Genomic DNA, 57,671 nt, shown 5'->3' with positions numbered 1-57,671 from the left:
CTCTACTCTTTGCTTGAGAACTTCTAGTTGCACTAGCTCTAAATCTATCTATATACCTCTTCTGTAACTCAATTTCTTTTTGTTGTAATTGATATGCCTTATTTTGTGATTCTTCATTTAAAGATTTCTGTTCGACAAAAAAAGAATAGTTCCCATTATATGTTTCAGATGTTCCTCTATCTACAAAAATTATTTTTTTACATAATTTATCTAAGAAATATCTATCATGGCTGATTATTATAACTGCAATTTTAAGCGATGATAGATATTCTTCCAACCAAAAAATAGTTTCTAAATCTAAATGATTGGTTGGTTCATCCAGTAAAAGTAAATCAGGTTTTTGTAAGATTATTTTTCCAAGTGCAACTTTCATCTGCCAACCACCTGAAAAATTGCCAACTAATTTATCAGCATCTTCTATAGAAAAGCCTAATTTTGGTAATATTTTTTCTACATCAGATTGCATTTTATAACCACCTAAAGCTTCAAATTTTGCTTGATATTTTGCGAGTTGATTTACAAATATTTCAAGTTCATCGGAATTTTTTTTTATATCCAACGATTTCATTTTATTCTCAATTTCTAAAAGTTTAATGGCAACAATTTGTATATCTTTAAAAGAACTTTCTAATTCCTGTCTCACTGAAAAATTCAAATTACAATCAAACTCTTGCTTTAAATGGGCAATTTTAGGATTTCCCTCTTTGATGATCGTTCCACTTGTTTGCTCTTCCTCTCCAATTAAAATCTTAAATTGGGTTGATTTACCTGCACCATTAGAACCAACTAAGCCAACTTTTTCTCCTTTCTTAATCTCCCAACTAATATTTTTTAAAACAACATCTGTAGAATAAATTTTGCTTACACCTTCAAATCTAATCACTGTTTTAAAAATAGAATTTACAAAATCTGTGGCTTATTTACTAAAAAATATTTTGTGGAATAAAATTAAATCATGAAAAGAATAGAACAAATTGTAGTGATTTTCATAGCTGCAGCTCTTGCAATTCCAAGTTATTGGTTTTTTTGGACTTTGGCTGGTGGAGGTGGCTACAACAAAAGAATAAAACCTATTCCTAATCCAAATAATAATTATTCGAAACCTTTTCCTAAAGACCTCCTCGAGCCTTGATTAACCACATTTTAGTTGCCTCATCATCAATAGTACTCAAATATTCAATAACCTCTTCTTTAGTCACAGAAATATTTAACTCGTTGCCAATATCGCATATTTTATCTAAGGCTTTTTTGGGATTAGTTAAGGCTGTCATAAACAGACTTTGTTTCTTTTTGGAATCGTTGGCTATTAACTTATAGAGCTTTTCAGCATTACTGGACATGTTTTTAAAATCTATTTATTAATAGATTATTACTTCAAGCTACATTTTGTTCATTATATTTATTATTAGATAAATCATTATCCACATCTTTTATCTCTTTTGCAGAGGCATCTGCCATACTTCTTGCGTCTAAACATAAAACTTTTCTTAGTTTCGCAAAGTTAGCTGCGTGAGATTTTCTACCATCTTTTTGAGCATAATACTCAGACTGCTGAAGAATATGGTGAAGATGAGTTAACAAATATGGACTAATTACAGCTGATACCAAAACATCACTATTTTCATTATCGTGAGAATCAGAATTGACTAATCTTTTTTTCGGTTTATCAATTATCGACCTTTTAGGAGAATCAATTTTTCTTGAATTTTTCATGGGACAATAAAACAATTAATTGATACGGACATAAATTTCCTTACTAATAATATACACAAAGATAGTATCCTTGACTAACTGTGTATACTAATAAGTAACAGTTATCAACTTTGACTCATGGCTACCCGCCAAAACTCAACTAATGGGAAGCCTAAATCCCCCAGAATTCAAGTAGTTCTTCCAGAATTAATATGTGAGCAATTAACTATTTTGGCCGATAATGAATCTAGGACAGTAAGTAATATGGCAAAAGTGTTAATACAAGAGGGTATAAAAAAATATTTCGAAAAAGAAAGTAAATCACCTGTTTCAGAAAATAATTTAAATACTGATAAATTTAGAGATGAACTTGAAAAACAAAGCGTCAGAAGATTAAAAAGAGCTCCTCAAAGGATTAGATACTATAAAAAATCTGATTAAAAATAATTAATTTTGAGGCAATTTCTGTAAATCTACAGTTTTACCCATGACTACCAAAATATTTCCTCTTTCCAAAATATATTTTGCTGGAGGATTAACTGTTAACTCTTCAGCAGGTCCTGCAGCAAGAACATTTACTAAATAATTTTTCCTCAAATTTAAATCTCTTAAAGATCTTCCAATAAATTCCTCTGGAACAGTTATTTCATCTATACCAGTTTGATTATCTAGTTCCAATCTTTCGATTAGGTTTGGTCTTACTAGTTCTAAACCTAATCTTTCTCCTTGCATCCTAGATGGGAAAACAACTTTATCTGCACCTACTCTTTTTAACATTTTTTCGTGCAAGTCACTGGTAGCTCTCGCTATTACTCTTTTCACTTTGCTACCTTCACTATCCTTAGCAATAAGAGTTGTAGTTATACTTGCTTCAATAGGTTCACTAATACCCACTACAACAGTATTCATTTCAAGAATTCCCGATTCCTTCATAGACTCTTCATCAGTACAATCTACAACTCTCGCTTCTATCGAAGGTTCTAATTGCCTTAAATCATCAATAGCTTTTTCCGAATAATCTGCAGCCAAAACATCAGCACCATTACTAATAAGTTCTCTGCAAACTGCGGTTCCAAATCTTCCAACGCCGACAACTGCAAAAGTGAGTGCTTCATTTTCTCTCTTTTGAGACCACTGCCACCAATCAGCCATAATAAAACTCAGTCAATCCTAAACATAAAGATCAGCCCTAGGATAGCCAATTCTCTTTTGTCTATCTATTCTACTCTTATAAAGAGCCTGCCAAAGTGCACTTAAAAGCAAAAGGATCCCAAGTCTGCCCACAAACATACCCACAATAAGAATAAATTGACCAAAATGATTTAATTTTGCAGTTAAACCAATATCAAAACCAACTGTTGCAAATGCAGATATGCAAGTGAACAGAATTTCTAGGAATGTGAATGATTCTTTTTTAACAAAAGTATTAGTTGTACTAAGCAACATTGCCATTAAAAGAACAAAAAGCAAAGATCCAACTGTGATTCCAACTGCCTTTAGAATAACTTTATCTGAAATTAATCTATTGCTAATAATTACATCTTTCTGACCTCTTAAAGTTGATCTAGTTGCAGCCATTAAAGCAATAAATGTAGTTGTTTTTATGCCTCCACCAGTACCTCCTGTACTTGCTCCAATAAACATAAGCGTCATTAATAATAAGAGGCCCGTATCTGAGATAGAGTTCAAAGAAATCGGAAAATTTGTAAAGCCTGCAGTTCTTGCACTAACTGTTTCGAAGATAGATGACATTAACCGTTCAAACAAATTTAAATCATTAAAAAATTGACTATTTAGCAATGATTCAGTGATAAAGAATCCTAATGATCCGAACAATATTAGAGACAAACTTGTCCTAATAACTAGTCTGGAATGAAGGCTTAATTTCTTATAAGAAAGATTTTTTTTATGACTCCAAATATCATCAATAACCCGCCAGCCCAATCCACCCATAACAATGAGAAAAACAAAAACACTATTCACCAAATAATTTGTTCTATAGTCTTGAAGACTATTTGACATTAACGAAAATCCTGCATTGTTATATGCAGAAATGCTGTGAAAAATCGAGGACCATAGTCTTTCCCAATTATTTTGAATGTCTACAAATCCAAAAGAATATAAGACAATTGCGCCCAAGGATATGATACTAATCGCAGTAATAGCAATGCTTTGAAAAGTTCGACCAATTCCTCCAACTCCAAATTCATCTAAAGTCTTTCCTTTATCTAATCTAGTTCTTAGCTTTGTCCCCTTTACAACAAACCCTTGTAAAAATGTTGTAATAGCCATTAATCCTAGACCACCTGATAAAAGCATAAAAGCCAAGAAAACTTGGCCAAAGAAATTTAAATCAACACCAATATCTATTATGGTTAAGCCAGTAACGGTTATAGCAGAAGTAGATGTAAAAAATGCTTCCCACAAACCAACCTTTGAAGATGAACATAATGGAGAACTCAAAATTAAAGTTCCAAGGCAAATAATAAACAAGCCTGTAACAATAGTAAATTGAGGTACAGATAGCTTTTTGTAAGCATCTTTTAACTTATAAACCTTACTTGTGAATTTCACGATATTACCCGTAATTTAAAATTATCAATGCTGGCACTGTAAATGACATTATAAGTGTTAATCCAGCTCCGTATTTTGCGATATCAAAAAATCTATATCTTCCAGGACCATAAACCATTAAATTTGTTTGATAACCCATTGGAGTCAAGAAAGATTGACTTGCACCGAATAAAACAAGCATTATTAAAGCGCTTGGTGAAATTTCTAAAACATTTGAGAATTCAATAGCAACAGGCAAAATCAAAGCAACCGAAGCAGCATTACTTATAAATTGTGTAAGAATAACTGTCGATACAAAAATTACGACTAGTGCAAAATACAGAGGCATTCCATTAAGGGCAAAGTTTAGATTGACTGCAATTAAATCTGCTAATCCTGTTACTTGCATAGCTACACTAAAGCATGATAAAGATCCCAACAATAAAATGACGTCTAACCTAATTGATTTTTGTATCTCTGCAGGTCTTAAACATCCACAAGCAACCATTGCAATCACTGCCAAAAGAACTGAACCTACTAATGGAATATTAGAAACCGAAGGCAAAACCACCATTCCTATTGCAATTGCAATCGATATAGGTTTTTTTATCAAAAAAGGTAAGTCATCTTCGAATTGATCTAAAATAAGCAAATCATTACTAGCTTGCAAACCTCTTATTGAATCTAACGGTGCTTGCAATAATAAAACATCTCCAGCCCTTAAAACAGCTTGGCCTAATCTCTCCTGAACAGTTTGTTGACCTCTTCTTAGTGCCAAAACTGTTGCATTATGACGCTGCCTAAATCTTAATTCTCTCAAACTTGCACCAGCAAGTGTTGAGCCAGCTGGTAAAAGGGCTTCAAAGGTCTTAGTACCTTCATCATCTGAGAAAACATTAGCTCCATCGAAAGATGTTTTGTTTTCTCCTAACAGAATGGTATGTTCCTGCTGCAGCCTAAATAAGTCTGCCCTTGTAACGCGGATTATTAATCTATCATCCGGTTCAATCTTTCTATCAGCCAAAGGAGGAAGAATAACTTTTCCATTTCGTTGCAATTCCAGAACATCAACGTCAAATCGTCTTTGCAATCTACTATTTCTGACAGATTGTCCAACTAATTCTGAAGTAGAGGGAATAGTAACTTCGGTAAAATATATATTCATATCACCATTTTTAATAAACTCCTTATCTCTCCCTCTATCTGGCAAAAGCATGTCAGAAACTAGAATCATATAGGTTGTACCTATAAGCCACACAGGAATTCCTATTGAAGTCAAACTAAATAATTCCAAAGCTCCATAACCTAATTGTTGACTAATATCACTTACAAGAAGATTTACTGAGCTACCTAATAATGTCAGAGTTCCACCGAGTAAAGTAGCAAAAGAAAGAGGTAATAAAACTTTTGATGGTGATATATTTCTTCGCTCGCACCAACTTTCAATTAAAGGTAACAAAGATGCTACTACTGGAGTATTAGGTACAATTCCAGATATTGGAGCAATCAAAAAAGCTATTAAAGAAATTAATTTCCTTGGAGTTCTAATACTTTCAGAAGAAATCAATTCTCTTACTCTGTCTAAAGCACCACTTTTAAATAATGCAGAAGAAACTGCAAATAAACCCATAAGGGTAATTAAGGATGGGCTACCAAATCCAGCTAAAGCTTTTTCAGGAGAAAGAACCCCTGTAGCTATAAATATTCCAACACATAACAAACCAGTCAATTCTGGCGCAATAGTATTTTTAATAAACAAAATTATTGACATTATTAAAACAACTACCGTTATAAACGCATCAAAATTATTACTAACTACTGCAATTAAATTCATACGAAACTTATTTAACTCAATATACCCAAAAACAATATTTCAAAAAAGTTTAATTGGAATTATCTTTTTTAAGAAACTTTTTAAAAATAGATTTTTTTTGGAATATCCATGAAGATGCAGATTTTAAGCTTTCAGTAATATCAGGCAACTTGGAAGCATATATAAGTCTTCTTGCCTCAAAAGCCAATTTCCCAGATAAAGTAACCCCAAGCCCAGAAATTGAAGCTTCGCCTATTCCTAAGCTAATCATTTCACCATTGTCTTTAAATTCAAAGGGTAAAGGATCCTTTCCTTGAATTAAAAGTTCTAAATTATTAGCCAGATGATTTCCTTCCTGCATAGCGACCTGAGCAGTTATGGGTAAATCCTCCATTCCTTCAATAACTGAAATATCGCCAATAGCAAAACAGTTTTTATGGTTTTCTATTTGCAAATTATTATTAACTAAAATTCGTCCAAATTTTTTTGTTATTTGATCAGTTTCTAAGTAAGACAAATTAGGTTTAACACCTGCAGTCCAAATAACAATATCTTTATCCAAAGAAGTTATTCCAACCTCACTAGAAATACTAATTTTAGTTTCTGAGACTTCTTTAACTGTGGAATTCAAAAGAACGTTGATTTTTCTTTTTTCTAATGCCTTCTCTGCTTGTTCTCTATTAAAAATTTTGTTTTTATTGAGGATTTCGTTTGATTTTTCTATTACATTAATTTCAAATTGGTCTGTAAATATATCTTTAATTTTGCATGCCAACTCGATGCCAGAGGGACCACCTCCAACTATGAATAACTTTTTATGCAACGCAGTATCTTGTGATTTTTTTAAAAAAGAATTTAATTTATTTAGATCGTGAACATCATTAAAAAAATAACAATTTTCATCTACACCTTTTATTAAAAAACTATTTGGAATAGATCCTGTACAGATAACAAGATACTGATAACTTAATTTTAAATCGTCACTAAATTCAAGAATATTTTCTTTGAAGGAAATCTTGGTTAAACAATTTCTTAAAAAAGTTATACCCGCATCAGAAAAAATATTTGCAAATTTTGGGGTGGCTTCCCAACTTCTTATTTCTTTACTTAAAACTTCGTACATTAAAGGTTTAAATATAAAGTTAGTTTCAGAATCAACCACAAGAATCGGTAAAGAAGGATTAAGATTCTTTAAATTCAAAGCAAATGTCATACCTGCAAAACCTGCTCCAACTATTACTATTGGTTTTTGTATTGATTTCATTAGAGAAATATTGTTATGCGTAAATGTATTATTAAACTATACGAATAATTTTTAAATTGAGCGAAATAAAATTAAACTCATAATCAAACTGAAGAATGATTGAAAAAATCCACAAAGATATTCAAACTAACTTGAGGAAATATAATCAAGAGCTAGTAGATATGAAGCCTCAAGGAATGCTTACATGGGGTTATGAAAAGTTTGATAATCAATTTGCTATTACAACAAGTTTTGGTATACAGTCATCAGTCCTTTTAGATATGGTCAGTAAATTATGTCTACAAAAAAAAATCAAAATATTTTGGATAGATACAGGTTACCTTCCTCCAGAAACATACCATTACGCTGAAAAGCTTATTGATAATTTATCCTTAGAAGTTGAAGTTCTGCAAAGTGAATTATCTCCAGCAAGAATGGAGGCCAAATACGGAAAACTTTGGGAAACAAAAAAAGAGAGTGATTTAGATAAGTATCATGAATTGAGAAAGATAAAACCTTTAGAAAATGGTCTAAAAAAATATGATATTTTCTGCTGGGCAAGCGGTGTTAGATCAAGTCAAACAGAAAATAGAAACAAAATGAAATTCATAGACGTAATTCGTCAAAGACTCTCTTTAAGACCTTTATTAAATTGGACAAATAAAGATATTTTTTATTATATGGAAGAGAATAATTTACCTGCCCATCCACTTTTTATCAAAGGTTATTCTTCTGTAGGAGATTGGCATTCAAGCAGTCCCGATGGTATTGAAACAAAGGGCAGAGATACAAGATTTGGGGGGATTAAACAAGAATGTGGAATACACACTAATAATTAAATTGATCATAGAACAATGGTCTCAGATATAAATTTTTTATTAGTAGGCAATAGTAGGCTTCATTGGGCAAAATATTCTAAAAATCAATCTAAATTCTTCCATACCAAAAAAGAGCAAAAAGTTCCCGAAAATATAGATCTTGATCAATTAATTTGGGCTTCTGTAGGAAAACTACCAAATTTTTTGCTGAAAAAAGAAAATGAAATAAAAACTAAAGATATCCAATTATCAAATCTTCCTGATTATTTTGGAGTTGATAGAGCTCTTGCCTGTATTGCCGCTTTAAAAATTATTGAAAACCCTTTCAAAAAAGATTTGCTAATTGCAGATTTTGGAACAATATTATCAATAACAAAATTGAATTCAAATGGATCTATTATTGGAGGTCAACTTCTTCCAGGTTTTCTAACACAATTAAAATCAATGGAACAAAATACAAAAAATCTTAAAGTTCCCAAAAAATATGATATTCCGATCAAAGATTTTTTAATTAATACAGAAGAAGCAATCTTAAAAGGAGTAATCAACTCTCTTACTGGCGTGATTAATAGTTTATTTAATCCCGAAAAGGATATTTTAATAATCTGTGGAGGAGACTCTCAATTACTCACAAAATCTCTAAAGACTCAAAAAGAAAATATTATCAATGCTCCTAATTTAGTTATGGAGGGGATGATTATTCACCACCTGTCCATAAAAAATTAGCTTAACCCAAGGTCTGCAATTATATGATCAGCCATTATTGCTGCTTTTACCTTTAAGTAAATTTTTTCGATGTTACCTTCAGTATCAATTAAAAAAGTATTTCTCATCATTCCCATATATTCTTTTCCCATGAATTTTTTCAGTCCATAGCTATCGTAATCAGAAGAAACTTTGAAAGGTTCAGGATCAGTTAAAAGAATAAAAGGTAAATTAAATTTTTCTATAAACTTCTGATGAGAGGATGCATTATCTTTACTAATACCAAGCACAACAATATTATTTTTTTGGAGTAAATCCCAATTCTCTTTAAAATTACATGCTTCTTTAGTACATCCTGGAGTATTATCTTTTGGATAAAAATATAGTATTATTCTTTTACCTTTAAAATCACTAAGAGAAACTTCTTTCTCAAAAGAATCTTTTAATTTAAATTCTGGTGCTTTGTCGCCAACCTTAAGAGCCATTGAAATTATTAAATGAGTATGAATATAAAATACCAAAAATTTGGTTTTATGAGATTAAAGGTGTGCAAGATGTCGCAACTGTAGAAGAAATTAAAACTGCAAAAAACCTAACAAATTCAAGATCAAAGATTTTTTTAGAAACAAGAGCTTATTTGCGACAATCACTTTCAACACTTTTTGATTTAGACCCCCTAGAAATTCCAATTAATGCTCATCCTGGAGAACCTCCAAGTTTACCCTCTGGCATGGGAAATATCAGTTTAAGTCATTGTAAAGATGCCATTACTATAGTCTGGCATAAAAGCAAAATAGGGATTGATATTGAGAGAACAGATAGAGATTTTAACCATATAAAATTTGCAGAAAAATATTTTTTTCATACCAATAAATCAAACCATAATAATTATTTAACAAAAAATATGATATTAAATCAATGGTGTGCTGTTGAAGCGGCTATAAAATGGGATCATGGAAAATTAGCTAAAGACATTAACCATTGGCAATTTTTTGAAAAGCCAAAAGAGTTAATTCATAAGAAGAAAAATATACATTTAAATTATTCACAGATTAACTTCCATAATTGGACTATCGCTTTAGCCTACGAAGAAAAAACTTCTTTTAATCCTGAGATTATTTGTTGTTCGAAAAATTTTTAGTTTTCTTTTCTTCTAAGCAGTTCTTCATATTGAGTTTTTTCCCATCCATTATTATTTGGTTCCCATATTTTTAAACCTCTTAAAGATTTAGGAAGATATTCTTGTGCGACCCAATTACCTGGATAATTATGAGGATTGACATAACTATTAGAATTATTTTTTAAATGAAGTGGAACATCAAAAGCATTGGTAGATTTGATTGTTTCAATTGCTTTAAAAATACTTTTCGTACTATTACTTTTTGGAGACATAGCTAAATATAAAGAAGCCTGCGTTAAAAAATATAATCCTTCTGGAAAACCAACTCTATCAAAAGCATCACAACAGGATTGTACAACTACTATGGCATTAGGATCAGCTATTCCAATATCTTCACTGGCAGATATAAGTAGTCTTCTAAAAATAAAATTAGGATCTTCACCAGCCTCCAGCATATTCGCAAGCCAGAATAAAGTTGCATCTGGATCAGAACCTCTTATGGACTTGATAAAGGCACTTATTACATCGTAATGATTTTGACCATTTTTATCGTAAACAATATTTTTCTTTTGAATTGCATCCTCTGCTATTGAGAGATTAATGTTGATTTCTTTAGCATCATTTTCAGCAGTTGTTTCTATGGCCATCTCTAGCGCATTGATTAATGTCCTTGCATCTCCGCCAGAAAATTTAATTAAATGACTTATAGCATCTTGAGTTAAATAAACCTTTTTTGAATCTTTTTGTTTTGAATAGTGAGTAATGACTTTTTGTATTATTTTCTGCAAATCATTTTCTGCCAAAGGAAGTAATGTAAAAATACGAGACCTGCTAACAAGCGCTTTATTAACAGCAAAGAAAGGGTTTTCAGTTGTAGCACCAATAAAAGTTATAGTTCCATTTTCTATTGAAGGTAATAAAGCATCTTGCTGAACTGCTGTAAATCTATGAACCTCATCGATAAATAAAATTGTTTTTCTTTTTGAATTTATTAATCTATCTTTTGCATTAGCGATTTCATTTCTTAATTCTTTAACACTTGATAATACTGCATTTAACTTAATTAATTTTGACCGCGTATTAAAAGAAATAATTTCAATTAGAGTAGTTTTTCCAACACCAGGAGGGCCAGAAAAAATAAAATTACTAATCTTATCGTTTAATATTGCACTTCTTAAAAGCGAATTCTCATTCAGGATTGGTTGTTGACCAAAAAAATCTTCCAAATTCTTTGGTCTTAATTTATCTGCCAAAGGTGCATTATTTTCTATTTGAGAATAATTAGTAAATAAATTTTCTGAATGCATATAAATAAAATCAAAAAATCATTACTTTCAATTCTATGTAATTACTGTAGGAGTTTCCATTTGAGTAAGTTTTGAAATGTTCAATAAAGCATCTAAATCATCTATTAGAGGTTTCAAAGCGATCTGAGGATTTAACGAAAGATTCTGTTGAGGATCGAAAAATTTCTCAAAGTAAAGTCTTAATGTTGCACCCTTAGTTCCAGTTCCAGAAAGGCGCACAATTACTCGAGAATTATCATCAAGGACCAATCTTAAACCTTGATTTTCACTTATGGAATTATCAACGGGATCTAAATATGAAAAGTTATCTGCAACTTTAACTAAATGGCCAGCAAAACTATTTCCTTTTAAATTTTCGAGCATAGAAGTTAGATTACCAAAGATTTGATTAGCAATATTTGAGGGAATTGCCTCATAATCATGTCTTGAATAATAATTCCTACCAAATTGTTTCCAATGATTCTGCATCAAATCACTTACCGAACATTTTTTCTCAGCTAAAACTTGTAACCAATACAAAACTGCCCATAGTCCATCTTTCTCTCTCACATGATTACTACCTGTTCCGAAACTTTCTTCTCCACATAAAGTAATTAAATTAGAATCTAAAAGATTTCCAAAAAACTTCCAGCCAGTAGGTGTCTCGAAACAAGGTATATTTAATGCTCGAGCAACATTATCAACCGCTGAGCTGGTTGGCATGGATCGTGCCACACCTGTAATACCATCTTTATAACCAGGGACACATTTTGTGTTAGCAGTGATAACTGCAAGGCTATCACTAGGATTTACAAAACATCCACTTCCTAAAATCATATTCCTATCTCCATCTCCATCGCATGCAGCACCAAAACTATAAGATTTTTTATTTAATAACAAATCAGCCAAGTGGGATGCATAAGTAAGATTAGGATCAGGATGTAAACCTCCAAAATCTTTTAACGGGTTACCATTCATGACACAATCATGTGCAAGACCCATTTTTTCAACAAAAATATTTTTTGCATATGGGCCTGTAACCGCATTCATTGCATCAAAGATTAACGAGAAGTCTTTTTTTAAAAAATCACTAATTTGATCAAAATCAAAAATTTTCTCCATCAAATTAGAATAATCTGTTAATCCATCAATAATTTCTAAGGTAGTTTCGTCGTAAGGATAAGTTCCATATTCACTAAAATCAGGTAATTGAATTTTACAAATTTTATAACTAGTTAGTAATTGTGAAGCCTTGAAAATCTTATTAGTAATTATCTCAGGAGCTGGGCCACCATTAGAGATATTCAATTTCACTCCAAAGTCGCCATCAATCCCACCAGGATTATGGCTTGCAGAAAGAATAATTCCACCAATAGCGTTTTCTTTTCTAATTAAATGTGATGTCGCAGGAGTAGATAATAAACCGTATTTTGGAACAATAACCTTTTGAACTTTATGAGCAATGCATATTTGGACAATTTTTTCTATTGCTTCAATATTGCCATATCTGCCATCACCACCAACTACTAATGTTGAACCTTTTAAATCTTCTAATGATTGTAAGATTGCTTCAATAAAAACTTCTAGATAATGTTCTTCCTGAAACTTTAAAGTACTTTTTCTTAATCCAGAGGTACCTGGTTTTTGATCTAGAAAAGGAGAATTGATATTAATTACACTAACTTGATTCATATTTTTAAGAAACTTCCAAAAATCTAACTAAATTAATGAGGCATTTCGGAAGTTCTTAACATAGCGATAAACCATAATGAAGAAATTAATAATGCACTAAGAATTCCATAGTTAACACCAAATTTAGAAATTGTAATTGGAACTATTAGTGGAAACGTTAATGCCCCAAACAATGGAGTAAAAGCTACAATTTTTTTCAGCATTAATTTAATTTATTAAAACCATTCAGTCTCAGCATTATCTTTTTCATTAGTATCGTCAAGTGGTGTAGTTCTATCAAATTTCATTGATATACTTTTTTCTTGCTCACCAGATACATCAACAGCTTTAATATCATATTTTTGAGTCCCGTCTCTAAATGGAACTTGAATTCTAAAAGTACCATCTGCAGCAAGAGGTACATCTTCTCCACCTATTGTCAGTTTTGCAGAAGGCTCTGTAGCTCCATAAACAATTAATTCAGCATCAGCAACGAGCCAAAAAGATCTATTTTTAACAATTCCGCTTCCAGAATCATTTAAACCTGATGACCATTTACCAGCACCTGAGTCTGTAAGATTATCATTGAGGTTTGTTGAATTTACATTTTCCATAAATTCTTCAGAACCAACTTTTCTTCTGAGAGGAATGTTAGTTGCTGCTTGGTATAACCTTTCATGCATACCATTTTGTTCTGAAACAACAGGATTAGAAATATCTGGGATTGACTCAGAAGTAGAATCTAAATTAAAAGGTACAAATTTATCAAGAATTTGCTCAGAAGGATGAGACCCAGGAACATGGCTTATCGAAGAAAATGCCAATGACATCCAGTTAAAACCATATTTGTAACCTAATTCAACTTTATAATCTCTATCTGCAAGTGGGATTGGCAAGTACCACTCAGTACTGTAACTATCAACTGCTATCTCCCTTAGTGTTCCTTGATTCAAGTTGCTTCCTTCAGAACCAGATGCATCAAATAATCGTAAACATAATTTATTGGCTCCCAAAGATTGTGCTTTTTCTCTATCTGCATCAGAAATTTGCCAAAAAACATAAGCCCAATCTGGATCTCGGGGTAAGAAAACTACATTTGTTTTAACTTCTTCACTACTGTTGAAAGCATTGGACTCAGTAGTTAATTCAGGTTTTAATTCAGGTGGAGTGGTATATGTTTTTTTTGTAGATTTTTCTTGATATTTAAGTATTAAATCAACTAAAACAGCTTTTGTTTTGCGACTGTAAAGCGGAACCGATAATTTACTTGCTTCTTGACGTAATTGTCTGAGGGTTAGTGAGAGTAATTGATCTTTATTCATGATCCCATCAGCCACTTTAAATTCTCCGTTTTTGTTTGGGATCAGTATGTTCTTTTTTTTTAGGAATTGTGTGTCTTTTTGGCCTGTCGTCAGGATCCTCTGACTACTAAAAAATTCTCAAAATTGATATTTCTCTTCAAAACAGTTGGTATCAAAGAAATTAATTAATTTTCAGATCTTTTTGAAATGTAAATTAATTTTCTTTTTTTTTAAATTTTATTACCTGAATTTGTTAACGACTCAACAAAAATATATTTTTTCTTCGGGATCAGTTAAATAAAAGAGAATTCAGCGTTGTTCAACTAGAAGTACTAAATCATCTATCTCTAAATCCTCAATACTTTTACCTATTTTTTTTGAAAAAGTACTTAATTTTTTCGAAGTGGATTCTAACTGCTCATAAAAAAGATCACTAAATTTTTTATCATCAAATTTTTTGGATTGGTTATCACACCATTCTCTCAGGGGATTTTTATTTTGATATTCCAAACTATTATCTACATTGATAATTTTTAAAATCTGAAGGCAATGAGCGAGTATTCTTAAATGATGTTTCTGCATTATAGGTAGATCAAGATTATCAATTTCTTGAATAGTTTCTATGTTTAATGGGTTAGACAAGGGATCAAGATGATTAGACATTAATTTTTAGTTTTAATAAAGGAAAAAAACTCAATATTGGGGGTATCTTTCGTTAGAGTATATAAAGCTAATTGTAATAAGTTATTTTTGATAACATGGTCAACGAAAATTTAGTTAAAGATGTAGTAAAAGAGCCTTACAAATATGGTTTCGTTACTGATATTGAAACTGAAAAAATAGAAAAGGGATTAAATGAAGATATCATAAAATTAATTTCACAGAAAAAAGAAGAGCCAAAATTTCTTCTTGATTTTAGATTAAAAGCCTTTAAAAAATGGCAAAAAATGAAAGAGCCTGATTGGGCAGCATTAGGATATAAAAAAATTGATTATCAAGATATTATTTATTACTCTGCTCCTAAGCAAAAAGAGAAAATTTCTAGCTTAGATGAAGTTGATCCCAAACTTCTTGAGACTTTTGACAAATTAGGAATACCCCTCACGGAGCAAAAAAAACTCACAAATGTAGCAGTAGATGCTGTCTTTGATAGTGTTTCTATAGCCACAACTTTTAGAGAAGAACTTGCTGAACATGGAGTTATATTTTGCTCAATTAGTGAAGCAGTAAAAAATCACGCGGATTTGATTGAAAAATATTTAGGTACAGTAGTTCCAGCTAGTGATAATTATTTTGCAGCACTAAATTCTGCAGTTTTTAGTGATGGTTCTTTTGTTTATATCCCAAAAGGTGTTACCTGCCCTATGGATCTATCTTCCTACTTCAGAATTAATAGTGGAGATTCAGGACAATTCGAAAGAACACTAATCATTGCTGAAGAATCAAGTTCTGTAAGTTATCTAGAAGGTTGTACAGCTCCAATGTTTGATACAAATACCCTACATGCAGCAGTTGTAGAGCTTATAGCATTAGACGACGCCTCAATAAAATATTCAACAGTGCAAAATTGGTATGCTGGTGATGAAGAAGGTATTGGCGGAATTTTTAATTTTGTCACCAAGAGAGGAAAATGTTTAGGTAAGAGAAGTAAAATTAGCTGGTCTCAAGTTGAAACAGGGTCTGCAATTACATGGAAATATCCTAGCTGTCTTCTTTTAGGGGAAGAATCTGTAGGAGAATTTTATTCAGTGGCTCTCACCAATAATCTTCAGCAAGCAGATACCGGCACAAAAATGATCCATATTGGTCCTAAGACCAAATCAACTATTGTTAGCAAAGGTATTAGTGCAGGTAACTCAAAAAATAGCTATAGAGGTCTTGTCAAAATGGGAACAAAAGCTACAGGATCAAGAAATTACAGTCAATGTGATTCAATGTTAATAGGGGATCAAGCTTCTGCAAATACATTCCCTTACATCAAATCTCAACAACCCAATTCTGAAATTGAGCATGAAGCAAGCACATGTAGAATCTCAGAAGACCAACTTTTTTATCTCCAAAGCAGAGGTATAGAATTTGAGGAGGCAGTATCTATGATGGTCAGCGGTTTTTGCAGAGATGTATTTAATCAATTACCTATGGAATTTGCTGCTGAAGCAGATAAGTTACTGGCACTTAAACTAGAGGGATCAGTAGGTTAATTAATCAATTTCTAAACTGAAATGCAAAGTAAAATGAAAGAATCAGATCCAATTTTAGAAGTTGAAAATCTCTCTGCATCTACTGATAATCTTCCAATTTTAAAAGGGGTTTCACTTACTGTCTATCCTGGAGAAATCCATGCCATTATGGGAAGAAATGGATGTGGCAAAAGTACTCTTTCGAAAATCATTGCAGGACATCCCTCGTATAATATTACAAATGGCGACATAAAATTTTTAGGTGAAAACATCAACTCTCTAGAACCTGAAGAGAGATCTCAATCAGGAATTTTTCTTGGTTTTCAATATCCAATTGAGATTCCAGGTGTAAGTAATCTTGAGTTTCTTAGAGTTTCAACTAATGCTAGAAGGAAATTCCTCAACAAAGAAGAATTGGATACTTTTGATTTTGAAGAATTAGTTAAAGAAAAGTTAGAAATTGTGAAAATGGATCACGCATTCCTATCAAGGAGTGTAAATCAAGGCTTTTCCGGAGGTGAAAAAAAAAGAAATGAGATTCTGCAAATGGCTTTACTTGAGCCCAAGATAGCAATATTAGATGAGACCGATTCTGGTCTAGATATCGATGCTCTAAGAATAGTGGCATCAGGAATTAAAAAAATATCTAATGCACAAACTGGAATTATACTTATTACCCACTATCAAAGATTATTAGATGAAATTAAACCAAATTATGTCCATGTTATGTCAGACGGACAAATCATAAAAACTGGTGAGAGTGATCTTGCTCTAGAGCTTGAGGAAAAAGGGTATGAATGGACTGATAACTTTATAAAAGAGACCTAAACAAATGGAAATTATTGAAAAAATAAAAACTAATAAATCGGATGATAACCTAACAGAAATACAAAAAATCTGTCTTCATAAATTACAATCAAGCCCTCTCCCTAATCCTAAAAGTGAACTATGGAGACTTTCAAATAAATCAAAATTGTCAAACTTTTTAGATTACTCAGTTAATGAAAAAGATTCAAAATTTGATATACCATATCCGAAAAATTCTCAAAGTACTATTAGATTAATAATTGGTGAGAATTGCCAAATTAAATTAATAGAGAAAAATTATTCAATACAGCAATTAAGTGAGGATGAATTACAAAAATATATCAAGGAACAGATATCTTTTTTTAAGCAAAACGAAAATTGGAGTGACCTACTAAATCTGTCTTTAAGTTGTAAAAATAATATTTTGGGATTAAAAATAAATGGATCAAAAATTCCTCCTATTGAAATTTTTAGTCACGCATCAAGTAATTCTTTAAACGCAAAAACCCTCGTAATATTTTTAGAAAAGAATTGTGATGTTGAATTATTACAAGTAAATCTTGGTAAAGAAAACTCTTCATTATCTCAATCAACTTTCTTTTGCTTGAAAGAAAATAGTTCCGTAAATCATGGTGTTGTTTCTTACGGTGAAAACAGATCCAATCTATTAAATTCTCTCAATGTAATTCAACAAAAAAATAGTGCATACAACTTAGGATCTTTACATTTCAAATTCAATTACGCGAGATTTGAAATTAGTATTAAACAATCTGCGGGAAACGCTAAAACAAATATCAAAGGTATGCAAATAACAAAAAAAGATGAGCAAATTTCAACCTATACAAAAATAGAATTTAATGGCCCAAATGGATTTCTAGATCAAATTAATAAATCACTTGCTGATGATAAATCACATGCAATATTTGAAGGTTCAATAATAGTTCCGAAAATTGCCCAGAGAACTGATGCTTCCCAATTAAGCAGAAATTTACTTTTATCAAATCTCGCACAAATAGATACCAAACCTCAATTAGAAATAATTGCTGATGATGTCAAATGCAAACATGGAGCTACAATTTCGCAACTAAATGAAGAAGAACTTTTTTATATGCGAACAAGAGGGATCACATTAACAGAAGCAAGTAAACTACAATTAAGTTCTTACTTTCAAGAAATAATTTCATTTATTCCCATTTCAAAAGATAGATGGGATTTGCTTGATAAACTTTTAAATGAGAATTAATGGAAACGATTCAAAATTTTCCTGAAATAACGAAGAAAGACTTTCCTCTTTTAAATAAGAACTTAAAAAGTAATGAGCAAATTATTTATTTAGACCATGCTGCAACCACACAAAAACCAATACAAGTCTTAAAAAAAATTGATGAATATTACAAAAACTTTAATGCCAATGTACATAGAGGGGCACATCAATTAAGTGCTAAAGCAACAGAAGAATTTGAAAATGCACGATATTTAATTAGCAAATATATAAAAGCGAATTCAGCAAAAGAAATTATTTTCACAAGAAATGCTACTGAGGCAATCAATCTAGCAGCTAGATCATGGGGCGAATCTTCATTAAAAGAAAACGATGAAATTCTCTTATCAATAATGGAGCATCATAGCAATATTGTTCCATGGCAAATGGTTGCAGCAAAAAATAAATGCAAATTAAAATTTATAGGTATAGATAAAGATGGGAAATTAGATATAGACGACTTTAAATCAAAACTAACATCTAGAACTAAACTTGTTAGCCTAGTACATGTTAGTAATACTCTAGGTTGCTGTAATCCAATCAAAGAAATAACTAAATTAGCTAAACAAAAAGGTTCTTTAGTGTTAATAGATGCATGCCAAAGTTTGGCTCATCAAAAACTGGATGTGATTGATCTTAATATAGATTTTTTAGCTGGATCAGGACATAAACTATGCGGTCCTACAGGTATTGGTTTCCTCTGGTCAAGAAAAGAAATCCTAGAAAAAATTCCTCCTCTCTTTGGAGGTGGCGAAATGATTCAAGATGTTTTTGAAGAGACAAGTACTTGGGCAGAGCTACCACACAAATTTGAAGCTGGAACTCCAGCCATTGCAGAAGCAATAGGTCTTGCAGAAGCAATTAATTATATTAACAATATTGGATTGAATGAAATTCATGAATATGAAAAGACTATTACTAAATATTTATTTGAAAAATTAAATCAAATAGAAAATATTGAAATCATAGGTCCATCGCCGGAGATAGATCCAGACAGAGCCTCACTTGCCACCTTTTATATAAAAAATATACATTCAAATGATATTGCTGAAATTCTTGATTCAAAAGGAATTTGCATCAGAAGTGGTCACCATTGCTGTCAACCTCTTCACAGATACATTGGAATTAAATCAACAGCTAGAATCAGCATGAATTTCACAACCAATAAGGAAGAAATTGATATGTTTATAGAAAAATTAAAAGATACTATTGATTTTCTAAAAATCAATTCTTAAATATTCAAAGCATTTTTTAAAAATTCCTGAGATTTTTGCATTACTACTTCTTTATTTTCAATATTTCTAAAACCATGCCCTTCATTATCAAAAAAAATAACTTCTGAATATTTATTATTCTGAATCAAAATTTCTTGAATTTTTAAAGTTTGTTTATAAGAAATAACTGTATCTTTTTTTCCATGAAACAATAAGATAGGTTTTTTTATTTTGTTAATATGATTTATCGGTGATCTATTTATATAATCATCATGATTTTTTGCATAATTTCCTACCAAAGAATTTAAATAATCTTTTTCAAACCTATGAGTGTTGTAATGCATATCCTTCAAATCAATAACAGGATATTTACAAATTGCTGCTGTAAAAATAGACCCATATAATAAACAATTCAGGGCAGTTAACCCACCAGCACTATTCCCAAAAATTACTACTTTTTCACTATCAACTTGATTTGATTTAATCAATTCAAGAGCTAGTGCTTTGCAATCATAAGAATCAACAATACCCCATTTATAATTCAACCTCTCTCTATATGCTTTGCCAAATCCTGATGATCCTCCATAATTGACTTCAGCAACAAAAAATCCCTTCGACGTCCAATATTGAACTTCAGAATTATATGATCCATCAAAACATGAAGTTGGTCCGCTATGTGCTCTAACAAGGAGCGGTGGCTTTCTAAAATTTTCAACAAGCGGTCTATAAAGAAAACAATGAGTTGATTTATCTTCAAAACCTTTAAACCAAAATGTTTCAGGTTTTGAACAATCTTTTATATGATCAAAAAATATCTGCTCAGAAAAATTTGATAAAACTTTTTTTGCAAAATCAATTTCAAATACAATTCCCAAAAAATCAGATCCATAACCTTTTAAAAGAACTTTTTTCCGAAAAACACTGAAATCACTTATTGAGGTAAAAGGAGTAGAAAATTCTTTAACAAATTCAAGATCTTTATATTGTTCCACTATTAAACTATTTTCTTTTTTTGCTACACAAAATAAATTTTTTTTATTCCCTGAAAAAAATGTTATTCCAGTGACCCATTGTGGTGCTCCATATTCAATCAAATTTCTCTCTACTCTTTTCTTAATAAAAATATTCTCAATTTCACTAACATCTAAAAACAATAAGTTCCACCATCCAGAACTATCTTCAGAACATACTAAAAGTGTTTCACTTATCCAATAGGGTTGAAAAAAAGAAACGTTTTTTTGGGAATTTATCAGCTTATTTGAGAATTTTTTTATTTTTTGTATCTCACCATCTTGATCTATTTGAGCAAAAAACAGCTCATTTTTCTCCCAGGGCATATATGGAGAATCCCACTCTATCCAAGAAAGTAAGTTAGCAGATGTATTAGAAGATAATTCTCCAGCAAAATTTTTAAATTTTTTTATTCGATGAATATCTTGTTTAGTTTTTTTTAAATTTAAAGAAAATAAATAATCTCTATTATTTATTTCGCAAATTCCATACAATAAATTTTTTTCAGAAATGACAAATGAAGAATCAAAATTTCCATCAATTGATTTAGATAGTTGATTAGGTTCTTGAACTGAAACGAGATATTTATTTTGGCTTCTATAAGTTGACGCTGCCTCTTTAAAAATTTGAAACCATACTGCCTTGGTAATCTGATCTATCCATATCAAATAAAAATTATTTTTAAAATTTATACATTTATAAGATTTACCACCATATCCATGAAAATTATTTTTAATATTATATTTTTTACTTGTTAATTGCTGGGGAATAGCTTCTTTGACATTAAATGGTCTTGCAAAAATGGCATTTTCATTTTGACCTTCACCAACAACATCAATCCAAAAAATGGTATCCCTAATAATAGTTAATTCCTTGAAAGCATTTTTTTTAGATTCAGTTTGCCTAACTTTTAACTTATCATCATTACTCATTTAAAAAAATATAAAGAAAGTAAATTAAAGTGCTAGTATTTTTATAGCTAAACTCTTAATTAAAAACTTTTTTAACGTGGCAAACCATTTTTCACAACTTGCAAAAAAGTCAAGAACAAATGGAAGCTCAGAAAAAATTGCAAAAGAACAAACAGGTAAGCCATCTCTAGACATTTATAAACTTGGTGATGATGTATTAAGACAAAATTCCAAAAGAATAACTAAGGTTGACGAATCGATTAGAAAACTTGCTAGAGAAATGCTTCAAAGCATGTATGCAGCTAAAGGAATTGGACTTGCCGCACCTCAAATTGGTATCAACAAAGAGCTTCTTGTCATAGATGTAAATTTTGAAGATTCAGCAGCAGAACCTTTAATATTAATCAATCCAGAAATTACAGACTTTGGAACAACCCTTAATTCATACGAAGAAGGCTGCTTGAGTATACCTGGCGTCTATTTGAATGTAGTAAGACCATCAACTATAAAATTAAAATTTAGAGATGAAATGGGAAGACCACGTAAAATGAAAGCAGATGGACTTCTGGCGAGGTGTATTCAACACGAAATGGATCACTTAAACGGAATATTATTTGTTGATAGAGTTACATCAAAAGATGATTTGAACAAAGAACTTATAAAGGAAGGGTTTAACGAAAAAGACGTAATTTCTATTAATTAATCTAATGACTGAAACTACAATATTTCAAAAAATAATTAATGAAGAAATACCCTGCGATAAGCTTTATGAAGATGAGTTTTGTATTGCGTTTAATGATATCCAAGCGCAAGCACCAGTACATTTTTTAGTGATTCCAAAAAAGCCAATTATTAGTTTATTAGATTGTATTGAAGAAGATGCAAATTTATTAGGGCATTTACTTTTTGTTGGTAGCAAAATAGCTAAATCAAAAAATTTAACTAATTGGAGAACAGTAATTAATACTGGAGCAGAATCGGGACAAACAGTTTTTCATTTACATATTCATTTTTTATCTGGAAGAAAAATGAATTGGCCCCCAGGTTAAAACTCTCGAAAGAAATATTAATGGGTTATAAATAAATAAAAACAAAATGAATACTCCAGAGTCCTTAAATACAGAATCTAAAAATTTATTCAATTTAATTTCAAAAAATTGGGAAGAGCTAGATGATTCACTCAAAACTAAGTTAATAAAAATTTGGAACGTTTTAACTTATAAATGGCAATTACAAATTTTATTTAATTTACCTTTTCTACTATGGTGGGCATTAGATAAATCTTTTCCAAAAGTTCATGAATTTGATGCAACAATCTTGAATTACTTGAATTTACCTGACTGGGCACTTTCATTTATTGGCTTTGGTCAATAGACTGCTAAAAGTTATAATTTATTTCATAACACTAGTCGAGTAATGAATAAAGCAGTTAATAATAAATCCAAAATACTGTACCAATTACAAAAATTAAGGAAGCTATCTCAGCCATTTTTTCTTCCCATAGATCAATGTAATGGATTTCAATTCATATGGCTTTTGATTTCTCTTTTATTTTGTGTTGGTGGAGTAGTACTTGTTGGTCTTACAGGAATAATCAGTTTTTTTGAAAGCTTTCAACCAATTTTTCTTGAAAAGTATTTCGGAGGTGTAGTAAGTACTGTCAATTCAATTTGGGCTGGTAGCTGGGGATTGCTTTTCTCTGCCTTATTTCTAATTGGATCAGGGAGCTTTTTTAGCTTAAGACGTCAATTAAAAAACCGTAGATGGTTACATTGGTTATTCCTTGCGATAATTGTATTAATGCTTTTAGCTGTAAACGGAATAAACGCAGGTATTGGATTCATTGCAAGAGATTTAACAAATGCTTTAGTAGAAAAACAAGAAGATGGGTTTTATCGGATATTGGGGATTTACGCTTGTTGTTTCGCTGTGGCTCTACCAATACGTGTTTCCCAAATATTTTTTACATATAAGTTAGGAATAATTTGGAGAGAATGGCTTTCAAAAAGTTTAGTCAAAGATTATATGACTAATAAAGCTTATTACCAATTAAATCCCAATGATGAAGAACAAACCGATGTAGATAATCCTGATCAAAGAATCACAGATGATACCCGAGCTTTTACCGGGCAAAGTCTCTCTTTCACATTAGGTATTTTTGATGCCCTACTAACATTTTCACTTAATATTCTTATTTTATGGAGTATTAGTACAACACTTACTTTTTCTTTATTTGGTTACGCTGCATTTGCAACTTCTATCCTTTTAATTGCTGGAAAAAATCTTGTAAAGATTGACTTTGATCAACTCAGATATGAAGCAGATTTTCGATATGGCTTAGTACATATTAGAGATAATGCTGAATCAATAGCCTTTTACTCTGGGGAGAATCCTGAGCGAAGTGAAACTGAAAGACGCTTAGGAGAAGTGGTGAGAAACTTTAATTTACTGATTATATGGAGAGTAATAATAGACGTCATGAGAAGATCCATTAATTATGCTGGAAATTTCTTTCCATATTTAATAATGGCAATCCCTTACTTTAAAGGTGATATTGATTATGGACGCTTTATTCAGGCAAGCTTTGCATTTGGAATGGTTGAAGGTTCGTTATTTTTCATTGTTAATCAAATCGAAGAACTTGCAAAATTTACTGCTGGTATTGGCAGATTAGAAGGATTCCAATCAAAAGTTGAATCCATTAGTCAAACCAACCCAACAAGCAATCAAAACGTTATTTCAGATTACCCCTCAATTCTTATTAATAATGCTGACCTTTGCCCACCAGGATCAAATAAAACAATAATTAAAAATTTAAATTTAAGCATCGACAATAATCAATCACTTTTGGTTGTAGGACCATCTGGGTGCGGAAAAACATCTTTACTAAGAATGATTAGTGGTTTATGGGAACCCGATCAGGGAGTAATTAAAAAACCAAAAATTGGGGAATTATTATTCATACCTCAAAAACCATATATGTTACTTGGTTCTTTAAGGGAACAATTATGTTATCCCACAGAAGTTAAGAAATTTAGTGATGAACATCTTACTTCTGTACTTCATGAAGTAAATTTAAAAACCTTAGTGGATCGGTATCCTAATCTTGATATCAAACAAGATTGGCCACGAATTCTTTCCCTAGGCGAGCAACAAAGATTGGCTTTTGCAAGACTCTTACTAAATTCTCCAAGATTTGCAGTACTTGATGAAGCAACAAGTGCTTTAGATATTAACACTGAAAAAAAACTATATAGTTTACTAAAGGAACGAGAACTTTCTCTTATTAGTGTTGGACATAGACCTAGCTTAAAAGATTTTCACGAGAATATTTTAGAATTAAATGGACAAGGAGACTGGAAATTATTGACTTCTGATAAGTATAATTTTAAGGATTAACAAAAAAAATGAATTCTAAAGAAGAACAAACTAACTCAGAAGTCACTAATTTAGAGAATGAGAGTTTTATAGAAGAGCAAAAAGATCCGAATCAGATCAATGAACAAATTGAAGACAATAAATTAGATGAAAAATCTATAGAAATTAAAGATGAATATAAATTTGGATGGAGTAGTTATTCTGAAATAACTAATGGAAGATTTGCAATGATTGGCTTCCTTGCAATAATATTGATTGAATTATTTAGTAAACAATCGTTTTTAAAATGGGCAGGAATCTTATAATTAATCATCAAATCTAGAACTGTTATCTCTAGGTTTCTTCTTGTTTGTTCCAACGTTATATCTACTATTTTGATTTTTTGAACTTGATCTAGCTGAAGAGCTTACTCTACGAGTCTCACGTGGTTTTTTGGCTTGATTAGCATCTTTAAATGAAGCATCTTCTACTTGAGCTGTTGAAGTTTGCTGCCTAATAGGGGATCTAGTAGGTTTCTTTCTTAATGGAGAAGAATCAGCAGGAGGAGAGATATTATCTTGTCTAGAAACTGTACGATTCATTCTGGGTCTTGACCCTGTTTTAACTTCATCGCGAGATAAATTTCTTCTCTCACCAAAGTTATTTGTTTCTGGTTGTTTACTATTTCTATCTTCAGAAGTCTGTCTTCTCCTTCTTATAGGTTCGTCATTTTCAAACTGACTTATTTCCCTTGTAGATGGCCTACTTCTACTTGCTGCAGCAGAGGGTATAGCTCTTGAAACATTCCTCCTACGAGATCTCCCCTCCATATAGTCTTCTTCAAATTCATCTTCTTGAGGTTTAAATCTTCTGGATGGTCTTTCAGATTCTTCAAACCTATCATAATCGTCATTAAATCGGCCTCTAGAATTTCTGGGAACATCAGAAATAGGATCATCATCAAAATAAGATGACCTTCTAGCTTGATCAGTAGCAACTCCCCTCAATCGCACACTTTCATATGCGAAAAAAACTGTAGTTCCTGCTAATAAAAACTGACCAAACTGAAGGATAGGATCTAACCTCCAGCCTTGAAAAAATAATATTCCTCCGCACAAAAGTCCAATTGCTGCGAAGAAAACATCATAATCCCTTGCCAAGGCAGGCTTAAAGGACCTCAAAAAATAAAGGCCTCCTCCACATACCGCGAGAACTATACCAACAATACTGGCCCAATTGAGACTAGCATTGACCACATTCTTTCTCCAAAAATTTATTTTTTAAAGGGTTACTTATATCCCCTATATATAGTGTACTTAAAACTTCTACAAAAACTAGCGTCTTCCAGTAGAAGTACGATCGAGGGAATCTTTCTGGCTGACAAAAATCAAAAATGCAGTGGCTGGAATAACGATAAGTAAGGCAGCGGCAATAAAACTACCTATCATTCCAACTGCGGAATTATTTGCAACTTCAGCAGAAAAATCTGCGGCTAGTAATAAATTTGAGATTTGAAACACTTTTTAAATATTAAATTCTCAATTTATAATACGAATTAAATACGTTTCAATGGGTTATTTATTAAGATGAATTAAATAATTGTGATTTCCTTGCTTGTAAACTCTCTTCAAATTTTAGATATTAGTTTAGGAATTTCTCTTTCATATCTAACTATAGTTTTTCTAATAAGATTAATACTTACTTGGTACCCAAAAATTGATTTAAGTAAAGGTTTATGGTTATTAGTTTCAATACCATCAAGCTCTATTCTTAATTTAACAAGAAAACTAATTCCTCCTATTGGAGGCGTTGATGTTGGACCCGTAATTTGGATCGGAGTTATAAGCTTTTTAAGAGAAATTTTAGTCGGTCAGCAAGGGCTTATAAAACTTGCATTGCATACACATATTTCATAGAAATCATTTAATTATTTCTCAGTAATTTGGCAATAATTCTTCTTCTACATATTTAGTATGTATCTTACCCTGCTTAAATTTAGATTTATTCAGTAAGGTTAGATGAAAGTTAATTGTTGTAGGAATACCAGTTACTGCACATTCATTTAAAGCCCTATTCATACGTTTAATTGCAGTATTACGATCTTTTCCCCAGACTATTAATTTACCAATTAATGAGTCATAGAAAGGAGGTATTTCATAGCCTGTATAAACATGACTATCCACCCTTACACCAGGGCCACCAGGAGGAAGCCACCCAGTTATTTTTCCAGGTGATGGTCGGAAATTGTGAGAAGGATCTTCAGCATTGATTCTACATTCAATGGCATGACCGTTTAAATGGATATCATCCTGATTAAATTCCAAGTTTGCTCCGCTTGCGATTTTAATTTGCTCAGCTATTAAATCAACTCCTGTAACCATTTCAGTAACAGGATGTTCAACTTGAATCCTAGTATTCATCTCCATAAAATAAAAATTATCATCATCATCAACTAAAAATTCAACTGTCCCCGCCCCTTCGTAGCCGATACTTTTTGCAGCAGCAATAGCTGCGTTCCCCATTTTTTTTCTTAGCTCAGTATTAATTGCAGGACTAGGAGACTCCTCTAGTAACTTCTGATGTCTTCTTTGAACTGAACAATCTCGCTCTCCTAAATGAACAACATTACCCGACCTGTCGGCCAAAATTTGAATTTCTACATGTCTTGGCTTCTTTATAAATTTCTCCATATATAAACCATCATTACCAAAAGCTGCTTCTGCTTCGCCTTGAGCTGCTTTAAACATTTTTTCTAGATTATCAGAGTTTTCAACCAACCTCATACCTCTTCCACCTCCTCCAGCAGTCGCTTTAATAATTACCGGATAGCCAATATCATCTGCCAATTTATAAGCCTCATCAACATTTGATAACAAGCCTTTACTACCAGGTACTGTTGGAACTCCAACTGCTTCCATAGTTTCTTTAGCTGTAGATTTATCTCCCATAGATCTAATAGCTTTAGGAGATGGGCCAATAAAAACTATGCCGTGATCGTTACACATCTCAGCAAATTTATCATTTTCCGCAAGAAATCCATAACCAGGATGAATAGCATCAACTCCTCTCGATGTAGCAGCAGCAAGTATATTTGGAATATTTAAATAACTCTTATTACTTAATGAATCTCCGACGCAAACCGCCTCATCAGCAAGCTGAACATGCAATGCTTTTTTATCTACAGTGCTAAAAACTGCAACGGTTGCAATACCTAGTTCTCTACAACTTCTGACAATTCGTAAAGCTATTTCTCCACGATTAGCAATTAAAACTTTTTCAACCATTATGAAAATAAAATTGAAGAAATGAAATGACTTAAAATAAAAAATTATTTGCCAAAGTATTCAACAAAATTTTTTAGTGATCAGAGGACATTTTTTACAATACAACCTAAAACGTTATATATGTATAAATATTTGTTTTATGCAATAGAAAAATTATTCATCATATTCAAAAAAACTCTTTTCGAACTACATGCTTATTTCAGCCAATAATGTATGATATTTTTAAGGTTTAGGTATCCCCCGGTTGCTGAAAACCCTTTGCGGACGTGGCGGAATTGGTAGACGCGCACGTCTAAGGAGCGTGTGGCTTCGGCCTTGCGAGTTCAAGTCTCGCCGTCCGCATTTAATGTATTCTGGTTTAACTGCAATGAAAAAAAAATCAGTTGCAGTAGTTATAATTTCCAATGGTCCTGGTGAATTAACTACATGGGTAAATCCTGTAGTGGATGAGCTTAACAAAATAAATAAATCACTATGTGATGAAGATAAACAAGATTTCACTCTTAGGTTAGTCCTTGTTCCTTGCCCAAATGCCACTGGTAAAGAATTTTTAGTTGCAAATTCATGGAATAAATTCGAATTAATTACAAAATCCAAAAGTTTTTGGAAATTATTAATAAAGCCACATTCTTTTGCTAATTGGCCAAAAAAAGGGGTAGTTATTTTCCTTGGTGGGGATCAATTTTGGAGCATTTTATTAGCTAAAAGATTAGGTTATTTAAATATCACATATGCTGAATGGGTTTCGCGATGGCCTAAATGGACCAACGAAATTGCTGCTATGAATGTAAAAGTAAAAGAGTTAATACCTAAAAGATATAAATATAAATGTAAAGTCATTGGCGATTTGATGGCAGATATCAAACTTAATAGCGAAATATCATTAAGAAATAAAGAAAAACACTACATTGCATTGTTGCCTGGTTCTAAGAAAGCAAAGCTTTCTGTTGGAATTCCTTTCTTCTTAGAAGTTGCAGATCATATCGCTAAAGAAAATCAAAATATAAATTTTATAATCCCCATTGCACCAACTACTGATAAAAGTGAATATTTATTTTTTCAAAGCAACAAAAATCCAATTGCTAAATATTACTCATCAAAAATCAAAACAATTAAAAACTTCAAAGACTCTCGTTTTGATTATGTAATTGAAACATCAAAAAATACAAAGATTTATCTAATCAAGAAACATCCTTGCTATGAAATATTAAAAGAATGTGATCTTGCAATTACAACTGTAGGAGCAAATACTGCAGAATTAGCAGCAATTAGTCTTCCAATGTTAGTTGTTCTGCCAACTCAACATTTAAATATGATGAATGCCTGGGATGGTATTTTTGGAGTAATTGGAAAAATTTCATTCATAAATAGATTCCTAACTTTTATAATTAAAAATTTTTATTTTAAAAAAAAGAAGTTTTTTGCTTGGCCAAATATTAAAGCTAAAAGAATGATTGTCCCTGAAAGGATAGGTAATATTTCGCCAATAAAAATTGCAAGAGAAGTATTATTTCTTATTAAAAATAGAGATCAATTAAAAAGTATTAGGGATAATCTACACAAAGAAAGAGGCGATAAAGGTGCTGCAAAAAAACTTGCTTCTATAATTGTTAATTCAATAAAAAAACTTTAACAATTACCAGGGATCATCAATTTCAAACTTTTCTGATTTTTTATTATCTTGAACTAAATTTTGTTCATCTAGTGGTTCAATATCTAAAGTTTCAGTTGCATTTTGAATTGGTCTTTTCGAAGCTAAATTAGTAGTTGATTGTTTCTTTTGCTTAAAATCAATATTGTTTTTTTCATCTATTTGATTAACACTATTTTGATTCTCGATCTGATCAGAATCATCATTATCCATGTATAGCTTTTTTCTGTTATTTATTTCCTCTGCAGAACCCTTTATTTCAACATATTCAAGTTCATCTTCATAATCATCTTCATAATCATCTTGTTCAACAACTTCTTCATATTCCTCGACCAAATTGTTTTGCTGTTCTGATTCAGAACCTGAAAGTAACTGATTCTCAACAGGTACAAGATTTGCTGAGTATCCATTTGCTTCCCTTTCATCCCATGAAGAACCCCCGACTCCAAGTTTCTCAAGTAGTCCACTACTTAGTTGCTTCAATTTCTCTTCCGCACCTTCATAAACAATAATCCTATCGGTACCACTACTTACAATTTCCTCAACAGGTATTTCCCAAGTACTTAAAACTCCCTCACCTAAAAGCGGAACACCAACAGCACCCATAACAAGAGATATCAAATCCCCAGTCTCAATATCAAAAGAAAAGCCAAGAACTCTTCCTAAAAGTTGTCCAGATTCTGTAATCACTTGACAATTAATTACCTTCCCATATCTTTCTGGAGAAAAACTCTCACTCAAAGAATCTAGGGAGTCAACTAATATGACATCTCCAACTTGCTTTATACTTTCTAAAGGCATCCATTTTGGCAAACCTGGTAAAAATCTTGTAAGTGGATTATCTCTTAGTCCCAAAGCGACCACCTCTCTTCTATCAATATCAACAACAACTTCGCCAACTACGCCTAGCCGCCTTCCAGTATCAGTAGTTATCACTTGTGTTCCCATTAATTCTGACCTTAACCATAAACGTTCACTAGGAACCGAGTTAGGGAGATTCTTATTAGCAGATGTGTTAGACAAGCTCATAAATTTCTTTTTATCATTCTGACGTATAAATTTAAAAAAGTGTGTTTATGCAGCATTTGGTAACCCAAGAACTTGAGTATTAGCACCTCTTGCTTGCGCAACCCCAATTGTTCGTTCAGACGCACTAATCATAGGCCTTCTATGACTTACGACTATAAATTGAGCATTTGATGACTGATTCGATATTAGTTTTGACAACCTTTCAACATTAATACCATCTAAAAAACTATCAACCTCATCTAATGCATAAAAAGGTGAAGGTTTATACTTTTGCAAAGCAAATAAAAAACTTAAAGCAGTTAACGATTTTTCACCACCTGACATAGAGGCTAATCTTCTGACATTTTTTCCCTTAGGATGAGCCACTAAAGTTAATCCTCCTTCTAAAGGAGAATTAGGATTTTCAAGTTGAAGAAATCCATCTCCATCAGATAAATTTGCAAAAATTTCTCTAAAATGTTTATCAACTTCTGTAAATGCTTGCATAAAAGCCTCCTGACGCATCGTAGATACAGTTTCTATTCTCAGCAATAATTCAGATCTTTCATTAGATAGAATTTCTAATTTTTCTCGCAAACCATTTAATCTCTCAATTAATTCTTCTAGTTCATCAAGAGCCAACATATTAACAGGTTCTAAGCTTTGTAGTTTTGCATTTATGATCGAAATTTCTGATTGCAAAGATTCAAGACTCTTCCCTTCATATTCTCCAAACTCCGGGGAAGGATTAGGTAGATCTTTTTTATAATTTTCTAATTTTATTTTCTCGCTCCTCATCTCTTCTTTAAGAGAATGCATATCCCTTTCAAGATATTCAAGCTTCAACAGATAGTTATTATATTCTTGCCTTTTATTTGAAATTGAAGAGTTTAATTCATCTCTTTTCCTTCTCAATAAACCTAAATCCTTCTCTAGAGAATTTTTTTGATTATCGAGATCTAAAAGCTCTTTTTTAAATTCATCTCTTTTTTCTATCCATTCACTATGAGCAATTGCGAGTTGTTTAATAGATTCCTGCAAGTTTTTTTCTTGTAGTAAAGTAATTTTTAATGAATTATTGATACGCTCTTTATTTAAAGCAAATTGATTCTTTTTATCTAGTAATGTATTTCTCTCTTTAATAAGTAATTCAAGTTTTTTATCAAGATTATTAAAATCGTCATTAAAAGCTATTAATGATGATTTTTGATTTTTTTCATAATTTGCCTTTTGAATGGTTTGTAGTTGATCAAACTTATCGTGATAAGGCTTCAATTGATTTTTTAAATGACCTAACTCGTTAACTAATAAATTATTAGCAGTATCAAGTTTATTTAATCTCGATTTACAATCCTCAATTCTTTGCGAGACAGCTTTAAGAGAATCTTGATTTACTTCAATTTCTTTATTAAATGAGGCACAATCCTCAATTATTTGACTGCGGTTAGAATTTAATATACTAAGTCTATTATTTTTTATTATCAAATCATTATTTGACTCTTTTAAAGCTTCTTCGATAACTAATAATCTTTCTTTTATAGGACTGGAATCATCAATATCATTATTAATTCCAAACCTATAAGCCAAATCTTTATTTAACTTACTGCCTCCTGTAATAGCACCACTTGCTTCTAATAATTCACCACTTAAGGTAACCAACCTATTTTTTTGTGTAGATAACCTAGCTGAGGATAAGTCTGAAAAAACCAAAGTATCTCCAAAAACATATCGAAAAACATCTGAATAAACTTCATCAAAAGTAATTAGATTAATAGCTTTATCAATAAATCCATTCTCCCTGTTATTTTCAAATCTTGAAATTGCATAATTCTTTTTTTGACTTTTAATTCTATTTAAAGGTAAAAAAGTTAATCTTCCCGCTTTCTTCTTTTTAAGAATTTCAATTGCTTTAGCAGCAATATGATCATTATCAACAACAATTTGTCCTAACCTATTTCCAGCAGCAATTTCTAATGCATATCTATTTTTCTCACTGACCTCTCCAAGTTGAGCTACATAACCATGTATACCCTCTAACCCTGCCTCTAAGAGAATTCTGAGAGCATATGAACCTCTAGATTCGTTTAAAGCTTCCTTCCTGCTTTCGAATCTAGATAAATCCTTTTCAAGCCTTAATTGCTCGTTATTTAGCCTTGATTTAGTTTTAATTAATAAATCGATTTCATTTTTTAAAGAATTAATTTCTGCGCTATTACTTGCCAAGTTTTTATTCTTTGTATCGGATGTCTCTTTTTTTCTTTGATTTCCCTGAAAAAGTTTCTGCTTTTCTAAGTCTAAGGATTCGATCTGTGACAATATCTCATCTTTTTGAATATTATTTTGAATAGTTTCTTCTTCAATTTTCCTTTTTTTTATTTCCAAAGGATTAATTTGATTTTTTATACTTTCAAGCTCAGCATTTAATTTGATACTTTGTTTTGAGAATTCTCCAGATTCTCCAGCCGCATCAGAAAGTTTTTTTCTGGATAGTTTGTGTTTTAAAGTGAGATCATCAATTTGCAAGTTCAATTGATTTAAAAAATTATCATCGAAATTTTCTTGTCTCATCTTTTCTGACTCGATATTCCTCTTAGAAATTGCAATTTCATCTCTCTGCTTTTGTAATTTAATACCTTCTTCTTTATTCAGACTTGATATCCTATCAAGTTCTCTCAAGCTAGAATTAATACTTCCAATATCAGAATTCACTTTTATCAATTTATCCTCTCCTTTCTCCTTAAGCTCATCAACAAGTATTTTCAAAGCATCTTCTAAAACTGATATTTCTTTACTAATAGATTCTTTTTGTTTATTAAATAAGATTTTATTTTTTTCAATTTCACTTTCTTTTTTTTCTATAGATTCAACATGCTTAACTTGTTTTTCAAAAATAAGAACTTTCTCTAATTCTATTATTTGTAATAGTTTTGCCTTTAACTCTTTATATCGCTTTGCTTTTTCACATTCTTTTTCAAGCTTATTTTTACTAGATTGCAATTCATTTTCTAAAATTTCACATCTTTCTTGTCTTTCGAAAACGTCATTTAATTTTGCATTAGTTTGTTCTATTCTTGTATCAAAAAGTGCGACTCCTGCTAATTCATCAATAAGATTTCTCCTCTCCTTATTATTCATTGATACTATTCTTGTTACATCACCCTGCATAACAACATTGCTGCCCTCAGGATCAACACTAATATCTCTTAATATTCTCTGTATTTGTTGCAAGGTACATTGTTTTCCATCAGAAGTATAAGTAGAAGCATAAGAACCACCTGGCATAAGCCTTAATTTTCTAGAAACTACCCATTCTTTTTGACCTTTATTAAGGGCAATTTCTTCTTCTTCTAGTTCCAAAGGCGGAAGGTCCTCTCTGGGAGACCAATCTTGAATATTAAATTTTACCGATACAGATGTTTCTGATGACTTACCCTCTTTAACTTTGGAGTTATTTATTAGATCTGGTAATCTTTCAGCCCTCATCCCTCTACTATTAGCTAGACCTAAACAGAATAAAATTCCATCTAAAATATTACTTTTCCCAGAACCGTTAGGACCCGTAACCACCGTAAAACCTTCTTCAAGAGGAATTTTTACATTTCCCCCAAAAGATTTAAAATTTTCAAACTCGACCTGATTGATATGTACCAATCTCAAGTCTCAATAGCTAAATAAGAATAACTAATTTGCAAAAATTCTCAATAGAAATATTACGTTTATTTATAAATGAATATTAATAATTTTTGCTCAATCTACAAGAATTAGCCGAAATTTCAAACAAACCAGAAAGAAGTTCACCATCCAAAATGAATCGATAATTTTCAGAGTCCAAGTCTGTAGAAACGTTTTTAAATATTCCATGATCAATTCTTTTTACAAAACCTCTATTATCAGAAAGTTCATGTTCTATCCTGGATAGCCATATAAGTCTATGATTTGGCTGCTTAGAAATTTCTATAGAAGCTTGATTTAATAAAGGTAGTTTTAAAAATTTCCAAGTTAAACAATCTATTCCATTTTCAACAAGAAAATCATAATGAATATCTATAGCTTTAGCAGAATAAACTTTATGTTCAAGCAAAACCCATTTATTCATTATCTAGTTGATAAATAAATCGAATCTATTTTCAAAACAAAGTTGAGTAAAGATATATTTTCTAAGAGATGTTTCCTGTTATTTAATTACTTGCATCAGGAACAAATCTTAAAGCAATGAATAGCAAACTTCCAGCTCCAGCAATAGCTGCAGCTACTAATCCAAAATCTGTAGGGATTGTGCGAGATGCAAAAATTAATGATGCAAATGTAATATCCATGATGAAATTTAAACTCATTTAATAAATTCAGTAATAGCTTAACAAAACCTTCTTACAGAACAGAGTAGATAAATAAAATGTAAATAAACTTTTATATGTTTTTATTCTATATAAATCGCACAATTCTTTAGATAAGGGTTCCAAATTAAGAAAATAGGGTCTAATCTTAAAATAAATAAGTTTAAATAATGGAGACTTACCATCCTCCCAAAGAAGTAGAAGAAAAAGAAAATAACTCTGATCTTCCTGAAAAAGAAGTTATTTCGGAAAAATGGTTACTTGAAAAAATTGACAGTTTAATACCTTTAATAAAAGAAAAATGGCCTAACATTGCACAACAAACCCTTGAAGCCACAAAAGGGAGTATTGATGATTTAGTTGAAGTAATAGCTAGCCATAGTGGAACCTCAGCAATTGGAATAAAAAGCCAACTATTTGAAATCATTGATTCAATAAGAGAAAACAATTGGGAAATATCAGAAAAAATTGAACCTATCGAAAGTCAATTAGAAGAATTATTAGAAGAACTTAACAATACACTTAGACCAAAAATAGAAAATCCAATAAGAAAAAAACCACTATTATCTATTGCTATTGCGGCTGGTATTGGTTTACTAATAGGAACTCTCCTAAACAGTGGCAGAAAATAATATGGAAAAACCAAAAAATAAAAACTTTGCAAATACCGCCTCCAGAATTTCAGCGATCGCAAGTTCAGTGATGGATTTGCATGTAAGAATAGCTCTTCAAGAAGTAGATAGAGAAAAAAGAAGATTAATTAGTGGTGGAATATTTTTGGCAATTGGCAGCACATTATTATTATTAGTACTAATTTGCATCCATATTATTTTTTATCTTTTTCTAGCGAAATATAATAACTGGAATATTGAATATAATTTATTACTCATAATATTTATCGATTTATTTCTTGCAGGCTTAAGTTTGAAGCTTGGAGGAAAATTAGCCAAAGGACCATATCTTCCTCAAACATTAGAGGGTTTAGGCAAGACAACAAAAGCCGTTTTAGGCAAAAAATAAATTACCTTATTAAATACTTTATCCATCTACAATCTATTCCCCCATTACTAACAGGAATTTTCAATGAAGATTTCATTTTCAAATATTTTGTTAGTTTTGGATTTCCACTTAGCAGCCAAAATTCCCAACCTGAAAAATTATTCTTTAGGAAGATTCCCATTTGTTCATATAAACAAATCAATTCATTTTCATCGCCTAATTTTTTGCCGTATGGAGGATTACATATGATTATCCCAGGTGTGCAACTTAATTGGAGTGCTAAAAAATCATTATTTATAAGCTCAATATAATTTTCGAGTCCAGCTAATGATATGTTTACATTCGCCTGCTCAAAAACCTTTTTATTAATTTCACACCCTATTATTGTTGGTAATTTTTCATAATTTATAATTTTATTTTTTGCCTTATTTTTTTCATTAAGATAAATATCTTTCCTAAAGTCCAACCAATTCTCAAAAAGATATACTTGATCAATATTTATGGGAACTCCAAGGAATTGGTTGACTGCCTCAATTAAAAAAGTACCCGAGCCACACATAAAATCTATTAATGGAACTTTGCCATTCCATTGAGTCATATTTATCAATCCAGAAGCTAAATTTTCTTTTAATGGAGCATTTCCAATTGCGGGTCTATAGCCTCTTTTGTGTAAGCTTTCTACGCTGCTTTGAAGACTGAGAATTGCTTTATTATTATTTAAATGCAGATGAATTATAAAATCAGGATTATCTAGAGAAATATTTGATCTTTTATTCCAAACTGCCTGTTGCAAATCAGTTATAGAATTTTTTACTTCAAGAGCAGTGAAATGAGTATGACTTAAAGAAGATGTTCTCCCAGTTACTTGAACATTAAACGTTTTATCAAAGTGCAACCAATTTAACCAATCAAATGAATCTCTAACCCCCGCATATAAAGATTGCTTGTCATAGCAATTAAAACTTGCAATTTCTCTATAAAAACGAAAAGCTAATCTGGAATAGAAATGAACTCTATAAAAAGTTTCAAAATCACATTCAAAATTAATAAATCTTTTATAAGTATTAATATTAAAGCCGCCTAAATTTGAAATTTCTTCTGCTAAAGATTTCTCTAGTCCCTCCGGAGATGATGCCACTACATTCATATACGATAAAACTTAGTAAAAAAACTATTCAATAACCATTTTGCCTGTCAGAATATAAATGTCCAATTGGACTAGGTGATCTCAACCGATGTTTCGGACAGCGGTTCGATTCCGCTCAACTCCACTATTTGGGGTTGTAATGGTTTCGACGGGGCATAAGGAAGGTGACTGAAGCCGGCTCGGTTAGAGCAAAAACACAAATGCTAACAAAATCGTTAGTTTCTCCCGTCAAACAGCACCAGTTGCTGCTTGATCCTAAAGGAGATGGGGTTATATCAGCCTTATCAACCAAATGATACGAGGAGTCTGGAAGGACTCCACTTTTTTTAAATAACTAAGAAGTTGTAATAGATAATTTATTAGTGTGTAAATATTGCTGCAAATGCTTGTATTAAAAAGAATTTTTTTAATTTTATAAGTATAAATACTGAGAAGATAAGTTTTAAATTAATTTATCTTATTAAAAAATCGAATCTTGCAAAATGGAATCTAATAAAAAACTGAATGACTTGATAATAAATCTCAAACCAAAAGTTATTAGATTCACTGGCGAAAAATTTCCCAATGAACTATGGAATAGTGGTTGTCAAATAAAAAAAAATAAGAAAATATCTAGCTAAAAATTTAATTAAATACTTGAAAAAGGATTTTTAGGCATTTTTTTTAAACATTTTTTTGACAATTCCTGAAGTACTTTAAATTCACTTTTATTTAAATTCCACTTGAATACATTCGATACATCTATAACTTGAGATTTTTTTCGCATTCCAACGAGTGGAATAGCTCCTTGATAACAACACCAATTAATTGCTACTTGCGCTTGGGAAACTGATCTTTGATTTGCAATTCTTTTTAAACACCTCCGCAATTCATATGTTGGTTTTTTATAGTTTTCAAATAATGCATTGCGAATAAAACTTTTTTCTTTATTCTCTTCTTTATCTGGATCAATACAAAGTATTCCAAAGGACAAAGGACTATAAGCAAAGAAATCAATATTATTTTCTTCGCAAATTTTTTTTACCTGATATTGTTTTCCTAAATCGGGAGCAAGCAAAGAAAACTGTATCTGAACACTTTTTAGGCTCTGATCTCTTTTTGCCAAGAAATTAATTAATTTCATCAATCTTTTAGGGCCTATATTTGATAAGCCTATTTGAAAATCAAAGCCTTCATCTTTTAAATCGCAAAGATTATTCAACAGCCCTAATTCCTGCCAAGGATTGTATTTTGCAGTTGACCAATGTAATTGCACTATATCTAATTTGTTATTAAGTCTTTCTAAACTTTTCAAAAAAGGTTTATTAAAACCTCTGTTACCTATTCTCCAGGGATAAGGTGCAAGTTTGGTTGCTACTTGAATTCTTTTTTTCTTTGCTGAAGGAGTATTTAGTAAAAATTTTCCTATCAACAATTCACTTCTACCCTGAAGATTCCCAGTACCGTAAGAATCTGCAGTATCAATTAGATCGAAACCTCTTCGTAACGCTTCATTATATGTCTCACGTAAATCATCGTCATTTGTAGATTGGTAATTCCAGAAAAGCTTATTCCCCCAAGACCACGTACCTAATCCAATTCTTTTCTTCACTAGCCAATTTAAATAAGGAACTTTATAAGGTTATCTAAAAATATTAACTTCTTTAAAATATTTCAAAAAATAAGTTTTAAAGCATTAAAAATCAATTTCTCTTGACATTAAGAAATTATTCTCCAAAGTAAGAGAAATAAAAATAAAAAATTGTTCATTACCGTTTGCGGACAAAAAGGGGGTGTGGCCAAGACCTGCACAAGTATTCACCTTGCTAGTGTTTGGCATTCTGAAGGTAAAAAAGTTTGCATAGTCGATGCCGACAAGAATAGATCTGCTTTAGCATACGCATCAAGAGGCAATCTTCCATTTCCAGTTTTCCCCGTCAGTTCAGCTGCTAAAGCATCAAGATCATCAGAAATTGTAATAACTGATGGCCAGGCTAGCAGTGATCAAGAAGAACTTAAACACTTAGCGTATGGTTCAGATTTAGTTATCTTACCTACAACTGCAAAAGCAAGATCAGTAGAATTAACTGTTGAACTAGCTAATTTATTAAGCAACTTAAAAGTTAACCATGCAGTAGTAATAGTAAAAGTTGATTTTAGACAGCAAAAAGCAGCGCAACAAGCCAAAGCAGCTCTAGAAAATTTTGGTTTATATGTTTTTGATACATTTATACCCTTACTTTCAGCATTTGATAAAGCAGAAGCCTCGGGCAATGCTGTATTTGAAGCTGTAGACGATTTAGGTAGATCAGATCCTCGTCGAATGACGGGCTGGTCTGCTTATTGTTCAATTGCCTCACAAATTCCATGCCTGATTTCGAAGCCCTCATCCGACACCAACAACTTAAACAACCAACAACCAATCAGCGCTTAAAAGTAGTTGATTCTCCTAATTTTGAAGAAGAAAAAAACGAAGAAACAATAATTAGACAATCTGGATTATTAGTTAATTTTTTTGGAGGTTTTATAGGCTCTGTAATTGGAACTTTAACAATACTGTTTCTTTATATGAATGAATATCTACCATTAGATTTACTAAAACTTAAGTAGTATATTCGCTATTTATTTCAACATATTTTTTAGAAAGATCGCACCCCCAAGCTGTGCCTTTCGATTCGCCAGAATTTAGATTAATCATAATTTTTACAATATCATCTACTAAATATCTACCTTTCATTCTGGACTTAATATAGTCTGTGACTTTTTGTGGATCATATTTATTTAACTTGCCGTTTTCCAAAATCTGAGCGTTTCCTATATACAAGTCAACGTCATTTAAATTAAATTTAACTCCAGAATTACCTGCAGCAGAAATGATTCGTCCCCAATTCGGATCACAACCATGTATCGCAGTTTTTACCAAGGCAGAATTACAAATAGATTTCGCGAGCATAATTGCATCATCTGTATTTTTTGCTCCTTGAACCAAAACTTCTAATAAACAATTTGCTCCCTCTCCATCCCTTGCAATATTTTTTGCCAAGTTCTGACATACAATATCAATCCCTTGTTGGATAATTGGAAAAAACCTTTTTTCAATTTTCTCTCCTGCATTTATTCCAACAAAAGAATCATTTGTGCTTGTCTCTCCATCAACTGATATTGCATTAAAAGATTTTTTAACCGCAATAGCAATCATTTTGTCCCATTCTTCTTTTTGAATACCCGCATCACAGGTTAGAAAAGCAAGCATTGTAGCCATGTTGGGGTAAATCATTCCTGAACCTTTTGCAAATCCTGCTATTTTTATTTTTCTACCTTGAATAATCGTCTCTATTGACACTTTTTTCAAAGTCAAATCAGTAGTTAAAATTGCTTCTGCTGCATTTTGAAAATTATTACCCTTTAAATCACTAACTAAATTCGGTAAATTTTTTACTAAATCATTTATTTGTATTGGAACACCAATTACACCAGTTGAGCACATTAAAACTTCTTCTTCTTTTATTCCTAAAAGTTCCGCAATCTTTCCTGTAGCAATTTGAAAATGTTGAATGCCAAGATTTCCTGTACATGCATTTGCTTGACCAGAATTAATTAGTATTGCTCTTACAAAACCTGAAGTTGTTTTAATCCTTTCCTCACAAATATCCACACAAGAAGCTCGAACTATTGATTGGGTAAACATCCCACTAAAAATACTTCCTTCTGGAGCGAGTATTAGTGCTAAATCTTTTTTATTAGAAGCTTTTAAACCAGCAGATATCCCAGCAAAAAGAAACCCCTTGGGTGTTACCTTACTGTCATCAACAAACGACCAATTGGAATCTAACTGGCTCAAACTTTTTGGTATTTTAATTCATACTAACTACTCTTTAATACTAAAGAAACTAAGTAATTAGATTATTATTAATTATATGGATATTCTTCAAAAATTAAAAAACAACCAAAGAAGGATTGGTTTAACAGGAGGTATTGCAAGTGGGAAGACAACCATAACTAATTACATTAGAAAACATAAAAACATACCAATATTAGATGCAGATCATTTTTCAAGAGAATTAATCAAACCAAACACATATGGATATAAGAAAATTTTAGATTATTTTGGAAATAAAATTATTGATAATAAAAGCAATTCAGAAAGGGAAATAAACAGAAAACTTTTAAGGAACATTATTTTTAAACATTCAGCAAGCAAGGAATGGATTGAAAAACTACTTCACCCCTTAATTAAAGAAAGAATGATAGAAGAATGCAGTCAATACAGAAATAATCAAACTATAGTATTGGTTATTCCATTATTGTTTGAAGCAAAATTTGAAGATATTTGCACTGAAATATGGTTAGTTAAATGTCCTAAAGAACTACAAAAAAACAGACTTATCACAAGAGATAAAATTAGCGAAAAAGAAGCATATGAATTGATAAATTTTCAATTAAGTTTTGAAGAAAAAAGAAAATTCTCAGATATTATTTTAGAGAATTCGGATGATCAAAATAAATGGATCAATACGATAAAAGAGCTTCTTTAAGCTTTAGCTATTTAATTTTTCCATAAGAAGTTTATTTGCAAGTTTAGGGTCAGCTTTACCTTTTGTTCTTTTCATAAGTTGACCAACAAAAAAACCAAGTAACTTAGTTTTGCCATTTTTAAATGCTTGAACTTCATTTGGATGTTCATTTATAAGTTCATCAATTATTGGTAAAATACTTGAAGAATCAGATATCATTGCCAACCCTTTTTCTTCAACTAATTTTTTCGGAGAAATATTTTTTTGAATAAGTTCAGGTAAAATTTCTTTTGCAATTTTTCCACTAATTATATTTTTTGAAATCATGTTAATCATTTCAGCAAGATTTTCAGGACTAAGCTTTAATTCACTAAAACTTAGTTTGTTTGATTTTAAATAGCCCACAATATCACTTGTTACCCAATTTGAAGCTAGTTTGGCCTCGGCACCATTTGCTACTGTTTCTTCAAAAAAGTTTGCCATGCTTATTTCATCAGAAATTACCCTTGCATCATATGCAGACAACCCAAATTGACTTACGTATTTATTTCTTTTCTTTGAAGGTAATTCTGGTAGTTCTTTAAACCATATTTCTTGTTGGGCTTTTGTTATTTCAATTGGACCTAAGTCAGGATCAGGAAAATATCTATAGTCACTGCTACCTTCTTTTAATCTCATACTTTTCGTTAATTGCTTAGCTTCATCCCATAACCTTGTTTCTTGGAAAATTTTTCCTCCATTTTCATAAACTTCTATTTGTCTGGCTATTTCATAATCACAAGCCTTTTGAATTGCAGAAAATGAATTCATATTTTTTATTTCCACTTTGGTACCAAAAGGAGCATTAGGTCCTTTTCTAACTGAAATATTGACATCACAGCGTAATGAACCCTCTTGCATATTTCCGTCTGATACTCCTAGATATCTAACTGTTCTTCTAATCTCTGAAGCATATTCAGATGCCTCTTTACCTGATCTAATATCTGGTTTACTTACAATCTCACAAAGTGCTATTCCGGCACGATTGTAATCAACTAAAGAATACTTAGAGCCAGCTAATCTATCACTTCCTGAATGGACTAGTTTTCCGGCGTCTTCTTCCATATGTAGCCTTTCTATACCAATTTTTTTGATATAAGGTTCTTTGTCCTTTTCAATTATTTCAACCTCTAACCAACCATTTTCAGCTAGTGGCTCATCAAATTGTGAAATTTGATAATTTTTAGGCAGATCAGGATAAAAATATTGTTTTCTATCAAATTTACAATGTTCTGCAACGTTTAAATTTAATGCTAACGAAGTTTTTACAGCATACTCAAGAACAGTCTCATTCAAAACTGGAAGAGTTCCTGGTAACCCACAAACTACAGGATCTATATGCGTATTAGGTGCATCACCAAAAGCTGTTGACGCAGATGTGAATATTTTACTTTTCGTATTAAGCTGTACATGAGTTTCCAAACCAATCACAGCTTCCCAAGATTCCAAATTGTTCATTATCAAAAGTCTCTTTATTAATATTATTGGATATAAAGGAAAAGAGGACCAAAACACAAATAAAAATATTAATTTTTAAATGGCACAAGAAACCAAAAATTCAATATTAATCATTGGCGGTGGACTTTTAGGTTTATCTATTGCTTATGAATTTTCTAGAAATAACTTCAAAGTTTTAGTTTTAAGCAAAAACAGAAATGAATCAGCTGGATTTGTTGCTGCAGGAATGTTAGCTACTCATGCCGAAGGGCTCGAAGATGAATTACTAAAATTTGGCCAAGAAAGTCAAAATCTAATTCCAAAGTGGATAAAAAGTATTGAACAAGATAGTAATATTAAATGCGGTTTAAAAAAATGTGGCATAGTAGTTCCTTTTAAAAACAAAGAAGATCTTGAAGAGTTTCCCACTTATGAATATGGAAAATATTTAAATCACAAAGATCTTCAAACAGAAATTAATGGAATGAATTCTATTTGGAAACATGGTTTACTTTTTGAACAAGATGGTCAAATAGATAACCGAAGAAGACTGATGCGTGCTCTTGAGAGAGCATGCTCCTTGCATGGAGTCGAATTTCAAGAGGGATCAGAAGTAGAGGATTTGACATTCGAAAAAAACAAAATTACAGGTGCAACAGTTTTATGTGCCACTGGGGAAATAAAAAAAATTAACTGCGAAAAAGCAATTATATGCAGCGGTGCTTGGAGTAAAAAAATTTTTAATAAGATTCCAGTCTTTCCTGTAAAGGGACAAATGCTATCAATACAAGGTCCAACAAATTTTTTGAAAAGAGTTATTTTTGGTCCAAAAACTTATCTAGTTCCCCGTGATGATGGACTTATTATAGTTGGAGCGACAGTTGAAAAAGATTCAAAATTTAATCAGGGTAATACTCCTAATGGAATAAAACAACTGCAAGAAGGCATTCGCTCCTTATTGCCAGAAGCTATTAATTGGCCACAAATGGAACATTGGTGGGGATTTAGACCTTGCACACCAGATCTAAAACCAATAATTGGAAAATCAAAAATTGAAAATCTTTTTATAGCTACAGGACATTACAGAAATGGAGTTTTATTTTCTGCAATAACAAGTGATCTTCTTTTGAAAATAGTTCAAAATAAAAATCTCAAAGAAATAGAAAAAAGCTTTTTAGAAAAATTTAGTTTAGATAGATTTGCGATTTAAATTTTAATTTTCAGATCGCCATTTCGAATCAGAAGTTTCCCACTCACATAATTCCTCTTCGTTAAACCATAGATCAATTTCAAATTTTGCTGTATCTTCTCCATCAGAACCATGAATAATATTCCTCCCAATATCAATAGCTAAATCACCTCTAATTGTTCCAGGCTCTGCTTCCAGAGGTTTTGTTGCACCTATTAGTTTTCTAGCACTCAAAATAACTCCTTCGCCTTCCCACACCATTGCTACAACAGGACCACTTGAAATAAAGTCTACTAAATCACCAAAAAAGGGTCTTTCTCTATGTACTCCATAATGATTTTGAGCAAGTTCTTTTGAAGGAATTAATTGCTTTAATCCAACCAATTTAAATCCTTTTTTTTCAAATCTGCCAATAATCTCAGAAACATATCCTCTTTGAACTCCATCTGGTTTAATTGCAATAAAGGTTCTCTCTTTGGTCATTTAGTTAATAATCACTCTATGTATATTCAACTTTTGGGTGGTAACTTGGCAAGTAATCATTAAAATAAAAGATATTGTTTTGAGTTATTTTCAAAAACATTTATTAATCACTAAGACATAAATTGACCAATTTTGAGCCGAAAAAATTAAAGAATATTTGGACTATTGAAGATAGTATTTCGACTTATAACATAGACAAATGGGGAGATAAATATTTTTCTATAAATTCCAAAGGAAATATATCAGTAACTAAAGATATAAAATCTGAAAATAAGATTGATCTTTTTAAGCTTGTCAAAGAACTTAAGAGTAGAGAAATAAATCCTCCATTAATCATAAGATTTAATGATATCTTGAAAGATCGCATAAATGCATTACATGACTCTTTTTTAAAAGCAATAAAAACCTATAAATATAAGAACATTTATCAAGGCGTTTTTCCTGTCAAATGTAATCAACAGAAAAATGTCCTAGAAAAGATAATAGAGTTTGGTAGCCAATGGAATTTTGGTTTAGAAGTAGGAAGTAAATCAGAACTATTAATTGGCCTTGCACTTCTTGAAAACCAAAATTCATTATTAATATGCAACGGATATAAAGATAAAAAATATATTGAGATTGCTACTTTGGCCAGAAAACTCGGCAAAAATCCAATAATAGTTATTGAACAACGAGATGAGGTAAAAAGAATTATTCAAGCAGTTCAAGAACTTAACGCGACTCCATTGATAGGAATTAGAGCAAAGTTATCAAGTAAAAGTAGTGGTAGGTGGGGTAAATCTATTGGAGATAATTCCAAATTTGGATTATCAATCCCAGAAATTATGTTGACAATAAAAGAACTAAAAGAAGCAAATCTTATCAACGAAATGAAATTGCTCCATTTTCATATAGGCAGTCAAATAAGTGATATTGCTGTGATCAAAGACGCATTACAAGAAGCGAGTCAAATATATGTTGAACTATGCAAACTAGGAGCCCCAATGCAATATATCGACGTTGGGGGAGGATTAGGAATAGATTTTGATGGAACTAAAACCTCCTCCAACACCTCTACTAATTATTCTCTTCAAAATTATGCTAACGATGTAATTGCAACTATTAAGGATTCATGTGAATTAAATAATATCAAGCATCCAACCATAATCTCAGAAAGTGGAAGAGCAATAATTAGTCATTGTTCAGTTTTAATTTTTAATGTCTTAGGAACAAGCCATGTCAGTTCCAAACTACAAATTTTTGATAAAAAAAATCAACAATTAATAATTTCAAATTTACTTGAAACTTTCTATGAATTAAAAAAACTTAAAAATAAAAAAATAAATTTATCTCAAATAATTGAACTATGGAATGATGCAAAAAAGTTTAAAGAAGATTGCTTAGTCGCTTTTAGATTAGGATTTTTAAGTTTGGCAGAAAGAGCTTATGCCGAAGAACTTACTTGGGCTTGCGCAAAAGAAATTTCTAATAACCTGAATAATGATGAAATCAATCACCCTGATTTATCTGAAATTACAGAAACTCTTGCATCAACTTATTATGCAAATTTATCTATCTTTAAATCTATTCCCGATAGCTGGGCAATAAATCAGATTTTTCCAATAGTACCAATACATAGGCACTTAGAGGAGCCGTTCTGCAAAGGCAACTTTGCAGATTTAACTTGTGATTCAGATGGGAAACTAAATAATTTTATTGATGATGGAAAAATTAAATCATTACTAAATTTACATAAGCCAGAGGAAGATAAAGATTATCTAATTGGAATTTTTATGACTGGAGCCTATCAAGAAGCATTAGGAAACTTGCACAATTTATTTGGTAGTACAAACGTTGTTCATATAGACATAAATCAAGATAATTCATATAAGGTCAAAAATATTATTAAAGAGGACAGTAAATCTGAAATTTTACAATTATTAGATTACAGTTCAGCTTCTTTGGTTGAATCTATAAGAATTAATACTGAATCAGCAATTGATCAAAAAAAATTAACTATTGAAGAAGCAAGGAAATTAATGGATCAAATCGAAATTAGTCTCAGAAAAAGTAGTTATTTATCAGAATGACTATCTAATGTTTTTTGCAAATAATTTTTAGCATAATCTAGAGCATCACTTAACTTATCAATATCTTTAGCACCTGCTTGAGCAAAGTTAGGCTTTCCTCCTCCACCTCCCGAACAAATTCTTGCAATCTCATTAATTAATTTACCTGCATGCAATCCTATTTTTACTGCATCATCACCTAAAGAAACTACAAATAACAACTTTCTATTTTCTGGATTTGGTATTCCCCCAAGAATCACTATTGCTTTATTTCCCAAATGAGAAGTTAAATTAAGTGCTGCAGATTGCAAAGAATTCCCATCTAAGCCATCAATCTGATTTACTAAAATTGAAAAAGAATTTACTATTTCTGCGGATGATTTTATAGAAGAGTATTTAAAATATGCAATTTCATCTTTCATTTTTTGTATCTCTTTATTCTTATTAATAAGCTCTGCTTGCAAATTATTAACCCTTTCAAAAAGTTGATTAGGATTTGCTTTTAACAAATCACTTAGTTGATTTACTAAAGCATTTCTATCACTGAAATAGTCTAATGCTGATTGGCCTGATAATGCTTCGATTCTTCTGACTCCAGCTGAGATTCCTTCCTCACTAATTATTTTGAAAGAACCTAATTCGGATGTAGTTTTAACATGTGTGCCACCACAAAGTTCCATTGAAACTCCTGGTACATTAACAACGCGCACTTCATCATCATATTTTTCTCCAAACATGGCGACTGCGCCCTTTTCAAGAGCCTCACTCTTAGACATATTTTTTATTTCTAGGGCATGATTTTCCATAATCCAAGAGTTAACTAAAGTCTCAATCTTAGAAATTTGATCTTTAGAAATAGGATTAGAGGAATTAAAGTCAAATCGTAATTTATTAAAGGCTACTAATGAACCTTTTTGTCCAACACTTTCATTAACAACTGATTTAAGTGCAGATTGTAATAAATGAGTAGCTGTATGATTTGCAGCAGCCTTAGCTCTATTAGAGGAGCTAACATTAGTCTTAACTTTTTGTCCAATAGTTAATATTCCTTTTTTGATCGTTCCATAATGTAAAAAAACATTTTTCTTTCGCATAACATTATCAACCAAGACCTCTACATCTTTTGAAAATATCGTTCCAATATCACCAACTTGCCCGCCAGATTCTCCATAAAAAGTTGTCTGATCAAGAACAATTAAAACTTTCTGACCTTCACTTGCTTGCTTAACTAATGTTGAATCCAAGAATATACCCTTTATTTCAGCTTCCGAAAGGAGTGACTTATAACCATTAAAAACAGTTTTGTTAAAAAGATCTATTTCTCGCTCTAATGATCCCTCTAATGTCAAATCAATATTACTTGAAGCAGCTTTAGCTCTCTCTTTTTGTGCATTCATTTCTTCTTCAAAACCCTTTACATCTACACTGATACTATTTTCTTCAGCAATTTCTACAGTAAGTTCTAGAGGAAATCCATAAGTATCATAAAGTTCAAAAGCTTTAAAACCAGAAATTAATTTCTGCCCTGAAGAAATTAACTCATCTAGCAATTTCTCTCCTCTTTCAAGAGTTTCCCTAAATCTTATTTCTTCAATTTTTATCTCATTCAAAATTAAATCATTATTATTTTTTAAATCAGGATAATTATTTTGCATTAAATTGATCCCGACAGTAGCAATATGAGGTAAAAATTCATTTGTTATACCTAATAATCTCCCATGTCTGACCATTCTTCTAATAAGCCTTCTTAATATATATCCCCTGCCGAGATTACTTGCTGCTACTCCATCAGAAATTAAATGAATAACAGCTCTTGTATGATCACCAATGATTTTTAAAGAAATTTTGTTTTTATCATCTGAAGAAAAATAATCAATATTTGCAATCTCACAAATTTTTTGAATAATAGGAAAAATTAAATCTGTCTCATAATTATTTTGCTTTTTTTGTAGTATTTGAGCCATCCTTTCAAGACCCATTCCTGTATCAATATTTTTAAATTTTAAATCTGTCAATTTTCCATTAGGATCACGATTATATTGCATAAAAACAAGATTATAAAATTCAATAAAACGATCTCCATCTTCTAAATCAATATTCTGCAGACCCTTTTCAGGATGAAAATCATAATAAAGTTCTGAACAAGGTCCACATGGACCTGTTTTGCCAGATGACCAAAAATTATCTTCCTCACCTAGTTTCACTATCCTATCTGGATGAATACCAATTTCATCTCTCCAAATTTTTGCAGACTCTTCGTCTTCGTGAAAAACACTCACAATTATATTTTCAACAGAAAGTTGATAAATATTAGTAACTAATTCCCAAGCCCATTGAATAGCCTCTCGTTTAAAATAATCTCCAAAAGAGAAATTACCAAGCATTTCAAAAAAAGTGTGGTGTCTAGCTGTAACTCCAACGTTTTCTATATCGTTTGTTCTGATGCACTTTTGGCTAGATGTAGCCCTTTTTGATGGTCTTTCTTTTAAACCTAAAAAAACTGGTTTAAAAGGTAGCATTCCAGCAATTGTGAGCATAACCGTAGGGTCATCTGGAATCAAAGATGCACTTGGAATGATTTTATGTAATTTTTCACTGTAAAATTTTAAAAAAGCATTTCTTATCTCATCTCCAGTAACTATTTTTTTAATTAGTTGAGATGTCATTTATCCAGAATAAGAAGATTAAAAATTAAAGAAAAGCGTAATTTCGGTTATTTCGCAAAAATAATCACGCGAATTTATATTCTATATAACTAAAGTTAATTTATAAAGCTAATTATTCTATGATAGCCTCTGCCCAGACAAGTAATTCTAAATTGGCACAAACTAATAACAAGTTGACGGTTCAATCTCAAAACTTTGCTGATGATTCTTGTGCCATAAGATCTTTGGATTGGGATCGCAGTAGATTTGATATTGAATTTGGTTTAAGAAATGGAACTACTTACAATAGTTTTATTATTAAAGGCGAGAAACTAGCAATTATTGATACTAGTCACGCAAAGTTCGAAGAATTATGGTTTGAAGAATTACTGAAAAAGGTAAATCCGCAAGAAGTTGATTATCTAATTACTAGCCATACAGAACCTGATCATTCTGGTTTAATAGGTAATCTTTTAGAATTAAACCAAAATATCACAGTAGTTGGATCAAAATTAGCACTTAAATTTATTGAAGACCAAATACATATTCCCTTTAAACGTCTAGAGGTTAAGAGTGGAGAGTTTTTAAATCTCGGAACTAATCCTAATAGTGGTTTAGAACATAATATTGAATTTATAAGTGCACCAAATTTACATTGGCCAGATACCATATTTTCATATGATCACAGCACAAATGTTCTCTATACATGCGATGCATTTGGACTCCATTATTGTTCTGACGAATTTTTTGACACTGATCAAAAAGAAATATACGATGATTTCCGTTTTTATTACGATTGCCTTATGGGTCCAAACGCTAGAAGCGTTATGCAGGCAATTAAAAGAATAGATAAGCTACCTGAATTAAAAACAATAGCTGTTGGTCATGGGCCTTTGCTCCATAATCAGGTCAATTTTTGGAAAGGAAAATATCTAGAATGGAGTAGTAATAAAAGCAAAGGCAATGATTTTGTGTCAGTCTGCTACATAAGCGACTATGGTTATTGTGATCGACTAAGTCAAGCGATATCTCATGGAATAAGTAAAGCAGATGCACAGGTTCAATTAATTGATTTAAGATCTTCTGACCCGCAAGAATTAACAAGTTTAATTTCCGAATCAAAAGCAGTAGTCATTCCCACATGGCCAGTAGACTCAGATAATGAATTAAAAGAATCTCTCGGTACTTTATTTGCAGCACTAAAACCAAAACAATTTACTGCAGTTTATGATGCATTTGGTGGAAATGATGAACCTATAGATTCCTTAGCAAATAAATTAAGAGAACTTGGTCAAAAAGAAGCTTTCTCTCCCTTAAGAGTTAAAAATATTCCAGATCCCATTGTTTATCAACAATTCGAAGAAGCTGGAACTGACTTGGGTCAATTGATCAATAAAAAGAAGAATATTGCCTCTATGAAGAGCCTTGATTCAAATTTAGATAAAGCGTTAGGGAGATTAAGTGGAGGATTATATGTAGTTACAGCGAGCCAAGGCGAAGGTTCTACATTTAGACAAAGTGCAATGGTCGCAAGTTGGGTTAGTCAAGCAAGCTTTTCTCCACCAGGTATTACAGTTGCAGTAGCAAAAGATAGAGCTATTGAATCATATATGCAAGTTGGGAAAGGTTTTGTTGTGAATATCTTGAGAGAAGATAACTATCAAAAAATGTTCAGACATTTTTTAAAAAGATTTGCCCCTGGAGCTGATAGATTTGCAGATGTAGATGTAATTAGCAACATCGCTGAAGGAGGACCAGTTCTCTCAGATTCACTCGCCTTTTTAGATTGTAAAGTTAGTTCCAGACTAGAGACTCCAGACCATTGGATAATTTACGGAATTGTTGAAAATGGTAATGTTTCTGACTTATCATGCAAGACAGCAGTTCATCACAGAAAAGTTGCTAATCACTATTAGAAAATAAGTCTTTAAAATGTCAGATATTAATATAGGCTTACTTGCAGAAAATCAAAATTTATCAGAATTTGAAATTACTGAAAATTTTTCTTGTGTAAGATTCTTAGACCAAAATAAAGAAAGATTTGAACTTGAATTTAACCTTGAAAAAGGAACCTCTTTTAATACTTTTTTCATTAGAAGTCATGAGGAACTTTTTATTATTCATCCACCTGAGAAACAATATTTAAATTCATTTAATAAAGTAATTTCTAGGTTTTGCGATCAATTTAAATTAGATAAAATCAACTTCATTTCTGGTCATATTAATCCCCAAATTATTGAAACTATAAAAAATATAAGTACCCAATTTCAAAACACAACTATTACTTGCTCTAATCCAGGTTATAAACTTATTAGCGAACTTTGGAATCAAAGAAATCCTACCTTAGAAAACTTTATTGAAATTCAATTACCTAAAATAAACATAATCAAAAAAGAACTTAATTTAGAATTAGATAACATTTCACTAGAGTTAATTCCTATTCCAACAGCACGTTGGCCTGGTGGCCTGATAATTTATGAACGTAATCAAGAAATACTTCTTAGTGAAAAAATTTTCTCTGCACATATTGCATCTAAATATTGGTCTGAAACAAATCGAGTTAGTACAGAAATTGATAGGAAACATTTTTATGATTGCTTGATGGCACCAATGTCTAATCAAGTAGTATCAATAACTGAAAAAATTGCAGATTATGACATTAAAACTATTGCACCATTACATGGTCCCGCGATCGAATATAGCTTAAAAAGCTTTTTAAATGACTATATTAGATGGGGAGAGAATCTCTCAACAAATAATCCTAAGATCGCTCTGATATATGCAAGTGCATATGGAAATACAGCCTCAATAGGTGATGCATTGGCTAAAGGGATAAATAGAACCTCTGTAGAAGTTGAAAGTATTAATTGTGAATTTACACCTAATGATGTACTTGTAAAATCTATCCAAAATGCTGATGGATATTTAATAGGCTCACCCACATTGGGTGGTCACGCCCCAACTCCAATAGTTAGTGCACTAGGAACATTGTTAGCAGAGGGTAATAGAGATAAGCCAGTGGGAATTTTTGGTAGTTTTGGCTGGAGCGGCGAAGCTATAGATTTACTTGAAACAAAATTAAAAGACGGTGGTTTTAAGTTTAGTTTTGACCCTATAAGGATTAAATTCAGTCCAAATAAACCAAAGATTAAAGAGTTAGAAGAAATAGGAACTCACTTTGGAAGAAAAATTATAAAAAAAGCAAAGAAAAAACCCAGAAAATCAGATACTGGAATGATTACAAGCAAAACGGATCCAAAGCTACAAGCTCTTGGAAGAGTAATTGGTTCACTTTGTGTCCTGACAGCCTCTAAAGGCAAAGATGAGAATAATATTAAAGGAGCCATGCTTGCATCTTGGGTTAGTCAAGCAAGTTTTTCTCCGCCTGGGTTAAGTATTGCAGTAGCAAAAGATAGATCGGTAGAGTCTCTTCTGCAAATAGGAGATTCATTCGCATTAAATATTCTTAGTGAAAAAGATTTTAAAGAACCTTTGAAAAGATTCACAAAGCCCTTTGCACCTGGAGAAGATAGATTTGAAGGAATAAATATTGAATTAACTCCTAATGAACAGATAATCATTCCTGAATCGCTCGCATGGTTAGATGCTTCTGTAAAAGAGAGAATGGAATGTGGAGATCATTGGGTAATTTACGCCGAAGTACTACACGGTAATATACTAAAATCCGATAGTCTAACGGCAGTTCATCACCGCAAAACAGGTGCTAACTATTAAATTTATTTATCTAATTTATGACTGAAACAAAAGATCTAATAATCATTACGGCTAGTTGTGGTAAAAATCTAGAACTTTCTGAAAAATTTCTTGAAAAAAGTAATGAACTTAAAATAAGTTCTGAAATTTTAGATCTTACCACTCTTGATATTCCATTATTTAATCCAAGAATTCACAGCAAAGAAAATATTCCAAATGAAATAGAAGAATTAAAAAAAAAGCTTTTCAAGATTGAAAGGTGGGTGATTTGTGCGCCTGAATATAATGGATCTATACCTCCCATTCTCTCCAACTTCATAGCATGGCTTTCTATTTCGGGAGATGACTTTAGGAATTTATTTAATGGTCAACCGATTGCAATTGCAACATTTTCTGGTGGCATAGGGTTAGAACTGCTGACCTCATTACGCATTCAATTAGTGCATTTAGGAAGTCAAGTATTAGGGAGACAACTTTTGTCCTCATATAGTAAACCTATAGATACAAAAACTATTGAAGATATTATTCAAAGACTTTTACAAATGAAAAAATTAAAAACATAAACATTTAAAACCTAATAAAATTTCATTCTTTTTCATTCCAAACTTTCAAAATTTCTCTAGCCATAGGCAGTGCATGAACAGATCCCCCACCAGGAGTATTTTGTGCAAAAGCAACTACAAGTAATTCGCTTTTTTCAGAGGGAGTAAAGCAAACGAACCAAGCGTGATCTAAGCCACCTTCACCATCTTCAGCAGTTCCAGTTTTGCCTGAAACTGGAGGTAAATTTGAAACTCCATAATTAATTGATACTCCTGTGCCAGACTCTACTACTTTCCTGAGACCACTTTTTATCAACTGAATATTATTTGAATCAATATCGATTTTAATAAGTTTTTTATCTGAAAGATTTTCTTCATCTTTTTTAACTAAATAGGGAGTAACTAGATAACCTCCATTTGCAATTGCAGCATATGCTCTAGCTATTTGAATAGGAGTAACTTGAACAACAAATTGTCCAATAGACATACTCGCAATATCTTCTGGAACCCAAGGGGTTCTTCCTGGTTGCCCCCATCCTCTGCCTTCTTTAGCCCATTCACTACTAGCTACTAATCCTATATTTTCTTGTTCAGAAATTTCAATTCCAGATAAAGAATTAAAACCAAGCTTTCGTGAGACCTTATGAATTTCATCAACTCCTACTCCATAACCTACTTGATAAAAAAATGTATTACTAGAAACTCTTAAAGCATCTTCATAACCTATTACCCCAAAGCCTAAATCATTATGCTCTCTAAAACATTGACTCCCATAAGTTATACATGGTTTCGTATCTAACATGGTTTCTCTAGGGAATTTTCCACTTTCCAAGCCAGCTAAAGCCGTTACAATTTTCCAAACGCTTCCTGGATCGTAGGCATTTAATGCTCTATTAAATAAAGGTTTTTCAGGAGAATTAAAAAGTTTATTATATTCTTTCTCAGGTTTAAAATCCTTTGAGAAAAAATTTAAATCAAATGTAGGTTTACTTGCCATTGCTCTTATTGCACCATCTCTTGGATCCATTACTATTATGGCTCCAGCTTTTTTATCTTTAAGAACTTCCTCAGCAACTAATTGCAGATTAAGGTCGATTGTTAGTTCAATATCATTACCTTGTACTGGAGGTCTTATACCCAATGATCTTTGAAATTTTCCTAATGAATTTACTTCAACCATTTCTCCACCCCATTCACCTCTTATAAAATCTTCGTAAACATATTCAATTCCTGTTCTTCCTATTAAGTCATTTAATTTATAACCCTTCTTAGATAAGAATTTATATTCTGATTCAGTAATTGGCTGAGTATAACCAATTACATGGGCAGCAAGGGATTTATAAGGATAATTTCTAATTAATTTGGTAGCTATTTCAAAACTAATTAAATTACCTTCATTCTCCTTAAATTTTATTAATTGATCTACATTTAAATCATCAAGAATAATTACTGAAAGTTTCTGATTTTTTAGACCATCAGAGTATTTTTTTTGAATTACATTACTATCAATATTTAACAAGTTAGAAATACTTGATTTATGTTTTTCCCAATTGCTTTTATTAACAGATTGAGGCTTTATTATTAAAGAATATTTAACTCTACTATCTGCTAAAACATAACCATTTTTATCTAGTATTCTTCCGCGTATTGGCTGTGAAGCAATAAGTCTGATCCTATTCTCATCTGACATCTTCTTAAAAGATTCATAATTTAAAAGTTGTAAAAAAATTAACCTAAATAGAATCAATAAAAACGAAATAGAAGAAAAAATAAGTAAGACTAGTGGTTGTCTTTTTAATGAAATAAGTTTTTTATTAGGACTTGTTTTTATCAAAAATATAAATTTATTTAAATATTGTTTTTTCCAATAAAGCAATGGTTGATTTTATCTCTTTAAGTCTATTGATTAAATCTTGAAAATCACTATCTTCATTGTTCAGATCGAACTCGTCATTTTCAAGATTATTTGAATTTAAATTTTCACTCATAAAACTTATACTTTTTAAGCAATTATTTCAATTAATGGAATTCTAAATAATAAATTTATTTTTTCAAAATTTTATTAAATTAAATATTCAAAAAGATCAAAAAAAATTAATTTAATTGATCTATATTTTGTTCAAAATAAGGATTACAACTATTCTTTGATATCCCTAAAGACCATCCAATAAATGAAGAAATAAATATTGTGACGATTAACGGCATAATTGCTTGTTGAGTATTTACAAGGCTAAACCATTCCCTCCAGCTACTAAAAAATCTTTCTCTTTGAAATTTTCTTTTTTCATTTTCTAATAATCTCGCTTTTTTGGCGAAAGATTTTGTTACCCACTTTTCGAAAGGAATCTTTTTTATAATCGCCATTTTTCTCTCCACTTCTAATAATTGTCCGGAACTAAGATAAGGATGAAATGTACTTATCAATTCAAGAGTTTTTAAAAACATCTCAACAGTTGCATCTTTTATGAGCTTTTGCTCATGACTTAAATCAGCCCACTCTATTTCTGGATAAAAACGGTTCCTGTTTGGTGAAATTTGATCCTCTGACATTTGACCAGGTTCTCTAAGCCATCTATTAGTATTTTCGTCAAATCTCCGCCAATATAAAAAAGGATTAATAAAAATTGTTTTACCAGATACTTTGACTACATCTTGTTGAAGATGATTAGTTATCTTTCTTTCAGAATTTTTCGATTTTATCAAAAGTCTAAATTAATAATCTAATTAAAGATTATCTTTTATTCACTATTTTTCCAGAAATATAAAAAATTATCCCATGAATATTAAGTTATCGATAACTGCCAACGCTTCTTTAAATAATTACAGTATTCGCAATTTAAGGAAGGTTTTGGAAAAACATCCGAACGTAATAAATTGACCGTATCAATTATCTTATTTTCTACCCATGAAGTAGAACAATCTAATTTAATTAGATGTACGTCAAAATTTAATTGGTTATTAAATAACTCTTCATTTTTCTTTCCATTGAAATATAAAAGATAAGCTTCTTTAGCTACTTGAAAACCGTTTTTTTTAAATAACCACTGATACATTTCTAATTGTCTCTTATAAGCTTTTGCATATTCGTATTTATTAAAAGTCTCAGACCAATCAAAATTATTTCTAGATGTTGCTTTTACATCAACGATAATAAGATCACCATTTTTTTTCTGCCAAATATCATCCACAGCTCCACCAAAATCATAATTATGTTCAATTGACTTATATCTTATCCCTTGAAAATTACTTCTCCAACGTTCTAAATCTTTGTGTTTAAAAGGAACAGCATCAATACCATATTCAATAAATAAAGGATGCGGCTCCTGAATTTTTCTGTAATAATCAAATTCATTTTTACATAAATTATCTACAGCTATATTTAAAGTAAATGGTAATGATGGTGGTTTTATTTGATATTTTTTGTCAAGTACACAACATCTTGGACAACTAAGATATTTCTCAACAGTAGATCGACTTAATTTAATAATATCAGGCATTACACTTTAAATCTCATTTAAAAATTTCTTGCTTAAATAAAAAACTTTAAATTTTTTAAAAATTTGAAGACTTACTCCCACTCAATAGAAAAGGCATTTTTTACCCCTTTTAAACTACTGGTATGATTAATTTCTTCCAATAGAACAGTTTCGCAGCAAACACGCAGCAAAACGAAGTAGGAATTTTGTATCATCGCAACTCATATTCTTTGATGATT

At 31.3% G+C, this 57,671-nt stretch carries 56 protein-coding genes and 1 tRNA gene (1 of these 57 running past the window's edge); 26 read left to right on the top strand and 31 right to left on the bottom strand.

From position 1 onward, the window contains the following. Nucleotides 1-883, bottom strand: partial view of an ABC-F family ATP-binding cassette domain-containing protein gene (locus MK115_RS02125; RefSeq protein WP_287608761.1) — the 5' portion only. It extends 743 nt beyond the left edge of the window; the window shows 883 of its 1,626 coding nt (coding positions 1-883); its start codon is at nucleotides 881-883; the stop codon falls past the left edge of the window. 72 nt (nucleotides 884-955) lie between these two features. Here MK115_RS02125 and MK115_RS02120 point away from each other — a divergent pair, with 72 nt between their 5' ends. Continuing rightward, complete coding sequence (locus MK115_RS02120; protein WP_187151072.1) at nucleotides 956-1,132, top strand: hypothetical protein; 177 nt, start codon at nucleotides 956-958, stop codon at nucleotides 1,130-1,132. Here MK115_RS02120 and MK115_RS02115 read toward each other — a convergent pair. Together MK115_RS02115 and MK115_RS02110 are read right to left on the bottom strand one after the other, a co-directional pair. After that, complete coding sequence (locus MK115_RS02115) at nucleotides 1,110-1,340, bottom strand: DUF8665 family protein (RefSeq protein WP_011817578.1); 231 nt, start codon at nucleotides 1,338-1,340, stop codon at nucleotides 1,110-1,112. The two genes, MK115_RS02120 and MK115_RS02115, sit on opposite strands and share 23 nt — an antisense overlap. A gap of 34 nt (nucleotides 1,341-1,374) precedes the next feature. After that, complete coding sequence (locus MK115_RS02110; protein WP_025943187.1) at nucleotides 1,375-1,713, bottom strand: DUF8682 family protein; 339 nt, start codon at nucleotides 1,711-1,713, stop codon at nucleotides 1,375-1,377. A 117-nt stretch (nucleotides 1,714-1,830) separates the two neighbouring features. Here MK115_RS02110 and MK115_RS02105 point away from each other — a divergent pair, with 117 nt between their 5' ends. Beyond that, nucleotides 1,831-2,133 (top strand): ribbon-helix-helix domain-containing protein, encoded by a 303-nt coding sequence (locus tag MK115_RS02105; protein ID WP_011862126.1) that lies wholly within the window; start codon nucleotides 1,831-1,833, stop codon nucleotides 2,131-2,133. A 6-nt stretch (nucleotides 2,134-2,139) separates the two neighbouring features. Here the strand turns inward: MK115_RS02105 and MK115_RS02100 are convergent, their stop codons facing one another. The 4 genes from MK115_RS02100 to MK115_RS02085 are packed head-to-tail and all read right to left on the bottom strand — an operon-like array spanning nucleotide 2,140 to nucleotide 7,322. Further along, nucleotides 2,140-2,844: a potassium channel family protein gene (locus MK115_RS02100; RefSeq protein WP_011862125.1), complete on the bottom strand. Its 705-nt coding sequence runs from the start codon at nucleotides 2,842-2,844 to the stop codon at nucleotides 2,140-2,142. Between the two features lie 18 nt (nucleotides 2,845-2,862). After that, nucleotides 2,863-4,266, bottom strand: coding sequence for a potassium transporter TrkG (locus tag MK115_RS02095; protein WP_287608751.1), 1,404 nt, complete (start codon nucleotides 4,264-4,266; stop codon nucleotides 2,863-2,865). A gap of 4 nt (nucleotides 4,267-4,270) precedes the next feature. After that, entirely contained in the window at nucleotides 4,271-6,079 is a 1,809-nt protein-coding gene (locus MK115_RS02090; RefSeq protein ID WP_287608750.1) for an SLC13 family permease, read from the bottom strand. A gap of 49 nt (nucleotides 6,080-6,128) precedes the next feature. After that, nucleotides 6,129-7,322 carry an NAD(P)/FAD-dependent oxidoreductase gene (locus MK115_RS02085; RefSeq protein WP_287608748.1) on the bottom strand — a complete coding sequence of 398 codons (1,194 nt, stop codon included), beginning with the start codon at nucleotides 7,320-7,322 and terminating at the stop codon, nucleotides 6,129-6,131. Nucleotides 7,323-7,417: 95 nt separating this feature from the next. On the opposite strand from MK115_RS02085, the gene MK115_RS02080 reads away from it, so the two are divergent. Together MK115_RS02080 and MK115_RS02075 are read left to right on the top strand one after the other, a co-directional pair. Further along, nucleotides 7,418-8,140, top strand: a complete 723-nt coding sequence (locus MK115_RS02080; protein ID WP_287608747.1) for a phosphoadenylyl-sulfate reductase — start codon at nucleotides 7,418-7,420, stop codon at nucleotides 8,138-8,140. Nucleotides 8,141-8,155: 15 nt separating this feature from the next. Then, on the top strand, nucleotides 8,156-8,845 hold the full coding sequence (locus MK115_RS02075) for a type III pantothenate kinase (RefSeq protein WP_287608745.1): 690 nt from the start codon (nucleotides 8,156-8,158) through the stop codon (nucleotides 8,843-8,845). On the opposite strand, the gene bcp is transcribed toward MK115_RS02075, so the two are convergent. Further along, on the bottom strand, nucleotides 8,842-9,309 hold the full coding sequence (gene bcp, locus MK115_RS02070; protein ID WP_032516873.1) for a thioredoxin-dependent thiol peroxidase: 468 nt from the start codon (nucleotides 9,307-9,309) through the stop codon (nucleotides 8,842-8,844). The genes MK115_RS02075 and bcp overlap by 4 nt on opposite strands. On the opposite strand from bcp, the gene MK115_RS02065 reads away from it, so the two are divergent. Beyond that, nucleotides 9,309-9,965, top strand: coding sequence for a 4'-phosphopantetheinyl transferase family protein (locus MK115_RS02065; RefSeq protein WP_287608743.1), 657 nt, complete (start codon nucleotides 9,309-9,311; stop codon nucleotides 9,963-9,965). The two genes, bcp and MK115_RS02065, sit on opposite strands and share 1 nt — an antisense overlap. Here MK115_RS02065 and MK115_RS02060 read toward each other — a convergent pair. From MK115_RS02060 to MK115_RS02040, 5 genes are all read right to left on the bottom strand, one after another. Beyond that, on the bottom strand, nucleotides 9,962-11,251 hold the full coding sequence (locus tag MK115_RS02060) for an AAA family ATPase (RefSeq protein WP_287608741.1): 1,290 nt from the start codon (nucleotides 11,249-11,251) through the stop codon (nucleotides 9,962-9,964). The two genes, MK115_RS02065 and MK115_RS02060, sit on opposite strands and share 4 nt — an antisense overlap. Nucleotides 11,252-11,284: 33 nt before the next feature. Continuing rightward, complete coding sequence (locus tag MK115_RS02055) at nucleotides 11,285-12,922, bottom strand: alpha-D-glucose phosphate-specific phosphoglucomutase (protein WP_287608739.1); 1,638 nt, start codon at nucleotides 12,920-12,922, stop codon at nucleotides 11,285-11,287. A gap of 32 nt (nucleotides 12,923-12,954) precedes the next feature. Beyond that, the gene (locus tag MK115_RS02050) at nucleotides 12,955-13,125 is read right to left on the bottom strand and encodes a DUF8677 family protein (RefSeq protein WP_011375642.1); all 171 of its coding nucleotides are present in this window, start codon (nucleotides 13,123-13,125) and stop codon (nucleotides 12,955-12,957) included. A gap of 12 nt (nucleotides 13,126-13,137) precedes the next feature. Continuing rightward, nucleotides 13,138-14,238: a DUF4912 domain-containing protein gene (locus MK115_RS02045; protein WP_287608733.1), complete on the bottom strand. Its 1,101-nt coding sequence runs from the start codon at nucleotides 14,236-14,238 to the stop codon at nucleotides 13,138-13,140. Nucleotides 14,239-14,511: 273 nt separating this feature from the next. Then, entirely contained in the window at nucleotides 14,512-14,865 is a 354-nt protein-coding gene (locus MK115_RS02040; RefSeq protein WP_287608731.1) for an NDH complex assembly factor CRR9, read from the bottom strand. Between the two features lie 95 nt (nucleotides 14,866-14,960). Between MK115_RS02040 and sufB the strand changes: the two genes are divergently transcribed. Genes sufB through MK115_RS02020 form a run of 4 tightly spaced genes read left to right on the top strand, consistent with a single transcriptional unit; the run spans nucleotide 14,961 to nucleotide 19,685 of the window. After that, nucleotides 14,961-16,403: a Fe-S cluster assembly protein SufB gene (gene sufB / locus MK115_RS02035; RefSeq protein WP_079298087.1), complete on the top strand. Its 1,443-nt coding sequence runs from the start codon at nucleotides 14,961-14,963 to the stop codon at nucleotides 16,401-16,403. Between the two features lie 21 nt (nucleotides 16,404-16,424). Beyond that, nucleotides 16,425-17,210, top strand: coding sequence for a Fe-S cluster assembly ATPase SufC (gene sufC, locus MK115_RS02030; RefSeq protein ID WP_287608729.1), 786 nt, complete (start codon nucleotides 16,425-16,427; stop codon nucleotides 17,208-17,210). 4 nt (nucleotides 17,211-17,214) lie between these two features. Beyond that, nucleotides 17,215-18,432, top strand: coding sequence for a SufD family Fe-S cluster assembly protein (locus MK115_RS02025; RefSeq protein ID WP_287608726.1), 1,218 nt, complete (start codon nucleotides 17,215-17,217; stop codon nucleotides 18,430-18,432). Then, a complete protein-coding gene (locus tag MK115_RS02020; RefSeq protein WP_287608724.1) occupies nucleotides 18,432-19,685 on the top strand; it encodes an aminotransferase class V-fold PLP-dependent enzyme in 1,254 nt (417 codons plus the stop codon). Before MK115_RS02025 ends, MK115_RS02020 begins: the two co-directional genes overlap by 1 nt. Here the strand turns inward: MK115_RS02020 and MK115_RS02015 are convergent. Beyond that, nucleotides 19,682-21,607: an alpha/beta hydrolase family protein gene (locus MK115_RS02015; protein WP_287608722.1), complete on the bottom strand. Its 1,926-nt coding sequence runs from the start codon at nucleotides 21,605-21,607 to the stop codon at nucleotides 19,682-19,684. The genes MK115_RS02020 and MK115_RS02015 overlap by 4 nt on opposite strands. Nucleotides 21,608-21,683: 76 nt before the next feature. Here MK115_RS02015 and def point away from each other — a divergent pair, with 76 nt between their 5' ends. Genes def through MK115_RS01990 form a run of 5 tightly spaced genes read left to right on the top strand, consistent with a single transcriptional unit; the run spans nucleotide 21,684 to nucleotide 25,269 of the window. Continuing rightward, nucleotides 21,684-22,289, top strand: a complete 606-nt coding sequence (gene def, locus MK115_RS02010; RefSeq protein WP_271475742.1) for a peptide deformylase — start codon at nucleotides 21,684-21,686, stop codon at nucleotides 22,287-22,289. A 4-nt stretch (nucleotides 22,290-22,293) separates the two neighbouring features. Continuing rightward, the gene (locus MK115_RS02005) at nucleotides 22,294-22,635 is read left to right on the top strand and encodes a histidine triad nucleotide-binding protein (RefSeq protein ID WP_287608718.1); all 342 of its coding nucleotides are present in this window, start codon (nucleotides 22,294-22,296) and stop codon (nucleotides 22,633-22,635) included. A 46-nt stretch (nucleotides 22,636-22,681) separates the two neighbouring features. After that, on the top strand, nucleotides 22,682-22,960 hold the full coding sequence (locus MK115_RS02000; RefSeq protein WP_025955030.1) for a hypothetical protein: 279 nt from the start codon (nucleotides 22,682-22,684) through the stop codon (nucleotides 22,958-22,960). Nucleotides 22,961-23,002: 42 nt separating this feature from the next. Continuing rightward, nucleotides 23,003-24,985 (top strand): ABC transporter ATP-binding protein/permease, encoded by a 1,983-nt coding sequence (locus MK115_RS01995; RefSeq protein WP_287608714.1) that lies wholly within the window; start codon nucleotides 23,003-23,005, stop codon nucleotides 24,983-24,985. 8 nt (nucleotides 24,986-24,993) lie between these two features. Next, nucleotides 24,994-25,269 (top strand): CAB/ELIP/HLIP family chlorophyll-binding protein, encoded by a 276-nt coding sequence (locus MK115_RS01990; RefSeq protein WP_287608712.1) that lies wholly within the window; start codon nucleotides 24,994-24,996, stop codon nucleotides 25,267-25,269. Here the strand turns inward: MK115_RS01990 and MK115_RS01985 are convergent, their stop codons facing one another. Next, nucleotides 25,270-26,199 (bottom strand): Ycf66 family protein, encoded by a 930-nt coding sequence (locus MK115_RS01985; RefSeq protein WP_287608710.1) that lies wholly within the window; start codon nucleotides 26,197-26,199, stop codon nucleotides 25,270-25,272. 78 nt (nucleotides 26,200-26,277) lie between these two features. Beyond that, nucleotides 26,278-26,463: a photosystem II reaction center X protein gene (gene psbX / locus MK115_RS01980; RefSeq protein ID WP_025905805.1), complete on the bottom strand. Its 186-nt coding sequence runs from the start codon at nucleotides 26,461-26,463 to the stop codon at nucleotides 26,278-26,280. A gap of 90 nt (nucleotides 26,464-26,553) precedes the next feature. Here psbX and MK115_RS01975 point away from each other — a divergent pair, with 90 nt between their 5' ends. After that, nucleotides 26,554-26,859, top strand: coding sequence for a YggT family protein (locus MK115_RS01975; protein ID WP_287608812.1), 306 nt, complete (start codon nucleotides 26,554-26,556; stop codon nucleotides 26,857-26,859). Between the two features lie 18 nt (nucleotides 26,860-26,877). Here MK115_RS01975 and accC read toward each other — a convergent pair whose 3' ends face one another. Further along, entirely contained in the window at nucleotides 26,878-28,227 is a 1,350-nt protein-coding gene (gene accC / locus MK115_RS01970; protein WP_011862099.1) for an acetyl-CoA carboxylase biotin carboxylase subunit, read from the bottom strand. A 260-nt stretch (nucleotides 28,228-28,487) separates the two neighbouring features. On the opposite strand from accC, the gene MK115_RS01965 reads away from it, so the two are divergent. Beyond that, a tRNA-Leu gene (locus tag MK115_RS01965) sits at nucleotides 28,488-28,569 on the top strand. Nucleotides 28,570-28,573: 4 nt separating this feature from the next. After that, nucleotides 28,574-29,860: a glycosyltransferase family protein gene (locus tag MK115_RS01960; protein ID WP_287608695.1), complete on the top strand. Its 1,287-nt coding sequence runs from the start codon at nucleotides 28,574-28,576 to the stop codon at nucleotides 29,858-29,860. Between the two features lie 3 nt (nucleotides 29,861-29,863). Here MK115_RS01960 and MK115_RS01955 read toward each other — a convergent pair whose 3' ends face one another. The 4 genes from MK115_RS01955 to MK115_RS01940 form a co-directional block, all read right to left on the bottom strand. Beyond that, complete coding sequence (locus MK115_RS01955) at nucleotides 29,864-30,907, bottom strand: PRC-barrel domain-containing protein (protein WP_287608693.1); 1,044 nt, start codon at nucleotides 30,905-30,907, stop codon at nucleotides 29,864-29,866. Between the two features lie 45 nt (nucleotides 30,908-30,952). Next, a complete protein-coding gene (gene smc / locus MK115_RS01950; protein WP_502923583.1) occupies nucleotides 30,953-34,537 on the bottom strand; it encodes a chromosome segregation protein SMC in 3,585 nt (1,194 codons plus the stop codon). Between the two features lie 82 nt (nucleotides 34,538-34,619). After that, complete coding sequence (locus tag MK115_RS01945) at nucleotides 34,620-34,982, bottom strand: hypothetical protein (protein WP_287608689.1); 363 nt, start codon at nucleotides 34,980-34,982, stop codon at nucleotides 34,620-34,622. 82 nt (nucleotides 34,983-35,064) lie between these two features. Beyond that, nucleotides 35,065-35,202 (bottom strand): hypothetical protein, encoded by a 138-nt coding sequence (locus MK115_RS01940; protein ID WP_002806908.1) that lies wholly within the window; start codon nucleotides 35,200-35,202, stop codon nucleotides 35,065-35,067. A gap of 188 nt (nucleotides 35,203-35,390) precedes the next feature. On the opposite strand from MK115_RS01940, the gene MK115_RS01935 reads away from it, so the two are divergent. Both MK115_RS01935 and MK115_RS01930 read left to right on the top strand, forming a co-directional pair. Next, a complete protein-coding gene (locus tag MK115_RS01935; RefSeq protein ID WP_287608681.1) occupies nucleotides 35,391-35,852 on the top strand; it encodes a DUF883 C-terminal domain-containing protein in 462 nt (153 codons plus the stop codon). 1 nt (nucleotide 35,853) lies between these two features. Further along, a complete protein-coding gene (locus tag MK115_RS01930; RefSeq protein ID WP_025932891.1) occupies nucleotides 35,854-36,240 on the top strand; it encodes a phage holin family protein in 387 nt (128 codons plus the stop codon). 1 nt (nucleotide 36,241) lies between these two features. Here MK115_RS01930 and MK115_RS01925 read toward each other — a convergent pair whose 3' ends face one another. Together MK115_RS01925 and MK115_RS01920 are read right to left on the bottom strand one after the other, a co-directional pair. Beyond that, complete coding sequence (locus MK115_RS01925; protein ID WP_287608679.1) at nucleotides 36,242-37,366, bottom strand: THUMP domain-containing class I SAM-dependent RNA methyltransferase; 1,125 nt, start codon at nucleotides 37,364-37,366, stop codon at nucleotides 36,242-36,244. Between the two features lie 628 nt (nucleotides 37,367-37,994). Next, a complete protein-coding gene (locus tag MK115_RS01920; protein WP_287608677.1) occupies nucleotides 37,995-38,957 on the bottom strand; it encodes an aldo/keto reductase in 963 nt (320 codons plus the stop codon). 150 nt (nucleotides 38,958-39,107) lie between these two features. Here MK115_RS01920 and MK115_RS01915 point away from each other — a divergent pair, with 150 nt between their 5' ends. Continuing rightward, nucleotides 39,108-39,779, top strand: coding sequence for a ParA family protein (locus MK115_RS01915; protein WP_079298105.1), 672 nt, complete (start codon nucleotides 39,108-39,110; stop codon nucleotides 39,777-39,779). Between the two features lie 168 nt (nucleotides 39,780-39,947). Here the strand turns inward: MK115_RS01915 and argJ are convergent, their stop codons facing one another. Then, complete coding sequence (gene argJ / locus MK115_RS01910; protein WP_287608674.1) at nucleotides 39,948-41,186, bottom strand: bifunctional glutamate N-acetyltransferase/amino-acid acetyltransferase ArgJ; 1,239 nt, start codon at nucleotides 41,184-41,186, stop codon at nucleotides 39,948-39,950. A 76-nt stretch (nucleotides 41,187-41,262) separates the two neighbouring features. On the opposite strand from argJ, the gene coaE reads away from it, so the two are divergent. Further along, complete coding sequence (gene coaE / locus MK115_RS01905) at nucleotides 41,263-41,880, top strand: dephospho-CoA kinase (protein WP_287608672.1); 618 nt, start codon at nucleotides 41,263-41,265, stop codon at nucleotides 41,878-41,880. 3 nt (nucleotides 41,881-41,883) lie between these two features. On the opposite strand, the gene gatB is transcribed toward coaE, so the two are convergent. Further along, nucleotides 41,884-43,356, bottom strand: coding sequence for an Asp-tRNA(Asn)/Glu-tRNA(Gln) amidotransferase subunit GatB (gatB, locus tag MK115_RS01900; RefSeq protein ID WP_287608670.1), 1,473 nt, complete (start codon nucleotides 43,354-43,356; stop codon nucleotides 41,884-41,886). 79 nt (nucleotides 43,357-43,435) lie between these two features. On the opposite strand from gatB, the gene thiO reads away from it, so the two are divergent. Further along, nucleotides 43,436-44,545: a glycine oxidase ThiO gene (thiO, locus tag MK115_RS01895; protein ID WP_287608669.1), complete on the top strand. Its 1,110-nt coding sequence runs from the start codon at nucleotides 43,436-43,438 to the stop codon at nucleotides 44,543-44,545. 3 nt (nucleotides 44,546-44,548) lie between these two features. Here the strand turns inward: thiO and ndk are convergent, their stop codons facing one another. Continuing rightward, complete coding sequence (gene ndk, locus MK115_RS01890) at nucleotides 44,549-45,007, bottom strand: nucleoside-diphosphate kinase (protein WP_025932884.1); 459 nt, start codon at nucleotides 45,005-45,007, stop codon at nucleotides 44,549-44,551. Nucleotides 45,008-45,129: 122 nt separating this feature from the next. On the opposite strand from ndk, the gene speA reads away from it, so the two are divergent. Beyond that, entirely contained in the window at nucleotides 45,130-47,076 is a 1,947-nt protein-coding gene (gene speA / locus MK115_RS01885; RefSeq protein ID WP_287608661.1) for a biosynthetic arginine decarboxylase, read from the top strand. On the opposite strand, the gene alaS is transcribed toward speA, so the two are convergent. Continuing rightward, complete coding sequence (gene alaS, locus MK115_RS01880) at nucleotides 47,061-49,721, bottom strand: alanine--tRNA ligase (protein WP_287608659.1); 2,661 nt, start codon at nucleotides 49,719-49,721, stop codon at nucleotides 47,061-47,063. The two genes, speA and alaS, sit on opposite strands and share 16 nt — an antisense overlap. A gap of 119 nt (nucleotides 49,722-49,840) precedes the next feature. On the opposite strand from alaS, the gene MK115_RS01875 reads away from it, so the two are divergent. Genes MK115_RS01875 through MK115_RS01865 form a run of 3 tightly spaced genes read left to right on the top strand, consistent with a single transcriptional unit; the run spans nucleotide 49,841 to nucleotide 53,977 of the window. After that, nucleotides 49,841-51,616, top strand: coding sequence for a diflavin flavoprotein (locus MK115_RS01875; protein ID WP_287608657.1), 1,776 nt, complete (start codon nucleotides 49,841-49,843; stop codon nucleotides 51,614-51,616). Nucleotides 51,617-51,632: 16 nt separating this feature from the next. Beyond that, nucleotides 51,633-53,435, top strand: a complete 1,803-nt coding sequence (locus MK115_RS01870; protein ID WP_287608655.1) for a flavin reductase — start codon at nucleotides 51,633-51,635, stop codon at nucleotides 53,433-53,435. Between the two features lie 17 nt (nucleotides 53,436-53,452). Beyond that, nucleotides 53,453-53,977 carry an NAD(P)H-dependent oxidoreductase gene (locus MK115_RS01865; RefSeq protein WP_025932877.1) on the top strand — a complete coding sequence of 175 codons (525 nt, stop codon included), beginning with the start codon at nucleotides 53,453-53,455 and terminating at the stop codon, nucleotides 53,975-53,977. A 22-nt stretch (nucleotides 53,978-53,999) separates the two neighbouring features. On the opposite strand, the gene mrdA is transcribed toward MK115_RS01865, so the two are convergent. From mrdA to MK115_RS01845, 4 genes are all read right to left on the bottom strand, one after another. Next, entirely contained in the window at nucleotides 54,000-55,790 is a 1,791-nt protein-coding gene (mrdA, locus tag MK115_RS01860) for a penicillin-binding protein 2 (RefSeq protein WP_287608652.1), read from the bottom strand. Between the two features lie 10 nt (nucleotides 55,791-55,800). Further along, a complete protein-coding gene (locus tag MK115_RS01855) occupies nucleotides 55,801-55,944 on the bottom strand; it encodes a hypothetical protein (RefSeq protein ID WP_287608651.1) in 144 nt (47 codons plus the stop codon). Nucleotides 55,945-56,050: 106 nt separating this feature from the next. Beyond that, nucleotides 56,051-56,659, bottom strand: coding sequence for a DUF8672 family protein (locus MK115_RS01850; RefSeq protein ID WP_287608649.1), 609 nt, complete (start codon nucleotides 56,657-56,659; stop codon nucleotides 56,051-56,053). 80 nt (nucleotides 56,660-56,739) lie between these two features. Then, complete coding sequence (locus MK115_RS01845; protein ID WP_287608647.1) at nucleotides 56,740-57,453, bottom strand: PD-(D/E)XK nuclease family protein; 714 nt, start codon at nucleotides 57,451-57,453, stop codon at nucleotides 56,740-56,742. Nucleotides 57,454-57,671 lie beyond the last annotated feature (218 nt).

It is taken from the genome of Prochlorococcus sp. ALOHA_ZT_50 (genome assembly GCF_022447305.1).
GTDB lineage: Bacteria > Cyanobacteriota > Cyanobacteriia > PCC-6307 > Cyanobiaceae > Prochlorococcus_A.
This window is presented reverse-complemented; position numbering and strand designations above follow the sequence as displayed.

Bases quoted from the DNA above. Each gene is read 5' to 3' on its own strand.
- MK115_RS02120 (WP_187151072.1), top strand. From the start codon at position 956: ATGAAAAGAATAGAACAAATTGTAGTGATTTTCATAGCTGCAGCTCTT.
- MK115_RS02115 (WP_011817578.1), bottom strand. From the start codon at position 1,340: ATGTCCAGTAATGCTGAAAAGCTCTATAAGTTAATAGCCAACGATTCC.
- MK115_RS02110 (WP_025943187.1), bottom strand. From the start codon at position 1,713: ATGAAAAATTCAAGAAAAATTGATTCTCCTAAAAGGTCGATAATTGAT.
- MK115_RS02105 (WP_011862126.1), top strand. From the start codon at position 1,831: ATGGCTACCCGCCAAAACTCAACTAATGGGAAGCCTAAATCCCCCAGA.
- MK115_RS02100 (WP_011862125.1), bottom strand. From the start codon at position 2,844: ATGGCTGATTGGTGGCAGTGGTCTCAAAAGAGAGAAAATGAAGCACTC.
- MK115_RS02090 (WP_287608750.1), bottom strand. From the start codon at position 6,079: ATGAATTTAATTGCAGTAGTTAGTAATAATTTTGATGCGTTTATAACG.
- MK115_RS02085 (WP_287608748.1), bottom strand. From the start codon at position 7,322: ATGAAATCAATACAAAAACCAATAGTAATAGTTGGAGCAGGTTTTGCA.
- MK115_RS02080 (WP_287608747.1), top strand. From the start codon at position 7,418: ATGATTGAAAAAATCCACAAAGATATTCAAACTAACTTGAGGAAATAT.
- MK115_RS02075 (WP_287608745.1), top strand. From the start codon at position 8,156: ATGGTCTCAGATATAAATTTTTTATTAGTAGGCAATAGTAGGCTTCAT.
- bcp (WP_032516873.1), bottom strand. From the start codon at position 9,309: ATGGCTCTTAAGGTTGGCGACAAAGCACCAGAATTTAAATTAAAAGAT.
- MK115_RS02060 (WP_287608741.1), bottom strand. From the start codon at position 11,251: ATGCATTCAGAAAATTTATTTACTAATTATTCTCAAATAGAAAATAAT.
- MK115_RS02055 (WP_287608739.1), bottom strand. From the start codon at position 12,922: ATGAATCAAGTTAGTGTAATTAATATCAATTCTCCTTTTCTAGATCAA.
- MK115_RS02050 (WP_011375642.1), bottom strand. From the start codon at position 13,125: ATGCTGAAAAAAATTGTAGCTTTTACTCCATTGTTTGGGGCATTAACG.
- MK115_RS02040 (WP_287608731.1), bottom strand. From the start codon at position 14,865: ATGTCTAATCATCTTGATCCCTTGTCTAACCCATTAAACATAGAAACT.
- sufB (WP_079298087.1), top strand. From the start codon at position 14,961: ATGGTCAACGAAAATTTAGTTAAAGATGTAGTAAAAGAGCCTTACAAA.
- sufC (WP_287608729.1), top strand. From the start codon at position 16,425: ATGCAAAGTAAAATGAAAGAATCAGATCCAATTTTAGAAGTTGAAAAT.
- MK115_RS02025 (WP_287608726.1), top strand. From the start codon at position 17,215: ATGGAAATTATTGAAAAAATAAAAACTAATAAATCGGATGATAACCTA.
- MK115_RS02020 (WP_287608724.1), top strand. From the start codon at position 18,432: ATGGAAACGATTCAAAATTTTCCTGAAATAACGAAGAAAGACTTTCCT.
- MK115_RS02015 (WP_287608722.1), bottom strand. From the start codon at position 21,607: ATGAGTAATGATGATAAGTTAAAAGTTAGGCAAACTGAATCTAAAAAA.
- MK115_RS02005 (WP_287608718.1), top strand. From the start codon at position 22,294: ATGACTGAAACTACAATATTTCAAAAAATAATTAATGAAGAAATACCC.
- MK115_RS02000 (WP_025955030.1), top strand. From the start codon at position 22,682: ATGAATACTCCAGAGTCCTTAAATACAGAATCTAAAAATTTATTCAAT.
- MK115_RS01995 (WP_287608714.1), top strand. From the start codon at position 23,003: ATGAATAAAGCAGTTAATAATAAATCCAAAATACTGTACCAATTACAA.
- MK115_RS01990 (WP_287608712.1), top strand. From the start codon at position 24,994: ATGAATTCTAAAGAAGAACAAACTAACTCAGAAGTCACTAATTTAGAG.
- accC (WP_011862099.1), bottom strand. From the start codon at position 28,227: ATGGTTGAAAAAGTTTTAATTGCTAATCGTGGAGAAATAGCTTTACGA.
- MK115_RS01960 (WP_287608695.1), top strand. From the start codon at position 28,574: ATGTATTCTGGTTTAACTGCAATGAAAAAAAAATCAGTTGCAGTAGTT.
- MK115_RS01955 (WP_287608693.1), bottom strand. From the start codon at position 30,907: ATGAGCTTGTCTAACACATCTGCTAATAAGAATCTCCCTAACTCGGTT.
- MK115_RS01945 (WP_287608689.1), bottom strand. From the start codon at position 34,982: ATGAATAAATGGGTTTTGCTTGAACATAAAGTTTATTCTGCTAAAGCT.
- MK115_RS01940 (WP_002806908.1), bottom strand. From the start codon at position 35,202: ATGGATATTACATTTGCATCATTAATTTTTGCATCTCGCACAATCCCT.
- MK115_RS01935 (WP_287608681.1), top strand. From the start codon at position 35,391: ATGGAGACTTACCATCCTCCCAAAGAAGTAGAAGAAAAAGAAAATAAC.
- MK115_RS01930 (WP_025932891.1), top strand. From the start codon at position 35,854: ATGGAAAAACCAAAAAATAAAAACTTTGCAAATACCGCCTCCAGAATT.
- MK115_RS01925 (WP_287608679.1), bottom strand. From the start codon at position 37,366: ATGAATGTAGTGGCATCATCTCCGGAGGGACTAGAGAAATCTTTAGCA.
- coaE (WP_287608672.1), top strand. From the start codon at position 41,263: ATGGATATTCTTCAAAAATTAAAAAACAACCAAAGAAGGATTGGTTTA.
- gatB (WP_287608670.1), bottom strand. From the start codon at position 43,356: ATGAACAATTTGGAATCTTGGGAAGCTGTGATTGGTTTGGAAACTCAT.
- thiO (WP_287608669.1), top strand. From the start codon at position 43,436: ATGGCACAAGAAACCAAAAATTCAATATTAATCATTGGCGGTGGACTT.
- ndk (WP_025932884.1), bottom strand. From the start codon at position 45,007: ATGACCAAAGAGAGAACCTTTATTGCAATTAAACCAGATGGAGTTCAA.
- alaS (WP_287608659.1), bottom strand. From the start codon at position 49,721: ATGACATCTCAACTAATTAAAAAAATAGTTACTGGAGATGAGATAAGA.
- MK115_RS01875 (WP_287608657.1), top strand. From the start codon at position 49,841: ATGATAGCCTCTGCCCAGACAAGTAATTCTAAATTGGCACAAACTAAT.
- MK115_RS01870 (WP_287608655.1), top strand. From the start codon at position 51,633: ATGTCAGATATTAATATAGGCTTACTTGCAGAAAATCAAAATTTATCA.
- MK115_RS01865 (WP_025932877.1), top strand. From the start codon at position 53,453: ATGACTGAAACAAAAGATCTAATAATCATTACGGCTAGTTGTGGTAAA.
- MK115_RS01855 (WP_287608651.1), bottom strand. From the start codon at position 55,944: ATGAGTGAAAATTTAAATTCAAATAATCTTGAAAATGACGAGTTCGAT.
- MK115_RS01845 (WP_287608647.1), bottom strand. From the start codon at position 57,453: ATGCCTGATATTATTAAATTAAGTCGATCTACTGTTGAGAAATATCTT.